At 53.3% G+C, this 57,671-nt stretch carries 51 protein-coding genes, 2 tRNA genes and 2 rRNA genes (2 of these 55 only partly in view); 20 read left to right on the top strand and 35 right to left on the bottom strand.

Features of this window, described 5'->3' with window-relative positions; translation table 11 throughout:
• The 4 genes from IPM50_15205 to IPM50_15190 all read left to right on the top strand — a co-directional run.
• Nucleotides 1-223, top strand: partial view of a hypothetical protein gene (locus IPM50_15205; protein ID QQS32969.1) — the end only. The gene continues 737 nt to the left of window position 1, outside the view; only the last 223 of its 960 coding nucleotides appear in the window; the start codon falls outside the window, past its left edge; its stop codon occupies nucleotides 221-223.
• 40 nt (nucleotides 224-263) lie between these two features.
• Nucleotides 264-2,186 (top strand): S9 family peptidase, encoded by a 1,923-nt coding sequence (locus tag IPM50_15200; protein ID QQS32968.1) that lies wholly within the window; start codon nucleotides 264-266, stop codon nucleotides 2,184-2,186.
• Between the two features lie 231 nt (nucleotides 2,187-2,417).
• On the top strand, nucleotides 2,418-4,970 hold the full coding sequence (locus IPM50_15195) for a CHAT domain-containing protein (protein ID QQS32967.1): 2,553 nt from the start codon (nucleotides 2,418-2,420) through the stop codon (nucleotides 4,968-4,970).
• Between the two features lie 159 nt (nucleotides 4,971-5,129).
• Nucleotides 5,130-5,426 (top strand): hypothetical protein, encoded by a 297-nt coding sequence (locus tag IPM50_15190; GenBank protein ID QQS32966.1) that lies wholly within the window; start codon nucleotides 5,130-5,132, stop codon nucleotides 5,424-5,426.
• 85 nt (nucleotides 5,427-5,511) lie between these two features.
• Here the strand turns inward: IPM50_15190 and IPM50_15185 are convergent.
• The 11 genes from IPM50_15185 to IPM50_15135 form a co-directional block, all read right to left on the bottom strand.
• A tRNA-Lys gene (locus IPM50_15185) sits at nucleotides 5,512-5,587 on the bottom strand.
• An 89-nt stretch (nucleotides 5,588-5,676) separates the two neighbouring features.
• Nucleotides 5,677-6,993: an adenylosuccinate synthase gene (locus tag IPM50_15180; protein ID QQS32965.1), complete on the bottom strand. Its 1,317-nt coding sequence runs from the start codon at nucleotides 6,991-6,993 to the stop codon at nucleotides 5,677-5,679.
• A 92-nt stretch (nucleotides 6,994-7,085) separates the two neighbouring features.
• Nucleotides 7,086-8,507 (bottom strand): glycogen synthase, encoded by a 1,422-nt coding sequence (locus IPM50_15175; protein QQS32964.1) that lies wholly within the window; start codon nucleotides 8,505-8,507, stop codon nucleotides 7,086-7,088.
• Nucleotides 8,508-8,591: 84 nt separating this feature from the next.
• The gene (gene rho, locus IPM50_15170) at nucleotides 8,592-9,995 is read right to left on the bottom strand and encodes a transcription termination factor Rho (protein ID QQS32963.1); all 1,404 of its coding nucleotides are present in this window, start codon (nucleotides 9,993-9,995) and stop codon (nucleotides 8,592-8,594) included.
• Between the two features lie 232 nt (nucleotides 9,996-10,227).
• Complete coding sequence (locus tag IPM50_15165) at nucleotides 10,228-10,815, bottom strand: YihA family ribosome biogenesis GTP-binding protein (GenBank protein QQS32962.1); 588 nt, start codon at nucleotides 10,813-10,815, stop codon at nucleotides 10,228-10,230.
• 24 nt (nucleotides 10,816-10,839) lie between these two features.
• Nucleotides 10,840-13,263 (bottom strand): endopeptidase La, encoded by a 2,424-nt coding sequence (gene lon, locus IPM50_15160; protein QQS32961.1) that lies wholly within the window; start codon nucleotides 13,261-13,263, stop codon nucleotides 10,840-10,842.
• Between the two features lie 222 nt (nucleotides 13,264-13,485).
• A complete protein-coding gene (gene clpX, locus IPM50_15155; GenBank protein ID QQS32960.1) occupies nucleotides 13,486-14,730 on the bottom strand; it encodes an ATP-dependent Clp protease ATP-binding subunit ClpX in 1,245 nt (414 codons plus the stop codon).
• A 111-nt stretch (nucleotides 14,731-14,841) separates the two neighbouring features.
• A complete protein-coding gene (gene clpP / locus IPM50_15150) occupies nucleotides 14,842-15,435 on the bottom strand; it encodes an ATP-dependent Clp endopeptidase proteolytic subunit ClpP (protein ID QQS32959.1) in 594 nt (197 codons plus the stop codon).
• A gap of 150 nt (nucleotides 15,436-15,585) precedes the next feature.
• Nucleotides 15,586-16,992, bottom strand: a complete 1,407-nt coding sequence (gene tig / locus IPM50_15145) for a trigger factor (GenBank protein ID QQS32958.1) — start codon at nucleotides 16,990-16,992, stop codon at nucleotides 15,586-15,588.
• A gap of 57 nt (nucleotides 16,993-17,049) precedes the next feature.
• Nucleotides 17,050-17,134 (bottom strand) — tRNA-Leu (locus IPM50_15140).
• A 71-nt stretch (nucleotides 17,135-17,205) separates the two neighbouring features.
• Complete coding sequence (locus tag IPM50_15135; protein ID QQS32957.1) at nucleotides 17,206-17,466, bottom strand: hypothetical protein; 261 nt, start codon at nucleotides 17,464-17,466, stop codon at nucleotides 17,206-17,208.
• A gap of 102 nt (nucleotides 17,467-17,568) precedes the next feature.
• Here IPM50_15135 and IPM50_15130 point away from each other — a divergent pair, with 102 nt between their 5' ends.
• The gene (locus tag IPM50_15130; GenBank protein QQS32956.1) at nucleotides 17,569-19,062 is read left to right on the top strand and encodes a UDP-N-acetylmuramoyl-L-alanyl-D-glutamate--2,6-diaminopimelate ligase; all 1,494 of its coding nucleotides are present in this window, start codon (nucleotides 17,569-17,571) and stop codon (nucleotides 19,060-19,062) included.
• Here the strand turns inward: IPM50_15130 and IPM50_15125 are convergent.
• Nucleotides 19,059-19,385, bottom strand: a complete 327-nt coding sequence (locus IPM50_15125; protein ID QQS32955.1) for a PilZ domain-containing protein — start codon at nucleotides 19,383-19,385, stop codon at nucleotides 19,059-19,061. The two genes, IPM50_15130 and IPM50_15125, sit on opposite strands and share 4 nt — an antisense overlap.
• Nucleotides 19,385-20,854: an amino acid permease gene (locus tag IPM50_15120; protein ID QQS32954.1), complete on the bottom strand. Its 1,470-nt coding sequence runs from the start codon at nucleotides 20,852-20,854 to the stop codon at nucleotides 19,385-19,387. Before IPM50_15120 ends, IPM50_15125 begins: the two co-directional genes overlap by 1 nt.
• A 48-nt stretch (nucleotides 20,855-20,902) precedes the next feature.
• Between IPM50_15120 and pabB the strand changes: the two genes are divergently transcribed.
• The 10 genes from pabB (at nucleotide 20,903) to IPM50_15070 (ending at nucleotide 30,713) form a co-directional block, all read left to right on the top strand.
• The gene (gene pabB, locus IPM50_15115; protein QQS32953.1) at nucleotides 20,903-22,243 is read left to right on the top strand and encodes an aminodeoxychorismate synthase component I; all 1,341 of its coding nucleotides are present in this window, start codon (nucleotides 20,903-20,905) and stop codon (nucleotides 22,241-22,243) included.
• 1 nt (nucleotide 22,244) lies between these two features.
• The gene (locus IPM50_15110; GenBank protein ID QQS32952.1) at nucleotides 22,245-22,715 is read left to right on the top strand and encodes a biopolymer transporter ExbD; all 471 of its coding nucleotides are present in this window, start codon (nucleotides 22,245-22,247) and stop codon (nucleotides 22,713-22,715) included.
• Nucleotides 22,716-22,813: 98 nt separating this feature from the next.
• Nucleotides 22,814-23,620, top strand: a complete 807-nt coding sequence (locus IPM50_15105) for a DnaJ domain-containing protein (protein QQS32951.1) — start codon at nucleotides 22,814-22,816, stop codon at nucleotides 23,618-23,620.
• Between the two features lie 79 nt (nucleotides 23,621-23,699).
• Nucleotides 23,700-23,963: a 30S ribosomal protein S20 gene (gene rpsT, locus IPM50_15100; protein QQS32950.1), complete on the top strand. Its 264-nt coding sequence runs from the start codon at nucleotides 23,700-23,702 to the stop codon at nucleotides 23,961-23,963.
• 116 nt (nucleotides 23,964-24,079) lie between these two features.
• Entirely contained in the window at nucleotides 24,080-26,323 is a 2,244-nt protein-coding gene (gene recG / locus IPM50_15095; protein ID QQS32949.1) for an ATP-dependent DNA helicase RecG, read from the top strand.
• Nucleotides 26,324-26,372: 49 nt separating this feature from the next.
• Complete coding sequence (rsmD, locus tag IPM50_15090; protein ID QQS34547.1) at nucleotides 26,373-26,924, top strand: 16S rRNA (guanine(966)-N(2))-methyltransferase RsmD; 552 nt, start codon at nucleotides 26,373-26,375, stop codon at nucleotides 26,922-26,924.
• Complete coding sequence (locus IPM50_15085; GenBank protein ID QQS32948.1) at nucleotides 26,917-27,846, top strand: EamA family transporter; 930 nt, start codon at nucleotides 26,917-26,919, stop codon at nucleotides 27,844-27,846. Before rsmD ends, IPM50_15085 begins: the two co-directional genes overlap by 8 nt.
• A 104-nt stretch (nucleotides 27,847-27,950) precedes the next feature.
• A complete protein-coding gene (gene aroC / locus IPM50_15080) occupies nucleotides 27,951-29,144 on the top strand; it encodes a chorismate synthase (protein QQS32947.1) in 1,194 nt (397 codons plus the stop codon).
• Between the two features lie 7 nt (nucleotides 29,145-29,151).
• Nucleotides 29,152-30,150: a hypothetical protein gene (locus IPM50_15075; protein QQS32946.1), complete on the top strand. Its 999-nt coding sequence runs from the start codon at nucleotides 29,152-29,154 to the stop codon at nucleotides 30,148-30,150.
• Nucleotides 30,147-30,713: a hypothetical protein gene (locus IPM50_15070; GenBank protein ID QQS32945.1), complete on the top strand. Its 567-nt coding sequence runs from the start codon at nucleotides 30,147-30,149 to the stop codon at nucleotides 30,711-30,713. Before IPM50_15075 ends, IPM50_15070 begins: the two co-directional genes overlap by 4 nt.
• Before the next feature lie 233 nt (nucleotides 30,714-30,946).
• Here IPM50_15070 and purD read toward each other — a convergent pair whose 3' ends face one another.
• Entirely contained in the window at nucleotides 30,947-32,218 is a 1,272-nt protein-coding gene (purD, locus tag IPM50_15065) for a phosphoribosylamine--glycine ligase (GenBank protein QQS32944.1), read from the bottom strand.
• 252 nt (nucleotides 32,219-32,470) lie between these two features.
• On the opposite strand from purD, the gene IPM50_15060 reads away from it, so the two are divergent.
• On the top strand, nucleotides 32,471-32,785 hold the full coding sequence (locus IPM50_15060; protein QQS34546.1) for a zinc-ribbon domain containing protein: 315 nt from the start codon (nucleotides 32,471-32,473) through the stop codon (nucleotides 32,783-32,785).
• A 3-nt stretch (nucleotides 32,786-32,788) separates the two neighbouring features.
• Here IPM50_15060 and IPM50_15055 read toward each other — a convergent pair whose 3' ends face one another.
• From IPM50_15055 to IPM50_15035, 5 genes are all read right to left on the bottom strand, one after another.
• A complete protein-coding gene (locus IPM50_15055; protein QQS34545.1) occupies nucleotides 32,789-34,681 on the bottom strand; it encodes an amino acid transporter in 1,893 nt (630 codons plus the stop codon).
• A gap of 385 nt (nucleotides 34,682-35,066) precedes the next feature.
• Nucleotides 35,067-36,320 (bottom strand): matrixin family metalloprotease, encoded by a 1,254-nt coding sequence (locus IPM50_15050; protein QQS32943.1) that lies wholly within the window; start codon nucleotides 36,318-36,320, stop codon nucleotides 35,067-35,069.
• Nucleotides 36,321-36,335: 15 nt separating this feature from the next.
• Entirely contained in the window at nucleotides 36,336-36,542 is a 207-nt protein-coding gene (locus IPM50_15045; protein QQS32942.1) for a hypothetical protein, read from the bottom strand.
• Between the two features lie 23 nt (nucleotides 36,543-36,565).
• Nucleotides 36,566-37,537 carry an SLBB domain-containing protein gene (locus IPM50_15040; GenBank protein ID QQS32941.1) on the bottom strand — a complete coding sequence of 324 codons (972 nt, stop codon included), beginning with the start codon at nucleotides 37,535-37,537 and terminating at the stop codon, nucleotides 36,566-36,568.
• Nucleotides 37,538-37,795: 258 nt separating this feature from the next.
• Nucleotides 37,796-38,701: a hypothetical protein gene (locus IPM50_15035; protein QQS32940.1), complete on the bottom strand. Its 906-nt coding sequence runs from the start codon at nucleotides 38,699-38,701 to the stop codon at nucleotides 37,796-37,798.
• Nucleotides 38,702-38,985: 284 nt separating this feature from the next.
• Here IPM50_15035 and IPM50_15030 point away from each other — a divergent pair, with 284 nt between their 5' ends.
• Entirely contained in the window at nucleotides 38,986-39,216 is a 231-nt protein-coding gene (locus IPM50_15030; GenBank protein QQS32939.1) for a hypothetical protein, read from the top strand.
• On the opposite strand, the gene IPM50_15025 is transcribed toward IPM50_15030, so the two are convergent.
• The 3 genes from IPM50_15025 to IPM50_15015 form a co-directional block, all read right to left on the bottom strand.
• A complete protein-coding gene (locus IPM50_15025; GenBank protein ID QQS32938.1) occupies nucleotides 39,204-39,980 on the bottom strand; it encodes a 3',5'-cyclic-nucleotide phosphodiesterase in 777 nt (258 codons plus the stop codon). The two genes, IPM50_15030 and IPM50_15025, sit on opposite strands and share 13 nt — an antisense overlap.
• A 3-nt stretch (nucleotides 39,981-39,983) precedes the next feature.
• Entirely contained in the window at nucleotides 39,984-40,745 is a 762-nt protein-coding gene (locus IPM50_15020) for an SDR family oxidoreductase (GenBank protein QQS32937.1), read from the bottom strand.
• Nucleotides 40,746-40,888: 143 nt separating this feature from the next.
• Entirely contained in the window at nucleotides 40,889-41,098 is a 210-nt protein-coding gene (locus IPM50_15015; protein QQS32936.1) for a hypothetical protein, read from the bottom strand.
• 235 nt (nucleotides 41,099-41,333) lie between these two features.
• Here IPM50_15015 and IPM50_15010 point away from each other — a divergent pair, with 235 nt between their 5' ends.
• The 3 genes from IPM50_15010 (at nucleotide 41,334) to IPM50_15000 (ending at nucleotide 45,433) form a co-directional block, all read left to right on the top strand.
• On the top strand, nucleotides 41,334-42,653 hold the full coding sequence (locus IPM50_15010) for an amidohydrolase family protein (protein QQS32935.1): 1,320 nt from the start codon (nucleotides 41,334-41,336) through the stop codon (nucleotides 42,651-42,653).
• Nucleotides 42,653-43,861: an amidohydrolase family protein gene (locus IPM50_15005; protein QQS32934.1), complete on the top strand. Its 1,209-nt coding sequence runs from the start codon at nucleotides 42,653-42,655 to the stop codon at nucleotides 43,859-43,861. Before IPM50_15010 ends, IPM50_15005 begins: the two co-directional genes overlap by 1 nt.
• Before the next feature lie 63 nt (nucleotides 43,862-43,924).
• Entirely contained in the window at nucleotides 43,925-45,433 is a 1,509-nt protein-coding gene (locus IPM50_15000) for a peptidase S10 (protein ID QQS32933.1), read from the top strand.
• 1 nt (nucleotide 45,434) lies between these two features.
• Here the strand turns inward: IPM50_15000 and IPM50_14995 are convergent, their stop codons facing one another.
• The 13 genes from IPM50_14995 to IPM50_14935 form a co-directional block, all read right to left on the bottom strand.
• The gene (locus IPM50_14995) at nucleotides 45,435-45,914 is read right to left on the bottom strand and encodes a MogA/MoaB family molybdenum cofactor biosynthesis protein (GenBank protein QQS32932.1); all 480 of its coding nucleotides are present in this window, start codon (nucleotides 45,912-45,914) and stop codon (nucleotides 45,435-45,437) included.
• Between the two features lie 42 nt (nucleotides 45,915-45,956).
• Nucleotides 45,957-46,802: a DMT family transporter gene (locus IPM50_14990; protein ID QQS34544.1), complete on the bottom strand. Its 846-nt coding sequence runs from the start codon at nucleotides 46,800-46,802 to the stop codon at nucleotides 45,957-45,959.
• A gap of 193 nt (nucleotides 46,803-46,995) precedes the next feature.
• The gene (gene feoB / locus IPM50_14985; protein ID QQS34543.1) at nucleotides 46,996-49,017 is read right to left on the bottom strand and encodes a ferrous iron transport protein B; all 2,022 of its coding nucleotides are present in this window, start codon (nucleotides 49,015-49,017) and stop codon (nucleotides 46,996-46,998) included.
• Between the two features lie 14 nt (nucleotides 49,018-49,031).
• Complete coding sequence (locus IPM50_14980; protein ID QQS32931.1) at nucleotides 49,032-49,286, bottom strand: ferrous iron transport protein A; 255 nt, start codon at nucleotides 49,284-49,286, stop codon at nucleotides 49,032-49,034.
• A 59-nt stretch (nucleotides 49,287-49,345) separates the two neighbouring features.
• Nucleotides 49,346-51,067 carry a DUF3108 domain-containing protein gene (locus IPM50_14975; protein ID QQS32930.1) on the bottom strand — a complete coding sequence of 574 codons (1,722 nt, stop codon included), beginning with the start codon at nucleotides 51,065-51,067 and terminating at the stop codon, nucleotides 49,346-49,348.
• Nucleotide 51,068: 1 nt separating this feature from the next.
• A complete protein-coding gene (gene pyrF / locus IPM50_14970; protein QQS32929.1) occupies nucleotides 51,069-51,818 on the bottom strand; it encodes an orotidine-5'-phosphate decarboxylase in 750 nt (249 codons plus the stop codon).
• Between the two features lie 2 nt (nucleotides 51,819-51,820).
• Nucleotides 51,821-52,108 carry a hypothetical protein gene (locus IPM50_14965; protein QQS32928.1) on the bottom strand — a complete coding sequence of 96 codons (288 nt, stop codon included), beginning with the start codon at nucleotides 52,106-52,108 and terminating at the stop codon, nucleotides 51,821-51,823.
• Nucleotides 52,109-52,153: 45 nt separating this feature from the next.
• Complete coding sequence (locus tag IPM50_14960; GenBank protein QQS32927.1) at nucleotides 52,154-52,732, bottom strand: hypothetical protein; 579 nt, start codon at nucleotides 52,730-52,732, stop codon at nucleotides 52,154-52,156.
• Nucleotides 52,690-53,271 carry a GNAT family N-acetyltransferase gene (locus IPM50_14955; protein QQS32926.1) on the bottom strand — a complete coding sequence of 194 codons (582 nt, stop codon included), beginning with the start codon at nucleotides 53,269-53,271 and terminating at the stop codon, nucleotides 52,690-52,692. Before IPM50_14955 ends, IPM50_14960 begins: the two co-directional genes overlap by 43 nt.
• A 75-nt stretch (nucleotides 53,272-53,346) precedes the next feature.
• Nucleotides 53,347-54,768: a type I glutamate--ammonia ligase gene (glnA, locus tag IPM50_14950; GenBank protein ID QQS32925.1), complete on the bottom strand. Its 1,422-nt coding sequence runs from the start codon at nucleotides 54,766-54,768 to the stop codon at nucleotides 53,347-53,349.
• A 226-nt stretch (nucleotides 54,769-54,994) separates the two neighbouring features.
• Nucleotides 54,995-56,344 carry a 30S ribosomal protein S12 methylthiotransferase RimO gene (gene rimO, locus IPM50_14945; protein QQS32924.1) on the bottom strand — a complete coding sequence of 450 codons (1,350 nt, stop codon included), beginning with the start codon at nucleotides 56,342-56,344 and terminating at the stop codon, nucleotides 54,995-54,997.
• A 62-nt stretch (nucleotides 56,345-56,406) separates the two neighbouring features.
• Nucleotides 56,407-56,522 (bottom strand): 5S ribosomal RNA (rrf, locus tag IPM50_14940).
• 99 nt (nucleotides 56,523-56,621) lie between these two features.
• A 23S ribosomal RNA gene (locus IPM50_14935) occupies nucleotides 56,622-57,671 on the bottom strand; it runs 1,838 nt beyond the window's last position.

Below are 57,671 nucleotides of genomic sequence, written 5' to 3'. Positions count from 1 at the left end.
CCTAATCGATGAATTCGAAACGGAGAACTCTACGTCATACCTGTTGAAGAAGCAACTGGATCCAAAGAGATCGTATAAATGGAAGGTGGTTGTCACGCTCGAAAATGGTCTGGTCATAGCGGCGGATTCTCAAAAGTTTACGTCCGAGGATATCCGATCGATTCAAAAAAGGGGGGCGGGCAAACGACAACGATCGGTGACTCGTTGCTCCGGAAATCAATAGGCAACGAGAGCTATTTCAGCTTGCACGGAGAAGGACAAGAATGAAATTCACAGTCAGAACGCTAAATTTGATTCTCCTCGGCCTCGTATGCGTTTCTCCGTTGGCGGCGCAGGACAAAGATCTATTTCCCGTGCCTGAATCATACCGAGTTGAAGGCGTGCCGACGATCCTGAATTCTGAAGTGAGCAAGCTCTTTTATGAGCCATCGGAAATCAGGAGCAACCTGATCTGGGATGTCGATCAGAAGAATCGACGACTATTGGTCACGGACGAAACGTACAATATCAATCTGCTGGAGTCGCCGCTCTCGAAACCTGCAAAGCTTACCGAGAAAGGAGTCCCCAACTCGGTTCGGGTCAGTCCTGACGGTCGGTCCTTTATATTCACGTCAGACCACGAAGACCCCGACAATTTTCAACTTTACCTTTATGATCTCCACGACCGCATTACCAAGAAAGCGGCGACGTTGACCGGCAAAGACGAGTCCATCGAGTCAGCTGTATGGAGTAAGACAGGCGAATATATTTATTACACGAAGATAGATTACGAATCGAAGGTGAGTAAACTATGTCAGTCCGTCTCTTTAACTGAGACGTGTTTCAAAGTCGTTCTCAATGGGATATGGTACGTCCTCGACGCGGATGAAAAGCAAATCCTACTGAAACATTGGAAATCGTCCTCGAACCAATCTCTTTATTTGTTCGAATTCGCGACCACTGGCTTATCCACGGTAGAAGATAAGGGCAACTCGTCAAAAGGAGGCCTCGCCGGCGGGTATGTCGTTTACAGTTCCGACGGAAATGACCTTTGTAAGAGGCAAACTTGCATTGTTGCGTTCGAACTTAAGAGCCGCCGAGCGAAAGCATTAAAGCTTCCTAGTGACTTAGCTTCAATACATGATTTCAAAGTCTCGCCGGGGTCTGACAACCTGCTGGTTCAGGAAACCCGCGATGGTATTGACCATCTGAGAATATTCAAGTTCAAGAAGGGCCGCGTAGGGAAGGAAATCCCGCCGTTCATCAAAGGATCATTCGTCATATGGAACACGCGATGGTTGGGTAACCGGGAAGTGGTCTACACGATCGAGAACAACGGTAAGCCTGCCTCGATCCAGTCATTTAATTTAGAAACCGGAGCTGTGACCGACTGGACAAAAGAACGACTGCCTGAAGCACTGGAGGGTAAGGTACATCCGCCAGAAATCATCAAGTGGAATTCGTTCGACAAGAAGGAGATTTCCGGATACATAGTCCGACCTCGTACAAACGGGCGACGCCTGCCGGTTCTCATTCGAGTCCACGGGGGACCTCAACTTCTCGATAGGCCGGTCTTCAACTCCAACGACACCATACTCGCGGCGCAACTCGGGATCGCGATCATTCACACGAATATCCGCGGATCTTCAGGGTTCGGCAGCGAGTTCATGAACGCCGACGATCGCGAAAAGCGGGAGCATGCGGTTAAAGATATACGGGCGCTCCTCGATTGGGTGGAAAAGCAGGAAGATCTCGATCCGGACCAGATCTACTTGATAGGTGAAAGCTATGGCGGATTTGTCGTTCTGTCAGCAGCTTTGAATGAACCCTCGAGGGTGAAAGCCGTGATCGCCGAATCCCCAATCGTTTCCATTAGGGGGTACCTTTCCCAAAGCTGGGTCGACGATTTTGCGAAGATTGAATACGGAGATCCAAAAAATGAAGCCTTAATGGTCAAACTAGATGCGTTGTCGCCCCTAAACAATGCGGACCGGTGGAACAAAATTCCCCTACTGTTAACGAGAGGGCAACGGGATGGACGAACTCCCGAGGCCGATGTAGTCGACCTGAAAAGTCAGCTGCAAAAACAAAACACGGAAGTCTGGTATATCTGTTCCACCGAGGACGGTCACGGTTTCGGTGGACGTTATGTATTTGCCTCGGTTTATAAATTCCTGAAAACTCAAATCGAACAAAGGAGAAAATGAATGAAAAAACTACGATCAGTCATTCTTGTAACGATATTATCTGCAACACTGGTTGGAAATGTGTTTGCCGGAGGCCCAGTCGGAAGTGGCTATGTCTCAATCTTCGACCTAGCGGTTAGCGCGGCCGTTTCGTTCTTTCTTAGCGGCACAGATGACGACAATTGCCCGGTTCGGACATGTGGCGGCTGCAGACCCGGTGGCCCCGATTGCCGTCCACCTGCGAGCTAAGCCATGTATTCCAAGGTTTTCCCGACGACAGGCCGGTTTATGGAGACCGGCTTGTTACTCTACTTATTCTTCATAACGGCGGCCTTTGGTCAGACTGGATTGACAAAAGCTCAACTAGCCCTTTGGGATGGCGGTTGGGAGGATGCTATCGAAACTGCTCAGGTCGATGCTGCCGACTATGAAAAAAAAGACGATCTCGAGCGGGTCTTTTTAAGTTACGACACGAAAGCGAAGGCCCTGATCGCGCTGGCTCGCTATGCAGAAGTCGAGGCCACTGCGAATAGAACCTTCGAATATTTGCGGGAGAGCTCGGCACCGCCTCGTCTTTTCGCGCTAACGCATCTAACGCTCGCCGAATCGTATCGATCCGAAAAGAAAATTCCGCAGTCGATCGAGGAACTCAACAAGGCCCTACAGCTAGCGCCACTCGACCGCGAAATCCAGGCCGGATACAACTTAGGCGTCGGGCGAGCTTTTTTTAAGGCCGGCTACGATATTTCGGCAATATTGTGGCTCGAGAAGGCCGAAAGGCTTTTCGAAAACCAGCCTGTCTCTGAAGGAAAGCTTGACACCTACAGATTTCTGGCCCTCGCCTGGTCAGCGAAACTGAACTACTCAAAAAGCCTGGACTACTTCCGCATCTTGGTGGACGCATCCGAACGAACCGTTCATAAAAGCAGGTTTCGGCAGGCACTCTTCGAGTATGCTTCGGCTCTCAACGCCACCGGACAAAATCACCGGTCCTTAGCTGTATATGAAAAAGGCCTGAGCGCCTCGTTAAATAGTAAAGGTCGTCGACAAGCTCGAGATTTCTTGTCGTCGCTCCTTTTGGACGCCCTTTATCGCCACGAGATTATTAAGGCAAAGGAATACCATCGGCGTTTGACAGATCTGGACTCCGATGATGGGTACTTGCAGGAACGTCTGGTGGGTGAAGCTGTTGTTCACGCATTTGAAGGACGACAGGAAGCGTCCGACCGGACCTTCAGGGAGCTTGAGAAGATCGAGAAGACCTCCAAGTTTTTGATTTCAAACTGGAAGATAATAATCGCGGAGTATTCCCGAGACTGGCAGACCGTCATCGGACTGAGTAAAGAATTGCTCGATTTGATCGTCAAGAGTAATTTTCGAGAGGACTTGCCCCAGGTATATTTATCGCTTGCGACGGCGTACTTCCATACAAACCGGAAGCGAGAGTGTCTTGAGTACTTGGAAAAAGCGATCAGTCTGATCGAAGAGATTCGAGCCTCAGAAAATGGCGCCCTGTCATTAGGCCTGGCTGATACCTTTCATACCGCCTATCGCCTCCTCACTCAAATCCATTCCGAACAACCGCAACTGGCACTACAGTCAAGTGACTATCTGAAAGGCAGAATCCTAAGGGACCGGATAGATGGTGCGATCAGCCGACCCCGGCCGGGATTGTCGCCGGAGCTACGGCGCCGCGCGGGCGAGCTTTCTGCGGAGTTTGTACGTACTACCTCTGCTTACGGGAAACTCGAGGAATTTGAGCAATCGGTCACGATGGCGCTCCCTCGGCTAGCTTTAGCCAAGGTTGACCTTGCCAAGTTAGATCAGATTCCGGACCTCGAAAATGTGGCAATTGTTTCATACTCCTTTGCACTTGACGGACGGCTCAGTGCGTTTGTATGGGAAAAAGGAATGTCAGTGAGATCGGTTGAAGTTTCAGTCACTGAGGTCGAACTAGCGAAGGATGTTGAGGAAGCTCACAAAAAGATAAAGAACTCAATATTCTTCAAAAGAGACGGCAAGGAACTTTATGACAAACTTTTGAAACCGCTTGCTCTCACCTCAAAGCATCTCGTCATCATCCCGGACAAACATCTCTGGAAACTTCCATTTCAAGCCTTAAGTCCCGATGGGGAACGTTACCTCATTGAGGAGAAGCTCGTCAGTTTTTCGCCTTCGGTTTCGCTATTGCTCGAGAACCTGAGCCAACCAAAGCCGAACAGACGAACTATTAGAGCATTCTCTAATTCCTCGTTCAACGATCTCAAGCTGCGGTTCGCAGATTCCGAAGCGTTTAGCGTAGCTGGTCTCTACGGATCGCCTAACCTTGCTGCTACCGCGGCTGATCTTCGACGGCATTCGGGTAACGCTGACATTATTCATCTTTCAATGCATGCTCAGGTCGATGGTGAACAACCGCTTGAATCCTTCCTTGCCTTCCGAGCGGCCGGATCCCACGATGGCCGCGTTACGGTCAACGATCTTCTAGGTCTTAGCTTCAAGAAAGGCAGTCTCGTATTTCTGGCTTCGTGCGACACGAACAATGTGCTAAACGGCGAAGGCCTCGTTAGCCTTGCCTGGGGAGCGATGGGCGCTGGGGCCACGACCGTAATTTCAGCACAGTGGGAGGCGAACGACAAATTCACTGGGACTTTCACAAAATCATTTTACGGGTACTATCGGCAGGGATTCCCCGCAGGTGTAGCCCTGCAAAAAGCATCGATAGACCTGATCAGAAACAAATCCGGTAATATGCACGAACCATACTACTGGGCGGATTTCACTTTACTTGGCGACTACCGCTGATTCATTAATAAGCCTGAAAGTCCTTAGGATAGTGCAAAAATAAACCATTGCAACGAGCACTGGTGCATAAATTTGCCAAACTGTTTCCTTTGCTTGAACCTATTACCTGTTTAAGGACAAGATGCAATCGGCATAAGAATTGCGGACTGATTCACCGCCATGACTTTCACCAAGATCCAGAACCAAGTAGTTGTAATGCCTGAGGATGAGTTCTTTGAAAAATTAAGAAAATTCATCGACTCTGAATTTGAAACCCGTTTTGGTCCGCTAATGTCGATCATTGCAGTCAAACAAAAAGATGCCTGCCAAGCCATGGGAGTCACTGACGATACCGCGAGAAACCGAGTTGCAAATGGAAAGTTGAACGCTTTGCAACGTGATGGCTCGCGCCTTGTTTACTATGAGTTGAGAGAGGTGGGAGGCCTAAAACCTCGCTCCAGACGGAAAAAGATTTAAAATGAAATATACTTGGAATAGTTAGATAATAGTTAGATGAAAAGAAAAGGCATCCGTAATGGATGCCTTAACTTGTTGATAAGCTTGGTGATCCGACCAGGACTCGAACCTGGGACCCAATGGTTAAAAGCCATTTGCTCTACCGACTGAGCTATCGGACCATATTGCTTGCCTGCTCCGTTGCAAAGGCTCGACAAGCTGAATTAAGAAGTTTACACAGCAGAGTTTTTTTTGGCAAGTTTTCCCGGCCTCAATTACTGCTGAACCACGACTCCATCGTCGAGTCGCCGATAATGATAGTCTGGTCGCGTTCGGGACCTGTGGATATCAATCCGATCTCGACGCCCACCTTTTCCGAAAGAAATCTGACATAATCGCGTGCCTTTTCAGGCAGCTCAGAAAACTCCGTTGTGCCAACAGTATCCGTCATCCAGCCGGGCAGAGTTTCATAGACGGGCTCGATCTGGCGAAGTTCGCTTGCAACGGCAGGAAGCGTATCAATTCGCTCGCCGTTCATCTGATAACCGACGCAAACCTTTATTTTTTCCAGTGCGTCAAGCACGTCGAGTTTAGTGAGAGCAATAGAATCAAATCCGTTAAGCTCTGCAGCGTACTTTGTCGCCACCGCGTCAAACCATCCGCATCGCCGCGGACGTTTTGTTACCGAGCCGTATTCGTTGCCGCGTTCACGGATCAGGTTCGCCATCTCTTCTTCGGAATCAAGCATTTCGGTCGGGAACGGTCCTTCACCGACGCGAGTAGCGTAGGTGCGAACGATGCCAAGAACTCCCGTAATGTGATGCGGCGGTATTCCCGCTCCGACCGATGCTCCGCCGGCAGTCGGATTTGAGGACGTAACGAAAGGATAGGTGCCGTGATCGACGTCGAGCAGAGTCGCCTGAGCTCCCTCGAGAAGAACCTTCTTGTTGGCTTTGCGGGCCTCAGCAAGAAAGTGCGAAGTTTCGCATACAAAAGGCCTTAGGCGTTCTACGAGCGGTGAGATCTCTTCGAGTATCTCGTCGGCCCGCAGCGGCTGATGGCCGTAAAGCACAATGATGCGGTTCGCTTCTTCGAGATTTCGCTCGACGCGGAGTTTCAACAATTCCGGGTCCATCGCATCAGCTACGCGAATTCCCCGCCGTCCGGCCTTATCCTCATACGCCGGCCCTATACCGCGGAGCGTGGTGCCGATCTTTTCATTACCGAGCCGCTCTTCCGAAGTGTGGTCGAGCGCACGGTGATATGGCATTATCAGATGCGCACGCGACGAGACCTTTAAACGGTCGGGCGAAACGGAAACGCCTTTTTCCTCGATCTGATCGACCTCTTCGAAAAACGCTTTCGGGTCGATGACCATGCCATTGCCCAGCACACAAATCTTGTCCGGATGGATGATGCCCGACGGCAATAGCCTTAATACAAACGCTTTATCGCCGACGTATACGCTATGGCCCGCATTGTGGCCGCCCTGATAACGCGATACAACGTCAAAACGATCGGCGAGCAGATCGACCACCTTCCCCTTTCCCTCATCGCCCCACTGGGCACCAATTATTACGATTATCATGTTTATCTGAGCCACCTGTGGCAGTGGGTGGTTCTGGTTAAATATTTGATATTTAAACTGTTTGCCTGAAACACCCGCTACCGCAGATGATTTTAACCGATGGTCCAGTTATAAAGGCCCACATATTTACCCGCAGCATTTTCCCACGAATTGTCTATCGACATGCCGTTTCGCCGGATCTTGGCCCACGCTGCCTTGTCCTCGTAGGCAAAGCGGGCCTCGTAGATCTTTTCGAGCAATTTATCAGCCCGATACGGCCCGAATTTGAAGCCGTTTCCAGTTTCTGTCACGGCGTTCCAATTCTCTACTGTATCGTCGAGTCCGCCCACTGCCCGAACGATCGGAACAGTGCCGTAACGCAGGCTGTACATCTGATTCAGTCCGCAGGGCTCGAATTTGGACGGCATCAAAAAGATGTCTGCTCCTGCCTCGATCACGTGTGCCAGGGATTCATTGTAGCCGATATACACCCCTACGCGCGAAGGTGCGTAGTCTCGTAACGCTTGCAGGAATTTTTCAGAGTCCTTTTCGCCGGAACCGAGGGCAATGAAAAACCCGCCCGCGGCCAAAATATCAGCCGCTCCCTGACGTATCAGCTCTACACCTTTTTGGGAGGTCAGCCGCGTTACGCTTGCGTAGATCGGCCTTTCGAGTTCCACGGGAAGCGAGAACCGCTCCAAAAGATCGCGCTTGCATTCGGCCTTGCCGCTGAGGTCATTGATGTTGAATTTCACGGCAATTTCGGGATCGGACGCCGGGTCCCAGACGTCAAAATCCACGCCGTTCGTGATCCCGATCAGCCTGTCTGCTCTGCGACGCGTTAACCACTCCAATCCATGCCCAAATTCTTCGGTCTGTATCTCGTGAGCGTAGCGGTTCGATACGGTTGAAAGCGTGTCGGTCACTTCAAGTCCCGCCTTCATAGCAGAGGCGTATCCGTTGAAACTAAAGGCACTTCTCGCGAAACTTGAAGTAAAACCTAAAGCAGGCAATTCCCCCAAACCAAAACCTCCCTGATAGGCCATATTGTGTATGGAAAAAACGCTTCGGGTCCGCCGCCAATAAGGATCACTCCGCCTAGCTGAAGCCAGCTCGACTGCCGCAAAACCGCAATGCCAGTCATTCAAATGAACTATGTCGGGCGGAGCGCCAAGACGTTTTATCAGCTCCAAGGCAGCGTGGTTGAAAAACGCGAACCGCTCATAGTCTTCGGTATAACCGTAGATCGAATCGCGGTGGAACATCGATGGAGCGTCAATAAGGAACGTTGGCGAACCATTTGCTTCGCTGTAGAAAGCTTTTGCGTGATACGGACGTCCCCGCCAGGTCAGCCACAGGTCGTCAATGGCGACATGCCAAAGATACTCGCCCTTTGTCTGCCAATAACAGGGAGTGATCAGGAACGCGTCTACGCCGATCTGCTTCAGAGCCTTTGGCAGTGCTCCCGCAACATCGCCAAGTCCGCCGGTCTTGGAATATGGGACTGCTTCAGCTGAAATTACGGCTACGCGCATAGAACGTGATGAGTGCACAATGCTTAATGCACAATTGAAATCGAGATCTCAATTGTGCATTGTGCATTCTGAATTGTGCAATTGCTAAGACTGCATCGACGCAAGGAATTCGGCATTCTTCTTGGTCTTGCCGAGACGTTCGAGCACTACTTCCATTTGCTCGACCGGCGACAGCGGGTTAAGAACACGCCGCATGACCCAGATGCGATTGAGATTTTCTTTATCGATGAGGAGTTCTTCCTTACGGGTGCCTGAACGCTGCAGATCGATCGACGGAAACAGGCGTTTGTCTGAAAGCTTACGATCGAGATGGATCTCGCTGTTGCCGGTTCCTTTGAACTCTTCGAAAATGACGTCGTCCATACGCGAACCCGTGTCGATAAGAGCGGTCGCGATAATGGTCAGTGAGCCGCCTTCCTCGATATTTCGGGCCGCACCAAAGAAACGCTTTGGCCTCTGCAGTGCATTCGAATCGATACCGCCTGAAAGGATCTTGCCTGATGGCGGCACGACGGCATTATGGGCGCGTGCAAGACGCGTGATCGAGTCAAGCAGTATAACTACGTCGCGCTTGTGCTCGACCAAGCGCTTTGCCTTCTCGATGACCATATCCGCAACCTGTACGTGACGGGTCGGAGGCTCATCAAATGTCGATGAGATAACTTCGCCTCGGACCGAACGCTGCATGTCCGTGACCTCTTCAGGCCGTTCGTCGATCAGCAGTACGATCAGCGTAACCTCAGGATGATTCTCAGTTATGGAGTTGGCGATGGTCTGCAAAAGCATCGTCTTACCGGTTCTCGGCGGAGCGACGATCAATGCACGCTGTCCCTTCCCGATCGGCGTTACGAGGTCGATCACACGAGCCGACACATTGTCCGGCGTCGTCTCCATTATCAGCTGTTCGTCAGGATAGAGCGGCGTCAAATTGTCGAAGAATACCTTCTCTCGCGATTGTTCCGGAGCCTCAAAATTGATGGCCTCGACCTTGATAAGGGCAAAATACCGCTCGCCTTCTTTTGGCGGACGGATCTGTCCCGAGACGGTGTCGCCCGTCCTCAGATCAAATTTGCGGATCTGCGATGGGCTGACGTAAATGTCATCGGGACCAGGCAAATAGTTGTATTCAGGAGCTCGTAGGAAACCGAAACCGTCCGGCAGCGTCTCCAAAACGCCCTCCGAAAAAATGAGCCCGCTCTTTTCCGTTTGATCGGCGAGGATCTTGAATATGAGTTCCTGCTTGCGAAGCCCGGTCGCGTTCTCGATGCCCATTTCCTTGGCGAGATGGGTGAGTTCGCTGATCGACATGTCTTTCAGACCGGCGAGGTTGAGCACGCCGTCGCCTGAAGCGGTCCTTTCCGACTTGGTTGAGGTCTCTTCGGCGTTCTCCACATCCTCGGATTCCATGCCGTTTTCGAGCTCTTCCATTTCCTGGCCATTTGCCTTATCGGCCTTGGGCCTTCTTGACTGTGTGGTTCTGGTTGCCATGAGTGTTTAGATTGTGATGGTGCGCTGCCGTTCGCAGCGGAGAATTGATTGAGGAATTTAAATTGTCTGATGCGCCACGCTGCGCTTAATGAGTTTCAAAATTAATTTCTACGGAGATACCGTACGGGTAGTTTGAAGTTATACCAAGCGAAAAAAGCTCGAGAACTCACAAGGAATCCCAAAACTTAACGGGAAGCCTTATTTCTACTACATACACCGGCAAAATGCAACTCTATTTTTTCCATTGTGCAATACTGTTTTCTATATGACTCCAAATGTCATCTCTGCCCGTGCCTGTCTTGGATGAATAGGCGATGATGTTAGCGTCCGGCATCGCCTTTCTTGCGGCGGCTAAATTGGTCGTCAGTTCATTGCGGCTTATCTTGTCCGCCTTTGTAGCAACAACAAGATTCGGCTTGTCGTTATCACGAAGCCATTCGAAAAGCTGCAGATCGAGTGGTGTAGGACCGTGACGCGAATCTATCAGTTGGATGTTCAAAACCAGCGAATCGCTGTCAGAAAGATAGCTTTCCGCCATTTTCCCCCAATCCTGCCTCATCGTCTTTGAAACCTTTGCGTAGCCATAACCGGGCAGATCGACGAAATAAAAACTATCGTTCACCTCAAAATAATTGATCGCCTGTGTGCGTCCGGGCGTGTTAGAAGTTTTCGCGAGGCCTTTTCTCTGCAAGAGCGAGTTTATCAACGACGATTTGCCGACATTCGATCTGCCGAGGAAAGCGATCTCCGGCTTTCCATCTCGGATGTGGTCAGCGGCTTTGAACGCACTCTTGATGAATCTGACGTTTGAAATTCTCATCGCGTTCGCCGGATCTGCGGCCGGCTATTCGACCGGCGAAGCCGCTTGGGTCCCGGCAGTGTCCGCGTTCCAAACCGCAGCAGAGGCGGAAGCATCGGTCGCCACCTGCTTTTCAAGAGCAAGTTCGAGAACCTCATCAAATGAATCAACAAGATGTATCGCCAGGTCGTCGCGAACCTCGTCGGGAATATCCGCAAGATCTTTTTGATTTTCGCGTGACAGAATTATGGTTTTGAGCCCGTAGCGATGGGCCGCGAGCAGCTTCTCCTTCACACCGCCGATCGGCAGCACCTTGCCGCGAAGCGTTATCTCACCCGTCATTGCGACATCGAAACGGACAGGCTGGCCGGTCATCACCGAGACCATCGCGGTTGCGATCGTGATGCCCGCACTCGGGCCGTCCTTTGGAATAGCACCCTCGGGCACGTGTATATGCAGATCCTTTTCTTTGAAATCGACAGGGTCGAGACCGAGCTTCTCCGCACGGGTTCGCACGCACGTAAGCGCCGCTTTTGCCGATTCCTGCATCACCTCGCCCAGCTTCCCTGTCAGAGTGATCTCACCCTTACCTTTTACGAGAGTTGCCTCGACCTGCAGAACGTCGCCCCCGGCTTCCGTCCATGCAAGGCCGTTAACAAGCCCTATCTCGCTGGCCCTCGCAACGTCCTGTTTTCGGAATCTAATGGCACCGAGCAGTTCATTTACTTTTTCGGGATCGATGACAACTCGGAAATTATCGCGATCCTCGACCTTGATCAGTTGACGAGCTATCTTTCTGAGACACGAGCCTATCTCGCGTTCCAAATTGCGCACACCTGCTTCGCGGGTGTAATGACGCACTAGCTCGAGAATGCCTTCATCAGTAAAACTGACGCGGTCAGCTGCAACGCCGGTGTTCTCGCATTGTTTCGGCACAAGATGGCGTTTTGCGATCTCAAGCTTTTCTCTTTCCGTATAACCGGACAGGTGGAGAATTTCCAGACGATCCAGCAGCGGCGGCGGTATCGTGTGCAGTACATTTGCGGTCGCAATAAAAAACACGTGCGACAGGTCATAGTCCACGTCCAGGTAATGATCCCTGAACGTAGTATTCTGCTCCGGGTCCAGCACCTCAAGAAGGGCCGAGCTCGGATCGCCGCGGTAATCGCGGCCGAGTTTATCAACCTCATCGAGCAGCATCACGGGATTTGTCGTTCCCGCTCGCTTCATCAGTTGGATTATCTGTCCCGGCATAGAGCCGATGTACGTTCGTCTATGGCCGCGTATCTCCGCTTCGTCATGGACTCCGCCAAGGGCGAGCCGTACGAACTTTCGCCCCGTCGCACGTGCAATTGATTTGCCCAGGCTTGTTTTTCCGACGCCCGGCGCACCGACGAAACAGAGAATCGTACCTTTTGGATTCTTGACAAGCTGACGCACTGCGAGGAATTCGAGGATACGTTCCTTTATCTTATCCAGACCGTAGTGGTCCTCGTCCAGAATGTTTTCGGCTTCGTTCAGGTCTTCGAGTTCTTCAGAACGTTCTTTCCACGGAACGTTTATCAGCCAATCCAAGAATGTCCTCGAAACCGTGCTTTCCGCGGACATCGGCGGCATGGCCTCGAGTCGTTGAAACTCCTGCAGAGCCTTTTCGCGTGCCTCGTCGGTCATTCCCGAATCGAGAACTTTCTGTTTCAGTTCCTCGAGTTCGGCCTTTTCGTCCTTTCGGCCAAGCTCCTGATGAATGGCCTTTATCTGTTCGTTGAGATAATACTCACGCTGATGTTTGTCCATCGCCTTCTTTGTGCGGGCGTGGATATCTCTGTCGAGGTTGCGTTTCTCAACTTCGGCCTCTAGAAACTCGATGACGAGCGAAAGGCGTTCAGGAACAGACGTCGTTTCCAGGAGCAGTTGTTTATCTGCAACGTTTATTTTTAGCTGCGACGAGATCGAGTCGGCAATTTGTCCGGACGTAGTTCCTCTGACCGCGTTCGCCAATGCGTCAGTGTACGAATCGGCCGACATTCGCATCAGATTCTCGATCAACGAGTGGATCTTTTGCAGAAGGCCGTCAGTGCGGTAACCGGACTCTTCGGTCGAGGCAAGCCGCCGCACATAGGCATGAAACATCCCGTTTTCGTCCTTTAGGATACGGTTAGCGAATCCGCGGGAGCGCCCTTCTACGACAACCTTTATTTGGCCATTGTCCAACCGCTGCGCCTGAACGATGCGCCCGATGGTCCCGACTTCAAACACCTGTTCTGCTGCGGGCTCGTCAATTGTTGCGTCGTGCTGTGTCGCGAGAAAGATGTGCCGCTCGCCGGCCATCGCACGCTCCAACGCCATCACCGACGCAGCCCGTCCTATCTTGAACGCCACCTTTGAGAAAGGAAAGATGACAACGTCGCGAATTGGGACCATCGGAAAAAGTTCAATATCCGACGGCATTTGATCTGAAAATTCCTGCATAAAAAACGGCGGCTCTCACGGCAAACGCTAAGCCGAAACAGGTCCTGGTGTTGAAAGAACAATCCTATTTACTCAAATCGCAGGGCGAATTGCAAAGAAAAACTGCCCCTACAGCACGATTTTGCGAAATATCGATCTCGACCCAGTAAATAACCAAACCCGCCGTGATTTCAATATTCGGTCACATTGAACGGGCGGGTTAATTATTGATGTTTTTGAATGCTAAGCCGCTTCTTCGCTGCGGGTCATTACCTCGAAAACAGGAACCTTTTTCTCGACCATTTCCGGTGTAATGACGATCTCTTTGACGGAGTTTTCGCCGGGCACGTGATACATGGTCTCGAGCAAAAGCTCCTCAAGGATCATCATCAGCCCGCGGGCCCCGACCTTGCGTTTGTGAGCCTCTTTAGCAATGGCAGAGATTGCGGCATCTGTGAACTTGAGCGAAACATTGTCGAACTCAAATTTCCGCTGATACTGCCTGATAAGCGAGTTTTTGGGCTCTGTCAGTATACGCACAAGTGCGGTTTCGTCGAGTTCACTGAGTGTGCCGATAACTGGCAGGCGACCCACGAATTCCGGTATGAGGCCGTAGTGGATCAAGTCTTCGGGTTCGAGCTTGCCGATGGATTCTTCATGCCGTTGCTTCTTGCTGCGGACCTCGCCCTGAAAACCGAGTGAGCGGCTTCGGAACCGCTTTTCGACGACCTTTTCAAGTCCGATGAACGCCCCGCCGCAAATGAAAAGGATATTCGTGGTATCAAGCTGCTGAAAATCCTGCTGCGGATGCTTGCGGCCGCCGCCTGCCGGAATGTTCGCAACGGTGCCTTCCAGGATCTTCAAAAGTGCCTGCTGCACGCCTTCGCCCGAAACGTCGCGGGTTATCGAGGGACTGTCGTCCTTGCGGCAGATCTTATCGATCTCGTCGATATAAATGATTCCCTGCTGTGCCTTTTCGATGTCGCCTTCAGCAGCTTGCAGCAGTCTTAATAGTATCGTCTCGACGTCCTCGCCCACATAGCCCGCCTCTGTAAGGCTCGTCGCATCAACAATGCAGAATGGAACGCTCAGGTACCTGGCAAGCGTCTGAGCAAGTAGCGTTTTTCCCGTTCCGGTAGGGCCGATCAACAGAATATTCGATTTCTGCAGTTCTACGTCGTTCTTTCGCTTGGCAAGCTCAAGACGTTTGTAGTGCTGATACACAGCCACCGAAAGACGCTTTTTCGATTCTTCCTGCCCGACCACATAATCATCCAGAAACGCCTTTATCTCAGCAGGCTTTGGCAGCTTCGCAGCTCCGCTGCTCGGCACCGTCCGCTCATCGTCAACGATGATCTCGTTGCAGATGTCAATGCACTCATTGCAGATATAAACGCCCGGGCCCGCGATCAGCTTGCGGACATCGTTCTGCGACTTACCGCAGAACGAGCACGAAAGAATTTCATCCGGATGGCCAAATTGGGGCATAGGGTATTCTGGTGGAAAGTTGATAGCTGATAGTTGAAAGTAGCGACGATCTAGACCGCGGCAACGTTCCGCGAACCCTTTTACTATCAACTTTCAACTACAACCTGTCAACTATTTTTGTTTGTCTCTGTGTTCGATCACTTCGTCGATCAGGCCATATTCTTTGGCCTGATGCGGGTCGAGGATACGGTCGCGTTCGACGTCGACCTCAACCTTGTCAAATGACTGCCCCGAGTGATGGGCGATCAATTCCGAGGTCATCTTCCTCATACGAAGGATCTCTTCTGCCATGATGCGGACATCTGTAGCCTGTCCCTGAGCTCCGCCTGACGGCTGGTGGATCAGAATTCTCGAATGCGGCAATGCAAAACGCTTACCTTTTGTGCCGGCGGTGAGCAGCAACGCTCCCATAGACGCACATTGTCCGACACAGATCGTCGTAACATCGTTCTTGATGAACTGCATCGTGTCGTATATCGCCATTCCGGCGGTAATTGATCCGCCCGGACTGTTTATATAGAGGTTAATGTCGCGTTCCGGGTCTTCAGCCTCTAGGAACAAAAGCTGAGCGACGATCAGGTTCGCGATAGTGTCATCTATCGGAGTACCGATGAAGATGATGCTGTCTTTCAGAAGCCGTGAATAAATGTCGAATGCCCTCTCACCGCGTGAGGTCTGTTCGACCACCATTGGAACTAATGCCATAATCTCTTCTCGCTTTCTCGAATGTGGTTTAACTAATGAACTCTATACTATTACAAGCACTATACTTATGCCTGTCCATACCTCTAAGCTTTGGGAATCGGAGTTTCAGTTTCCGGCTTTTTTGCCTTTTGCCTTTCCCCTTTCCCTTTTTCACTCTTTCACTTTCTCACCTTTTTCACTTTTCTTCCCTTTTGCAGCCTTTTTCTTCGGTTTCTCCTCTTCAACGACCGGCTGGGCGGTTTCGTCGATCCAGTCACCATCGGTGACCTTGGCGTGGTCGATCACCGCCTCGATCGACTTCCGCGTTTTCAGATTATTGCGAATATTATCGAGACCGCCGTTCTGATTGAGCGACTTGCGGATATCTTCTGCGGGCATGCGGTAATATTCCGCCAACCGCTCGATCTCCTCATTCACTTCTTCTTCGCCGACCTCCACCTTCTCGAGTTCTGCGACCTTTTCGAGCAATAACGCTCCCATAACGTCGCGTTCTGCCTGCATGCGCATATTTCCGTATGCCATTTGGATGAACTCGTTCTCGACGTTGTTAAGGTCAACGCCCCGCTGCTGCAGGTCTTGTGCGAAATTGTTCAAGAGATTGCGAGCCTGGTTTTCGATCAGTGAATTTGGGACCTCGAAGGAATTCTCCTCGATCAGCTTTGCTATGGCATTATTGCGAACACGGGCATCAGCGTCTGTTTTCGCATAGGCTTCAAGGTCTTTGCGGAGCTTCTCACGCAGATCGGAAAGTGATTCGTAGCCTTCGTCAAGGCTTTTCGCCCAGTCGTCGTCGAGCTCAGGCACTTCAGATCGCCCGATCGACTTAACTTTGGCCTTGTAATGCAGCGTTTTTCCGGCGAGGTCCGCTGACGAGAAGGTCTCCGGATACGAAACCGAGAACTCTTTTTCGTCTTCGACGTTCAGGTCGACGAGATTATCCGTAAATGAGCTTTCGATTACCTCGTCACCAAGCGTGATATCGAGATCATTTGCCTGGATCGGATCTGCATCGGGATTATCATCAAAACGCCCTTCAAGGTCAACGATCATCGTATCGCCGATCGCTGACGCACGGTCCTCGACCGGGATCAGTGTTGCTTCTTTCTGCAGTCGATTCGCGATCAGATCCTCGATCTCGCCCTGTTCGACAGGTTTTACCCTGCGGACCAGTTCGATGCCCTTATAATTAGGCGTCGGAATTTCCGGCATTACCTCGAGGTGAACATGCAGCTTTACATTTTCCGATCCGTTAACTTTGACGTTCTCGTGATCTTCCAAATGCAGCTGCGGCTCTGTGAGCGGCTGCAGATCATGTTCCCTGATCGCTTCGGTGACCTGTGCAGGTATTACGTCCTGCAGAACATCGTTCTTGATCTCTTCAGCGAATCGAAGCTTTACAACATCAACAGGTGCAAAACCCTTTCGGAAGCCGGGAATATTCGCCTTTTGAGCGTATTTCCGGCTAACCCTGCTATATGAAGCCTTGACGACATCTGCGTCGATCTCGATCTTCAGTTCCCTTTGTGTCGGAGATATCTCCTTTAACTCGGTCTTCATCTATGCAAAAGGATATCAGAGCGGAAACTCGTTGTCAGTCCGTTGGGATAAAAGTTGTGGTGCCGAGGGCGAGACTCGAACTCGCACGGTTTTACCCGCTAGATCCTAAGTCTAGTGCGTCTACCAATTTCGCCACCTCGGCACGAACGGCCGATGATGTCGGCCGGGAAGGAAGATGTTAGCATCAGGCCGCCGGAATTATCAATTCGCCGTTCATTTGTGTAGGTATTTGCGTTCCTCGTCGTCCCAGGTCATTCTGATGTCGCCATCGGATATAGAACCGCGGGGATCGTCGCCGAGCAAAGCCCTTTCCACTCCGACAAAAAGACGATATCCGACGTATGCCGCGCCGCCTATCAACGCGATCCAGAAAACGTATGACAACATCGAGGACAAAAAGCCGAGCAGCCAAAACGCACCGACACCGACGATTGCGATCACTAACAATGCGAGGATTATCTTGAATAGGGTCATTTTCTTACGCCTCTATTGATATAGATACGAAAAAGCCAAGGTTCGGTTCGTTGAAAAAATCGGGCGTGTCGTATAATTCAATCGCAGTTTTACGAACCAATTGTGTCGAATATTCAAAATATCACAGTTTCTGAGGTGTCGCTGGAATTGAACGGCGAACTTAGCGGTAACGGCGAAACGGCCGTAACGGACATCACGCACGATTCTCGGCAGGCGAAAGACGGGACGTTATTCGTCGCGATCAAAGGCGAAACGACAGATGGACATCGCTTTATCGACGACGTGATGCGTCGCGGAGCGGCAGGCGTGATATCGGAATTTGATCCGCCGGACGGCTTTTCCGGGGCGTGGCTGAAGGTCGCTGACGCACGGCGGGCTTTGGCTAAGGGAGCCTCGGTCACTTATGGGGAACCATCTTCGCAGATCGACCTGATCGGGATCACCGGCACGAACGGCAAGACCACGACAACATACCTCTGTTTTGCTTTGGCGGAAGCCGCAGGCGTCAAGCCGGCGATGCTGACCACTGTCGAATACCGCATCGGCGACTCAAGTGAGCCGGCTGTCCGCACAACGCCGGAGGCTTCCGACACGAACAAGTTTTTGCGTCGTGCTGTCGATTCGGGTTGCGGAATGGCGGTTATGGAAGCGTCGTCGCAGGCGATACATCTGAGACGCTGCGATCATTTGCAGTTCCGCGTAGCGATCTTTACTAACCTCACCCGCGATCATCTGGACTATCACGGAACCATGGAGAATTATTTCGATGCGAAGAAGGAGCTTTTCGACGGCAGGCTCGGGACGCCGCCTCCGGTGAGCATCATCAATATAGATGACGTATGGGGTACGAAGTTGGCGGATGACCTGCGCTCCAATGGACAGAAGGTAGTTGCTTTCTCGCAAAACTGCTCCGCCGATCTGACCGCAGAGAATATCGAGGTCTCGCTTGCAAGCGGCACGTCATTCATATTGAAAACGCCGTTGGGCGACATCAATGTATCGTCGCCGCTCGTCGGAAAACCTCATGTTTACAATATGCTCGCCGCTACTGCGGCCGCGCTTGAACTCGGTTACGGACTGGACACGGTCGCCGTAGGATTAGGCAAGTGCGTCGGAGCGCCGGGACGTTTCGAACGGGTTCCAAATGACCGCGGTTTGGCAGTGGTCGTCGATTATGCACATACGGACGACGCCCTGCTGAATACTCTGCAAACTGCCCGCCCGCTGACAAAAGGAAAGGTGATAACCGTTTTCGGATGCGGCGGAGACAGGGACAGGACAAAACGCATTCCGATGGGCAAGGCGGCCGCAGAGAACAGTGACCTCGTGATAATTACGTCCGACAATCCGCGAAATGAGGACCCAATGGCCATCATTCGCGAAATTGAAAAGGGCGTGGAGCCCGTCGGAACGGAATGCGAAGTGATATCAGACCGCCGCGAAGCAATTCGCAAGGCGGTCTCAATTGCGGGTCTTGACGATGTCGTAATTATCGCCGGCAAAGGCCATGAAACCTATCAAATAATCGGAAATGACAAGTTTCATTTCGACGATCGCGAGATAGCAGCCGAGGCGATAGTTGAGCTTGCGGACTAGCCTCCGACCTTTCCCATCAAAGAACGCATTAGTTCGATCTGAGCAGAATTCAAAGCGTCAAATCGCACCGCAAATCCGATCTCGACAACGTGATTTGCAACGATGCCGCTGAATTCTACTTTCATGCCGTCGGCAAGAGGCAGATAAAGCCGCACGGGCTCGCCGTCGGTCACATCGCCGGAACTAAGCACGAAGCATCCTTTTTCGCTGATATCGCTCAGGCTCCCAGACCGCCGTCCGGCGCTGGTTTCCCATTCAACGTCGAGATCTATCTCGACCCGCTGAACTTCTCGTCTTTCAGTTCCCCTGCGTCGGTCCTGCATTATTCCGCTTTTTCGTCCTTTTTGTTCCCTGCCGTAAGGAAGAAATAAACCGGCAAACCAAGTAGTATGAATCCGATCCCGATCATTGACTGCGTGGGCGAGGTCATCAACGTATTCACGAGCAGCCAGCCCGTAACCAAAAGGAATATCACCGGAACAACAGGATAACCCCATGCTTTGTAGGGACGCTCAGTGTTCGGCTCTCGCTTTCGAAAAACAAATATCGACATCGTGATCATCGCGTAGAAGATCCACGAGGCGAATATCACGTAGTCGGTAAGCGTATCGAATGAGCCCGAAAGAGCAAGCACGGTGGCCCAAATACCTTGGAAAATGACCGCATTCACCGGAACGCCATTGACCGAAAGTTTCGAGAACAACTTGAACATCACACCGTCCTCGGCCATGGCGTACGGGATACGCGAGTTACTGAGGATCGAAGTATGAAGAGTTCCAAGCGACGAGAGCATCAGTCCCATCGTGAAGATCGCGACAGCGACGCCTGTCGCAAATGTTAGCGGATCGCCGCCGAAAAAGCGGCTCACAACCGCCATGCCGACAGAGCCTGTTTCAGAAACCGAGGCGACGGCTACAGGGTCAAGGACATAGAAATATGCAACCTGCGCAATGACATACAACACGATGATCAAAAGCACGCTGCCGATGATCGCGATCGGCAGATTCCTTCCGGGATTCTTTACTTCGCCTGCAACGAATGAAAGGTTATCCCAGCCATCATATCCCCATAACGCACCAAGCATCGCCGCCGCAAAACCCGCGAAAAATGTGTATTCTGCCGAGCCGAATTTCACGCTGTCCGCCACCCCCTCGCAGGCACCGCCTGCGCTGCTCATTGTGAAGTGATCAAAACTTCCGCCCGTCACCCAAAGGAAAGTACCCAAACCGACGAAAATTACCAAGCCGATCTTTACGCCCGTAAGCACGGTTGCTATGTAGCCGCTAACCGACACCGACAAACAGTTGAGCGTCGTAAAGATCGCGATCACCATGATCGCGACGAGCTCTAGCGAGGTCACCGTCCATGGCAGGCCGAAGATGGTCGTTTCGATCAGAACATGCCTCAGGCCGCCGCCCAGATAGTCGTTCAAAGCTATAGCAAAAACCACAGCAACTGCTGCCTGCGAGCCCGTTCTTATGATCAGCAGCTGCGTCCACCCGAACAGGAAACTCCAGATCTTGCCGAATGCGTCGCGCATGAAAACATAAGGCCCGCCCGCTTGCGGCTTCATTGCGGTCAATTCGGCATAGGTCAGAGCTCCAGCTAGTGATAGTAGACCGGCCGCTATCCACGCCGCGATCACCCAATTAGGGTCGCCGACGTTGCAGGTCATCACGCGAGCCTTTAGGAAGACTCCGGTGCCTATGACGTTCCCGATAATTACGGAAACTGCTGCGATCAATCCCAATCCGCGGATCAGGTGTCTGGTTTCACTGTTGTCGCTGGTCATTTTTTGTATCTAACGAAACGCGAACATATTACGCGAAATCACCGCTCAATGGAAACTCGCCGGCATGCTAAACTCACTGGCGTGACGCACGAACTTAAAGATCCGGACCTGGTCGTGAGCTCTATTTTGAATCGCTCCGCTGATGAGCCGGTCTGCATTCTGGACAGTTGCAGCTCCCGGCACGGTGATTCTCGACTGCTGCTGGCGGGCATTGAGCCAGTGCGTATCACCGAAGTTCCCGCACACGCGGACGCAAACGCATGCTTGCACGCAATAGAAGCGGCGGTTTCCGGCGGCAAGGCGGTCTTTTTCACTATCTCATATGACCTCGGGCCTAAATTGCTTGGAATTCAAAGCAGGCATGCTTCGTTGGAACCGTTGGTGTTCATGGCTGAGTTTAGACGGCTCCTAAAGTTCGATCATGAAACGAAAAGGGGAGTTGTGATCGGTAGCAACACGACTTCGCCGTCAGTGAATTACAACGAAGATCCTACAAATTGCGCCAACAATCCTACAGAGCCCGAAATATCGGTGCGTTCGGACTTTTCTCGAGCGGAATACCTTGCAGCCGTTGAAGAGATCCGGGAACGCATCCGCGACGGCGTCACTTACCAAACAAATCTGACGCAAAAGCTGATCGCAGAACTTCCCGACGCGCTGACGCCGGAAGAGGTCTTTCAGCGATTGAGAAAGCATCACCCTGCGCCTTTTTCGGCATTCATGCGTCGAAAAGATTCAACTGTCATCTCGGCGTCGCCCGAGCGGTTTTTTAAGGTCTCCAGCGACAAGAACGGAAAACGTACTATTCGAACATCACCCATTAAAGGCACTCGTCCGCGAGGCACAACGCCGCATGAGGATGAGAGGCTAAAAAGCGAACTCCTGAGCAGCGAAAAAGACCGCGCTGAAAATACGATGATAGTCGACCTTCTTCGCAACGACATCGGCCGGATCTGCGAATTTGGCAGCGTCCGCGTCGAACGTCTTTGCGAGATCGAGGAACATCCGACCTATTTCAATCTTGTTTCGACCATCGCAGGTGATCTCCGAGACGGCGTCTCCATCTCGGACATCTTGCGAGCCGTTTTCCCGTGCGGCTCTATAACCGGCGCTCCAAAGATCAGCACAATGAGGATCATTGATCGGATCGAACGCGGTCCTCGCGGTCTTTCGATGGGAGCGATCGGATACTACATTCCTGAGAGTTTCGGCGTCGGCGAAAGACTTGACCTGAGCGTAGCGATACGGACGATGACAGTACACGGGCGTCACGCAGAATTCAACGTTGGCGGCGGTATCACCATTGATAGCGATCCGGCGGCGGAATACGATGAAACGCTGGTAAAAGCGACCGCGTTACTCGACGCCATCAACGGAAAACTTACCTAACATGGAACAATTCGGCGTTTGCGGTGTCTATACCAACATCAAGGAGGGCACCCTAATGACAAAGCCGAATATCAACGTAACGCCGCTGATCGACGTTCTGCTCGTGATGCTGATCATCTTTATGGTCGCGGCACCGATGAAACCGACCGCTTTCAAAGCAAATATTCCGGCTGAGCCGAAGAATATCTCGCCCGACGTAAAGCCTCACCCGCATACGCTAGTCGTCTCGCTTGACCACGGAGATTCCATTTCGCTGAACGGCGAACGCGGTCTCGGCAACGCACAGGACCAGACGGCGTTGATATATCGCCTGAAAGCCGTTGTTGAAGAAAGAAAGCGGCTTCAGGCCGAATATGCCGTCTTCATACGAGCACCTCGAACAGCAGAATACGGAAAAGTCGCGAAAGTTATCGATGCGGTCAAGCTCTCCGGTGCATCGCCGATCGCTCTGCAGATCGATCATCTGGACTAAGCATTTGAAGGCCAGCCTCAGGGTCTGTGCTATAATCCCGTGCGACGGCAGGTTGTTTCAGTTTCCCTGCCGGCTCCTGCCCGTCGTTGCAAGGCCGCATGGTCAATTATTACGAGATCCTCAAAGTTTCCCCGAAGGCGTCCAACGCCGAGATAAAATCGGCCTATCGCCGTCTCGCCCGCCGCCTGCATCCTGACAGTGAGCATGGCAGCGAAGATACAGCGGTCAGGTTTGCCGCCATTGCCGAAGCCTACGAGGTGCTTGGAAAACCGCGAGAGCGTGCTAGATACGATCGGCAGCTGGCAGAAATCACTGCTGCCGCAAACGGCGACGGGAACGGTTTCGAGGCAGCAAACCCTATTGTTGCCCGCTGGCGGCAAATGGTGGCGGAAAAGCGTTACGGCGAGATCATCGACCGTCTGCTGGAAGAAGAGAGGCGCGAGGCCGTTGCCTTTCAAAAGGCGGTCTTTCCGCTCGCTGCGTTCTTTATCGCCTGCTTTTTGACAACGCTGCTCAAGCCGCGGCTGTTTACCGAATCCGGAGTGATCGGGAAATTGGTCATTGTTACCTTGTTCATCGTCGCCCTTATAAAGCTCTTCAGTCGGCTAAAGGACGGCATCGAGCGCTATACCGTTACAAGCGAACAGATACATGAATCGCTGTTAGAGGACGATCTGACGGAAGAACGGCGTTATTCGCGGTTGGCGGTCGGTACAGTATTGATCTTTCTTACTCTCGGTTCACTGGCTGCGGGCTTGGTTATCGGATCGCAGGTCGGCGCGGCAGCTAATTCTTTTCCTCAGATGTTCGGAACGAATGCTGACGCCGAGTTGCTCTTCTATCCGCCGATACTTGCTCTTTTCGTCGACGTCATGCACTCGCTCGCACTCAAATTCCAAGAGTGAGTCTTGCCTTGACATCACTCTTCGCCAACATTAAAATTTAGGTTTTGCTTTTCGCATATCGAAAAGCCGATAGTTATTTATGGCGAATCATAAGTCAGCAGAAAAACGCGTTCGGCAGAACGAAAAACGCAACCTCATCAATCGAAGCAACCGCAGCCGTTTGCGAACGGCCATCAAGAAGCTTCGCTCGACCATCGCGAGCCACGATAAGTCCGCGAGCGTGGAATTGCTCAACCCGACGGTCGCATTGATCGACAAGGCGGTCAACAAAGGTGTGCTGCACAAAAATACTGCTGCCCGATACAAATCGCGTCTGACCAAACACGTCAACGAAATGGCGTAGATCTTCGCGTCGCCCCACACAGATCAGGGAAACGAGCCGGCTTGTGCCGGCTCGTTTTTCTTTTGCCTGCGTACAGGACATATGCGTCCTACGTGTGAGAAAATGCGACTCAACACATGGGCTTGACGCTGGACAACAAGGTTGTCGAACTTTCCCGCCTCGGTGTTGCGGGCATTTCTGCCGCGGCGGCGTGGAAACTTGCCGCCGCATTGAAAAAGACTGCCGGCAAAGCCGAGCCGGAGGACGTCACGGTCGGCGACCTGCTCGGCTACCTGCCGATGCGATACGAGGACCGCTCGAATTTTCTGCCTCTCGATCAGCTGCGTCCGGGAATGACAGCCGCCGCAGAGCTTTATGTACGCAACGCCGGAGCCATACGCGTCGGCAAGAATCGCGACCCGCGAAAACCGCCGCTTTATCTTTTTGAGGTCATAGCAGGCGACGCCGACGGCCGCTATCGCCCGGTCAAGATCAAATGGTTCATCTCCGGCAAGCAGGCTCCGCACATCATCGATTGGCAGACAGCACGATTCAAACGCGGAACGCATTTCGTCGCACACGGCAAATGGGAAGCCGGATCGAGTGGGGTCGTCTTGATGATACAAAAACCGGATGAACTGGAAATTCTTCCTTCGCCTGACGAGGCTGAAGTGATACCGGCCGACGAAACAGACGACAACATTTCCGATCCGTCGCTCGCTTCGGTCCATACGGGCCGAGTTCCTGTCTATCGCAAACTCGGGACGTTTCAGACAAAACGCATTCGTGAAATAATGCACTCCGTTATTTCGTCGTTCGATGAAACTGCCGACCCTTTGCCTGCCGATATTCGCAGTCGGGCGAAACTCATAGCGGCGTCGGATGCTGTTCGCGACATACACTTTCCTCCGGCTGACGCCAAGCTGGACGAATACGAACAGATGCGTTCGCCTGCTCACGAACGGCTGATCTTTGACGAATTCTTCTGGCTTTCATTTTCGATGCAGTTGCTGCGCGGCGAACGACTCCGCGAACCGAAAGCCGCGACGATCGAGATCACAGATTCGATCCGCAGCGATCTGAAACGCATACTTCCCTTTCGCCTCACCGCCGGACAGAAACGCGTCATCGGCGAGATATTTGCTGATCTGAAAAGCGACAAGCCGATGAACCGCCTCGTGCAGGGCGACGTCGGCAGCGGCAAGACCATCGTCGCATTTCTCGCAATGCTGGCTGTCGTCGAGAACGGCTATCAGGCCGCGCTGATGGCTCCGACAGAAATTCTTGCCGAACAGCATTTTCGTAATGCGCAGAAACTCCTCAACGGCCTCGACTTTCGAATTGAGCTTCTGACCGGAAGCGTTCGTTCCGCCGCGAAAAAGAAACTCCGCGAAGCCGTCGCTGCGGGCGATGCCGACCTCGTCATCGGCACGCATGCACTTATATCCGACGCCGTTAAGTTTGACCGCCTCGGCATCGCCGTGATCGACGAACAACATCGTTTTGGCGTATTGCAGCGTGCCGCATTAAAGGCTCTCGGCCCGAACACTGACATCTTGGTGATGACCGCGACGCCGATCCCGCGATCGCTCGCAATGACGGTTTACGGCGACCTCGACGTTTCGATCATTGACGAAATGCCGCCCGGTCGAACGCCGATAAAAACGGTTGTCGTCGGCGAGGACCAACGCCGCGGCGTATACAAAGGCATCGAACGCGAACTCAAGCACGGCCGTCAATCTTATGTCGTCTGCCCTTTGGTCGAGGAATCGGAAAAGGTCGATCTGAAGGCGGCGGTGGCTACGTTTGAAGAATTGCGTGACAAGATCTTCCCGCATCGCCGCGTCGGGCTGGTTCACGGCAAGATGAAGCCGGCGGAAAAGGAAAAGGTGATGTCGGCGTTCGTTTCGGGTGAACTCGACATCCTTGTTTCGACAACCGTTATCGAGGTCGGCGTTGATGTGGCTAATGCCTCGCTGATGGTCATTGAACACGCCGAACGCTTCGGCCTTTCGCAACTTCATCAGCTACGCGGACGCGTCGGACGCGGCTCGGATCAAAGCTATTGCGTTCTGATGACGAGCGACAAAAAGACCGCAGTTGCCCGTGAGCGGCTGGGCATCATGGAAGAAACTTCCGACGGTTTCAAGATAGCGGAAAAGGATCTGGAAATACGCGGCCAGGGCGAAATTCTGGGCACCCGGCAGTCGGGCTTGGAAACGTTCAAGGTCGCAAATCTCGTCCGTGACATGGATATTTTGCTCGTCGCCCGCAGTATCGCCGGAGAATATCTCACAAAACGCCGGCATTCCAACGAGACGAAACAGATGATCCGCTATGCCACGACAAGCTCGCAGTTTCGGCTTGGTAAGATCGGTTGAAAGGCTTCCTTTTGCCCACGTGTGGCCCGATGTAATAGACTCAAACGCGATGCGTGTGATCGGCGGAAAATATGGCGGACGTATCCTCAAAACTCCGGCTGACAACAAGATCCGCCCAACGTCCGATCGTCTTCGCGAGACGCTTTTCAATATCATCGCACCGCTGATAGACGACGAGACGCGCTTCCTCGACCTGTGTGCGGGAACGGGCGCCGTTGGGATCGAGGCCATTTCACGCGGCGTTGGTTTTGTAACATTCGTCGATCGATCAAAGCGTTCGTGTGCTCTGATCGAGGAGAATTTAGACAAACTTGCCGTTCCCGAATCGCAAACTGAGGTCGTCGGTTTTTCGGCTGAGAATTTCGCCGGCCGCGAACATCCGCTCGGCTGGGATATCGTCTATTTCGATCCGCCGTATGACAGCGACTATATGCCCGTAATGCTGGAATTCGGCGGCCGGCCGGAACTATTGCTCGAAGGCGGAGTCGTCATCGTAGAGCATCATACTAAAACGCCGATGCGAGAGACTATCGGAAATTTGCGCCGCTGGCGGCTCTTGAAACAAGGCGAAACGACGCTCTCATTTTACGAAAATGCCTGAACGCCGCGGCCTCATTGTTTTCGTGTGGGTGGTGCTGGCCGTCATTTGGAGCACGACGTGGATCTTCATCAAGATCGGCCTCGAAGACCTGCCGCCGCTCGCCTTTGCATCGTCGCGGTTCATAGTTTCGGGCCTCGTTCTGTTCGCACTTATTCGCTTCTACTCCATTCCGCTGCCGCGAACGCGTGAACACTGGAAGCTCATCGCGATCACAGGCGTTCTGCAGTTTTCGGTCAACTACAGCCTTGTCTTTTGGGGCGAGCAATATATCACGTCGGGCCTCGCCGCCGTGCTGCAGGCGATGATAACCGTGTTCGGGCTCGTGCTCGCACGGATTTTTCTGCCCAGTGAAAAGCTGACCTTTCAGAAGGCAATTGCGGTCGTGATCGGAATCATCGGTGTAGGCGTGATCTTCCGCGATCAGCTTCGCGTTGAGAATTGGATGGCGTTCGCGGGATGTGCAGCGATAGTCGTCGGCTCATATGCTGCGGCACAGGGCTCCATACTCGTCAAAGCTCGCGGTGCGGGCATTCACCCTGCGTCGCTTGTTTTCAGCCAAATGATCTGCGGTCTTCCGCCGGTGTTGATCTACAGCTTCGCGGTCGAAGGCTCGCCCGTGTCGCACAATTGGACGCGGCGTGCGGTCATCTGCGTGCTGTACCTGAGCATTTTGGGCACGGTCACGGCGTTCTGGCTCTATTATTGGATGCTCAGCCGTATCGAATCTACAAAAGCGATGATGATATCGCTCGTCACGCCGCTGCTCGCGGTCGTGATCGGATGGGCGGTGCTCGGCGAAACTCTGCCGCCGCAAACAGGCATCGGCGGCCTGCTCATCGTCGGCGCCGTCGGTCTGATAATTTTCAGACGGAAAGAAAAGTCGTTCACTACAGAGGACACAGAGGGATCAAGTGATGAGTGATAAGTAAAAGGCTCTAGGTGTCTTCTGCTCACTGCTCACTGCCCACCGACCACTTTTTCCCTTTTCCTCTCCGCGTCTCTGCGTCTCTGCGTTAAAATCTTTTTGTGCAGTTCAAATTCACCACCGCCGGCGAATCTCACGGCAAGGCACTCATCGCCATTGTCGAAGGCGTTCCATATGGCCTCGCGATCGACAAGGCCGTCATCAACAACGAGTTGAGACGCCGCCAACACGGTTACGGCCGCGGCGGACGCATGAAGATCGAATCCGACACCGTCGAGATATTGTCCGGCGTGCGTCACGGCAGTTCCATCGGGTCGCCGATCGCTCTCATGATAGAGAATCGCGATTTCGTGCATTGGCAGGACGTTATGAATGTTGAGCCACCGGAGAACGAGCCGGCGAATCCCCGCGTCGTTACGCGGCCGCGGCCCGGTCACGCCGATCTGGCCGGCGGGCAGAAATTTGGTGCCCTTGACCTCCGCGATATTCTAGAACGTGCGTCCGCGCGCGAGACGGCTGCCCGTGTCGCCGCCGGAGCCGTCGCGAAACAGCTTCTCGCAGCGTTCGGCATCGAGATCCTCAGCCACGTGATCAAGCTCGGCAGCGTGCAGGCAGTTCCGCTCTGGCGGCCGTGGGAGGAGATCACCGCGATTCCCGACGACTCACCGCTTCGTTGTGCCGACGCTACAAGCGAATTGGAAATGAAACGTCTGATAGACGAAGCGAAGGCCGACGGCGACACGCTGGGCGGCGTTTTCGAGGTCGCGGTCTGCGGCGTGCCTGCGGGCCTCGGTTCGCACACCTCTTGGGAAAAAAAGCTCGACGGCCGCCTCGCTCGTGCGTTGATGAGCGTTCAGGCCGTGAAAGCTGTAGAGATCGGCGAAGGCGTTGCAAACTCCGGCCGCCGCGGTTCCGAGGCACACGATGAGATCTTCTTGTCAGAGCCACCTGCGGTAGCGGGTGGTTTGACTAAATCTTTCACAAGAAACACCAACCGTGCCGGCGGCATTGAGGGAGGAATAACAAACGGCGAGGAGATCCGCCTCCGCGGTTATATGAAGCCTATATCCACGCTGCGAAAGCCGCTCGCGTCAGTCGATATCAAATCAAAGGAGCCGTCCGAGGCCGCATTCGAGCGTTCGGACATAACAGCCGTGCCGGCAGCGGGCGTGATCGCGGAAGCGATGACGGCGGTCGTGCTGGCGGACGAGATGCGGCGTAAATTCGGCGGCGATTCCATCGACGAGATGCGGAGGAATTACGACGCCTATCTCGCTCAGCTCGACGAATATTGAGCATCTCGTGTTTACAGCAATTTCTAAACGCAGAGGCCGCAAAGATCGCCGAGACTTCGTTGGAAGTCTTCTCTGGCAATCATTCCGGCATTCGTGGCTCATCGTTATCACATGTCTTTTCGCGGCGGCTTGTTCGAAATCGGGCGAAAATGCTGCGAATACGGCCGCACCGCCGAAAGATGAAAAGGCGGACGAGCTTCGGGCGATGATGCCGAGACTCGAGCGGTTCTTTTCGCCGATGGGCAAGCCCGCGTCTTACGATTGGTTGGGCGCACACAAAGAGCCGGGGCAAACGTTTGAAGAGTATCTGCAAAGTGATCCGACGCGGCCGACCGCGGAACGCCGGACGCTGTATATTCTGCCGCTGGGTGAATCTACGCCACGGCACAAAAAGGCCGTCGATCTGGCGGCGGATCATCTTGCGGTGTTTTACGGACTGCCGGTAAAGCGTCTGCCGCCGAAAAAACTGCCGACACAGAGCGACAGCTTTCGGCAGAACAAGCTTCTCAACCGCAAACAGTACAAAACAAGCTACATTCTGCAGGAGATCCTGGTGCCGTCGCTGCCTTCGGATGCGGCGGCGTTGATCGCATTCACGGCCGCGGACCTTTTCCCCGACGAAACGATGAATTTCGTCTTCGGCCAGGCGTCGTTTTCGCAGCGAGTGGGCGTTTGGTCGCTTTACAGGCTCGCCGAACGAACGAAAGACGACGTCTTTTTCCTTAGAACCATGAAAATTGCTGTCCACGAGACAGGGCATATGTTCTCGATACGCCACTGCACGAAATACGAATGCGTGATGAGCGGCACGAACCACCTCGCCGAAACCGACCGACGCCCGATCGACGCCTGCCCCGAATGCACGGCTAAAATTCTATGGGCAAACTCGCTCGACGCGGCAAATCGATACGAAGGACTGGCCGAATTCGCCCGCCGGTCCGGCTTCCGAACTGAGGCCGCGGAATTTACGTCGAAAGCTGCCGCCGTCGGAGGCAGCACAAGATGAAGCTCTCGTTCGCAACCATCGCGGCTATCCTGGTCCTTGTCGCAAACGTCTCTTATTCCATCGATATCATTCGCGGCCGCGTCAGGCCCCATGCATACACTTGGTTCATCTGGTCAGTGGTCAACGGCATCGTTTTGGGCGGCCAATATGCCGGCGGTGCGGGAGTTGGAGCAATACCGACGCTGATCAATGAGGTCCTCACTGTCACAAATCTCGTTTTGGCCCTAAAGTGGGGCTATCGTTCCGTCAAGTTCATCGATCACGTTTTTCTTGCCGTCGCGATATTGGGCATTTTGATCTGGGTCACGACGGATGATCCGACATCGGCCGTCATCCTCGCTGTAGGGATCGACCTTGCCGCATTTGTTCCGACCATCAGAAAGACGTGGGAAAACCCCGGAACAGAAACTCCATTGCTTTTTTCTGCCAACGCCGTACGCCACATTTTCAGCCTGCTCTCGCTGGAGGCGTACAATATCGCTACAACGCTGCATTCGGTCGCGATGATCGCTACGAATTCTCTGATGACACTAATTATCTATTTTCGAAAGAAAGAGATCTGAACTTCAGGCGCACTGACGCTGACTTGAGGCGCACTGACGCTGACTTGAGGCTCACTGACGCCGACTTGAGGCTCACTGACGCTGAATTGAGGCTCACTGACGCTGAATTGAGGCTCACTGACGCTGAATTGAGGCTCACTGACGCTGAATTGAGGCTCACTGACGCTGAATTGAGGCTCACTGACGCTGACTTGAGGCTCACTGACGGCGACTTGAGGCTAACAGAGGCCAAATTATCGCCCGATGTCGCGGCGGAACTGCATTCCGGCGAAGGAAATGCGATCGACGGCGGCGTAGGCGTCGCGTAGAGCGTCGTCAAGACTGTTCCCGACCGCCGTAACGCCCAGCACGCGGCCGCCCGCGGTGATCAACTCGCCGTCCGTGTTGCGTGCGGTGCCGGCTTGAAAGACTGTTACGTTGTCGAGAGACTCGGCGGCGTTAATTCCGAAGATCGTGTCGCCGACGATAGGTTTTGCGGGATAATTTGCGGCCGCCAGGACGACGCACGCCGAACTTCCCTGACGCCATTCTATTGCGAGATCACCGATCGTGCCGTCGAGAACCGCGTCGCAGATATCTGCTATGTCAGTTTCCAGCCGGACCAGCACCGACTGCGTCTCGGGGTCGCCGAATCGAACGTTGTATTCCAGCACACGCGGCCCGTCGGCCGTCATCATCAGCCCGATGAACAGAATTCCGCGAAAAGGATAGCCGTCCGCGACGGAGCCTTTTAACGATGGAACAACGATCGCCGCCTCAATTTCTGCAAGCTCGTCGGCAGTCAACAGCGAGTCGTCTGTGAACGTGCCCAGTCCGCCGGTATTTGGCCCCGTGTTGCCTTCACCGATGCGTTTATGGTCGCGAACGGCCGGCATCAGAGCGTACTGCTCGCCCGACGCGAACATCAGCAGCGAAACCTCCTTGCCGACGAGGCATTCTTCCAAAACTATCGTCTCCGCAGCGTCGGCCCCGACAAGAGCAGCCATTTCGTTGACGGCCGCGATGGCCTCTGCAAGATCCGCCGCGACGACAACGCCTTTTCCCGCCGCCAAACCGTCCGCTTTCACGACGACAGGCGTCGCTTCATCGCCGAATTTGCCGCTTTCAAGCACCGCGACGGCCTCGGCTGGCGAATTTGCGACGGCATATGCTGCTGTCGGCACGCCGTGACGCGACATATGCTGTTTTGCAAAGGATTTGCTCGCCTCAAGCTCGGCGGCAGATTTCGTCGGGCCGAAAATACGCAGCCTTCGAGCCTCGAATTCATCGACAATGCCGGCCGCCAACGCCGTCTCGCCGCCGACGAACGTCAGATCGACGTTGTTCTCTTCAGCAAAAGCCGCAAGCCCCGCGATGTCGTCGGGCTTTATCGCCACGCATTCCGCGATCTCGGCGATGCCGGCGTTGCCGTTGGCGCAATAAACTTTTTCGACACGGCCGCTTTTACGAAACGCTCGGCAGATCGCGTGTTCGCGGCCGCCTGATCCGACAATTAGGACATTCATACTCTGAAACCGATCTGCAGTTGGCTGTTTACCTATTCTTGACACGCGAATGCGTTAGATGTAACTTCGACTTAACTTACGCTCTTCGCGACGCTCATAGCCGCTTTGGCGAATTCAATAGTTCTCTTCCACTATACAGCGTCACTCCACCCGCGGCGAAAGAGCGGTCCTAAGATGCCTGAAGAACTAGGCAACAATATCGAGATCATCAGCACGGAAACTCCCGCCGAACACTCGAACTTTACCGATACGATGATCGAATGCATCGAATGCGGCGTGGAATTCGTCTGGACCGCAGGCGAACAAGCGTTTTACGCAGATAAGAACCTCGGGAACCCGCCGAAACGCTGCCGTGACTGCAAAAAAGCAAAGACCAACCGAATGGAAGCGATAATCTCCGCAAAGGCCGCGGGGAAGAAATTCATTGTCGCGATGCCCGTTCGTTGTGAAGATTGCGGAAAGCAGACGACGGTTCCCTTCTATCCGTCGCAAGGACGCCCCGTTTACTGCCGCCCGTGCTACGACGCTAAGAACGCCCTCGCCGCCGGAGCCTCAAACAATAGCTGACCATTAACCGCCGACGTGAACGTTCGGACGGAGTTCGGGATCATGCTCCGCCTGCCGTAATATCTCGCGCGTTACGGGTGCGGTGTCGCCCTCGCCAAAAAGGATGTATCGAGCCAAATACATCAGCGGATTGCCTTCGCTCCAGCCGAAATAAACGTGCGGTATCTTGTTTGTCTCATCACGAAGATACAACAGGAACCCCGCGATGGCATTCGGAACAGCAGGAGCCTGAGTGCGCAATATCCTGTAACCGTCAACATCAACGCCACGAATCATTAGCCGCCCGCGAAACTCGGACGCGTCGCCGGTCTCGACCTCGTAAAACAGGATGGGGTCTGACGACGGGATGTGGTTATCGACGCGTTTCTCATGCTCTTTGTAGCGGTATTCTGTCGCGTCGCCGGTCTCTCGGCGATTTGTAACGATGCGTATCTCGCCCTCTTCCGCGGCGTCGGCGATGAACTTCGTTGCCTGCTCATCCAACACGATCTCGTCGATGCGGATCTCCGTCGAACGCAACGCCCGCGATATGAATGACGTCGCGATGATAGCGAAGATGAAGAACGACGCGATCTTCAGGCCGCTCGGCTGCTGAATGATGTTCACGATCAGCGTGTAGGTGAAAACCACCGTGATCAACAAATACAAGATCCACGCCGCCTTTTTCTTTCGCCGCTGCGACAACATCACCGCGACACACGCCGACGTCATCAATGCGAGCACACCCGTCGCATACGCTCCGCCCTGAGCGTTCACTTCTGCATCAAAAAGTATCGTTACGACCGCACAGATCGCCGTAAAAACGAGTACAAGCGGCCGCGTCGCACGAGCCCAATCAGGGGCCATTCCATAACGCGGCAGATATCGCGGAACGATATTCAGAAGACCCGCCATCGCCGACGCACCTGCGAACCAAAGTATCAAGATCGTCGAAACGTCATACGCCGTCCCGAAGCCGCCGCCGAGCATCTTGTGAGCGAGGTACGAAACAGCCCTGCCGTAAGCCTCACCGCCGACCTGAAACTTCTCCGGCGAGATCAGCATCGAAGTGATGATGCTGCTGCCGACAAGCATAACGCTCATGATCAACGCCGCACCGCTGAGGAGTTTTTTGCCGTTTCGGATACGGCCTTCCAGATATGCACGCTCTTCTTCGTCAGGCTCCACCTCAGCGAACGTCGTTTGTATGATCTTCGCCTTTTTCTCGGCGGGCAGCGGCTTGTCGCTCTTTACCAGCGGCATCACAACAACGCCCGTCTCAAAGCCCGAAAGCCCCAGAGCAAGGCGCGGAAAGACCATTACCGACGCAAGGACGAGCCACATCACGCTGCCTTCCACGGTCGGGCTGCCCCAGACCATCTGCTGCCAATTCAGATAAACGTCCGGCTGAACAAAAAATATCTCGCGAAGCCCGACGACTATCGTTATCGTGTTCAATGTCAAAAATATCGCGACGATGAAAACCGCAAGGCCGATCGCTTCGTTAAAACCCCGAAGAAAAACCGCACCGAGAGCGGCGATCAGCACCAGCGTAACGATGACGCGGTGATCAAGGAACTTGGCATAATGCTCAACGTAAGGGTTTTCGATGATGTGGGCTGTGGCATCGGCAGCGGACAGCGTGATGGTAATTATGAAACTCGTCGCAACGAAACCCAGAAGCACGAGGACGAACATCTTGCCCTTCCATCGCGAAAGCAGATTCTCGAGCATCGAGATCGATCCGTCGCCGTGCGGGCTCTCTTCAGCGACGCGTTTGTACATGGGCAACGCACCGAAGAGCGTGAGCAGAACGAGTATCAATGTCGCGAACGGCGAAAGAACACCTGCAGCCAGGAACGCAATTCCCGGCTGATAACCAAGCGTCGAAAAATAATCAACGCCGGTCAGGCACATCACTTTCCACCACGGATATTTTTTGTGGCGGCCCTCGGGCTCGTGCGGCCCTGCCGGTTCGTTCACACCAAAATAGAACCAGCCTCTAAGCCTTTCTCCGATGCCTTGTTTCATAATCGGGAAGAGAAAAACCCTGTCGGGGCAGATGCTCCGCAGGGCAAAAAGTTGCAGGAATGTACCGGACAACCGAGGTCATATTTAATGCAAATGCGGACAATGCCTTAGCAGACACCAAAACCTAAAAAATATCAAGGGCGACGTCTCCCACACCGTCGCCCCTGAGCCGCCGCATTTCTGCGGCAACTAATGTTCACCGGGAGGTGAACACCCCTAATTATGCACACGTCTCTAAAAAAGGCAACTATTCCAAATCGACAAAACAGTACTAACGGATGTCGATCGCGCCTAATGAAACGCCGGTTCTTCCGTCCTCAGATGCAAACATCACACTATAGGCTCCCGACGGAGCGTCGGCATCAACCTTCAAAATGAAACTTGTGACAAATAATCCGCGTCCATAATTTTCAACCTGCTTTGTTGAGGCATCTATTGTGATGAACGGCCCTCGCACCAACGGCGTCATCGACTCAACTGCAGCAACCTGACCGCCGAAAAAGACTCGATACTGTTCACCCTTTCGTAGTGAAACTGCCGACTCGGAAAGTATGCCGTAGATGCCGATAAAGGTCGGGACATAGATCGGTTCGAAGCTGCGGACGCGTTTAGTTTCAATAATTGTACGGCTCGTTCTTGTCAGTTTGACGTAGGCGTCAATGTAGCCAAATGTTCCGTCGCGCAGCCAAAAGAAGTTGTAAGTTCCGTCAGAGAGCCCAGCAATATCAAATTTTCCGTCAGTAGAAGATTCCGTTACCGCGATAAGCCTTCCAGTTTCAGGATCTTCGGCAAATACGCCTGCTTTCATCCCTTTGCCGGCAAACAGCAGTCGCCCAGAGGCGGCAGCACAGCACTCGCCTTCCTCAGAAATGGCTCCGTACAACGACCTGATAGCCGCAATGTCTGCAGAAAGAAGATCGCGTCGCGGCGGAGCGAGCGGCCCAAGTGGCCCATTCTCAGACACAGCGTCGAACATCATTGACGATGGGACATGATTATGGCGAAGGCCGAGAACATGTCCTAACTCATGCGTGAAAACGCTTTCCAAATCGAACGTGCCGTAAGAACCATCGGTTGAAAAGAGTGCGAACGGATTCAAAAAAATGTCCGCCTCGTAAATATTTCCGCGTTTGTCGAAATAGACACGCGTTCGCGCGGCCTCATGAGAGCCGCTCTTTCCGAATAGCTGAACAAACTCCGGCAGCGATGACATCGTTATTAGGCTTATGCCGTCGCCGGCATTCCCCTTTGTCGACGTAATTTCGCGTTCGACATATTCTGTTGTGAATCTCACATCGGCGACCGCTTCCCAACGCAGAATGCTGCGAAAGAGGGCCTCACGTATGCGGCTGCCGTTCTTTATATTGGGTGCCGAATCGTCGATCGTAGTAGAGACCGCGATCCTAACGGTTGAATTTTTCCACCTGACGCCGCCGGCATCATCGCCGGAAAGCGCACCGACGGAACTCCCGTAAACAAGAGACGTCGATAGCATCAGCAGCGACAATAGAACGGTCAAGCGCATAGAAACAGACAATTATTAAACTTCTTGGTCGTCCATTCGGCCTACTTTTTCCAGATCCGAAAAACCGACGACCACCAACAGCACGATCAGAGCCACACTGGTCAAAATGTAAAGCGGCGAGATCTGGTCATAGGCGATCATCACGCCGATAACGATCGAAACTGCCAAAACGGAAAGCAGGACCTTCATTCGCCTGCTTAATCCTTTTTTTCTGGTTGCCATAAAGATACTTCTCCCAAATAAAACTATTCGATTATACGCAATGGAAGCTCCTTGTTCGAACCGTTAAGTGCTTGTTCCACTGCCGCAAAGACCGGTGCGTATTGTCTTTGCGGACGCCCCTTAGTTCCTATCTCAATAATGTCAAACGGCATTGTTACAGCTTTTTCCGGATCACACGAGGCATCTTTGCCGATCCCGCATTGGATGATCTCGCTTCCGCTCTCTCCGCGGCGAAATACAGAGATCTGATCTTTAACCGCATCTTTCGAAAAACCGCCGGCCTTTTCTATTGCCGCCAGTAGTGTTTCTTGCCCTCTGATATAGACGGTTCCGGGCGTTCGAACCCCTCCAATAATATACACGATGGCGGCCTTATCGACGATAATAATATCGCCAAGCATGATCTCGACATCGGCATCTGGCTTTCCTGCCAAAAGATCTCTAAGGCTTATTCTGATCTGCTCAAAACCGCTTCTGCCGGGATCAACGGCTCCTTCTGAACAGGCGATGGCTGCCTGGCGGTTGATGATTATGTCCCCGGCAACTGAGTCCGAAAGCCCGCCGGCGAGTGCAATAAGTTCCCGCAGCTGAACCTCACGCATCAACCTGAATCTTGAGGGTGTTTTGACGGCTCCTTCTATGGTCACTGTCGGCCTTTGCGATCTGTCGATGATCCTTACCGCGAATTTGGGTTCTCTCAATATCTTGCGAAATCCGGCCTCAATTTCGGCCGCAAGCTCAATGTCGGTTTTGCAGAGCGCAATTATCGGCTCATCGTACGTGTCAAAGCCGATCAGCGAACCGTCAGCACCTACTCTGCCGCGCCAATCGAACTCGGTGCCCCCGACCTGGTCAACCTCTATCACGTCTCCAATGTGGATCCGGTCGAGCCGGGATGTTTGACCGTGGGCGAATATCGCTGCTGTCGAAACAAATGCAGCCAGCACGAACAGACCGCGGCAAGTGAATGACACTAGGACCAAAAATAAGGACACTTAGGATTTAGGTGAGTTTTCGCCGGAAATGGTTTGCTGTGCAGAAGGCTTTGTTTTGCCCTTATTCCTCTTTCCCCGCGATGAGTTTTCTACTGTCCCAGGAACTGCAAATCCCATGAACTCCCAATTGCAGGAATCACACAGCAAGCGGTATCTGAACAGCAACTTCATGAAAAACGGCGTTGGACGGTATCCGCGCCGGATCCGGCTGCTTCTGCATTTTGGACATCGTTGAGAGATCATTAGCTTGCAAGTATATCATTCTGACCGCTTTCCGCGACCGGACAAGGACACGATCTCTCCTTCCAAGAGGTCGATCTCTGCTCGGATCTGCTCGGCCATGAGGTCGGTCGACGGGCCGGCCTGCTGGCGGCCGAGAAAATATAGTGCATCCCTCATAATGTCCTGAGCTTTAACCAGATCGCCGGCGTCGGCTGCAGTGTTGGCCACATCGATGAATTCAGAGACCTTGATCTGTATCGAGATCTCATGCAGTGCGGCCTTTGACTGTATCAGTGCCTGCTCGGTGGGATATGATGCCAATGCCGTGTCGATCACCTCCATTGCATCGCGGGCGATCTCAGACCGCTCTGACGGCGTCCGCCGTTTTCGGATCTCGGCAGTCAATGACCTGGATTCGATCTCGGCCCACTTGAGCATATGGAACCGGTGAGCGTCCATAACCTTGCTTCGGCTCCTCAATAAGGGAGCCAGCCGTGGGGAAGAGGCACTTATAGTTCTCAATTCTGCCTCGTTTGCAGAAAGATAGGCGCCGCAGAGTTCGAATACCTCACGATGCCCGGACGCTATTGTACCCAACACGTTCGCAGCGTTCGACTTTCTGCGGATCTGGTCGAGTATCTCCTCATTTTGCTCGATCGTTAACTTTTTGGTTCCTGCGGCACCGTAGATTGGACGGCCGGCACGTGACTGGGCCTGTGCCTCAAATCGTCGGCGTGCAGCCCGCCGCATAAAGATCTCTCGAACGATCACCGACCCGAACAATAGCCCGCTTCCGGCTACTCCTGCGATGATCCACGGCATATCCGATCCAAGATCGTGCATTATGCCCCAAACGACAAAGAAGACCGCGCCCGAAACTGCGAACGCGAGTACATAATAATTTGACGCCGGGACCAGATATGGACGCCTGTCTTTCATCACAAAAATAAGAGGAAGTCAGGAAAAACCTTAAACAAGAAATTAGGTTTTCATGGTAGATTTGTCAATAACTGCCGCAATTCAAATCGTTTTTTGGCAGATCGAGCAGCGATCGTGAAGAAAAAGAAGAAAAAAATGCCGGACCTTCCAATTTTTGGATCTATAAGGAAACCGACGGCACCGCCGACCCGGCGGATGGGCGAACGAACGCCCGACGAGTCCCGTCTGCCGTCAGGACGTAAAGCAAAACATAAAGGCAAGATATCCGAGGAAGCAGTGAAAGACCAATGATCAATGATGACACCGAGAATCGAATGTGGGCGAGGCCGAATATGATGGTCACATTTCGTGCAGAAATAATGCCCGGCAAATTGCGAGATGCCCGCACGTTCCGCATTATCGAGGTGATGCCGAACGGCCGTGTACGTCTCGACGATTTCCCCGGCGAGTATCGCGAGGCCGCATTTGAGGCAATTAATTTTCTAAGGGAGAAGGCCGCGCGAGATCAGACCTCATAAACCCTGCCGAGTTCTACTATCTCAAGGCCGGCGATAGAAAGCTCTTCAAGCTGCGAAACGACAGTCTCGCGATACATTGGCTTTATGTTTATCACGTAAACCGGACATTGACGTTCCGGATATTTTTCCAACTCCGCTTTAAGTTTTATTGGCGTGAGATGATTTGAAACGGCAGAGAGCTCGTCAAATTCATTCGGAAAAGCAGCCTCCACTACGACAGCTTTCAAATTGTCCGCATGTCTGCACACCTGCCAAAATTCGTCTGTTTCTGCGGTATCGCCGGTTATTGCAACCGAAGTGATCCCGTCGGAGATCATAAATCCGGTGGCAAGGACCTTGTGGTTCACAGGAATGCTCTTTACGGTAAGATGAGCAACTTGGAATGTATCGCCGTGAGCGAACTCGACATATTCGATGACAGGTCCCCGCTCGTTTCTTAGTTCAGAGAATCTCGGGTACACCGACCAATTAAAGATGTCCCTTTCAAGTATCTCGACCATTTCCCGCGTCGCATGTACCCGGATCGGGCCGTCCAACCGAGCAAACATATCATCGAGAAAGATCGGAAGTCCCGCAATGTGGTCGAGGTGCGTGTGTGTCAACAGGATATCCCGGACATTATCCCTTTGAAACTCTGAACAGGACATTGCGAGACAGCCGGCGTCGATAGCGACCCGGTCGTCGATCATTGCGGTCAGCAGGTGCTGACGAGCGGATGCCCGTCCGTCCTCATCGATGGAGCTTGGCAGCACTTGGAATCTCATATTCTATCGTGCACAGGTCTCCGCTCTTCCGCCATCAATAGCATAGGTCGCACCGGTGATCCATCCGGCTTTGTCAGAGGCGAGATAAAAAATCAGATTCGCGACCTCTTCGGGCTCACCGGGCCGGCCGATCGGATGCGTGTTCTTCGAATTCTCCAGAAAAGCTTCGTAGTCTTCGTCCGACATACCGCCGCGTTTGTGCAATTTGGTAACGACAACTCCCGGGTTTACTGCGTTCACTCTGACGCCGCGGGGAGCAAGCTCAAGGGCAAGACACCTCGTGAACTGATCTAGGGCGGCCTTTGAAACGCAATAAGCGAGTACATTCGGAAATGCACGCGTACCTGCGACACTTGAAACGTTTACGATACTGCCCTTGGACTCGATCAGATGCGGGACGAACCGCTGCGAGAGCATAAAGACAGACCGCAGATTGATGTTCATCGTCTTATCCCACTCGTCAATTGTAGTCGTTTCAATATTGCCGCCTCGTAAAATGCCTGCACAGTTCACTAAAACGTCGACCTTTCCAAAACTGTCGATCACTTCATTAACGGCCCGCTCCAACTGAGTCGGTTCCGCGAGATCAGCGAGCAGGGGCTTGATGCTGCCGTCTGATTCCTTGCTGATCTTCAATTCGTCGATCAGAGCCTTTTCGTTACGCCCGATGCCCACCACTGATGCTCCCTCATTGGCGAATGCCAGTGCTGCTGCTCGGCCGATGCCGCTGCTGGCCCCAGTAACGACGACAACTTTGTCTTTCATAAATTTGAAACTGCCTTAGTCGGGTTAAGAATATCAATCGACGCCTTTGCAGTTCAAATCGCTGAGCAAAAAGAAAAACGCGGCATCCTTATTGGACGCCGCGTTCCCTAGAGCACCATTCGGCGCCCAAAAAACTTAAGATGTTAAGATTCGCTCATTTCAGCAGGACCGAATAGGAGTTTCACCGCCGCTCTCGTTTCATTAGACTTCCTCTCGTGCATTTCAGCGACCCAGTCGCCCACGGTTTCAACAATTTGACGTGTAGCTTTTCGCGCGTCCTCCAACTTTGTCCGCGGAGCTCCGCTCGTTTCACTTGAACGCTTGATTACCTTGATCTTCCTTACTTTTGCCATTTGAGCTACCTCCTTATCAGCGGACAATATGCCTTGTTGGGAATACAAAATGTTGACTATCTTGCTCTTCGCTAAGATTACGAAAATCGATTCAGAGTTGTTCGAAAAACATTTTTCACTGTTTGCCGTATTACTTGTATGTATCGAAAACATTTGTCCTGATTGACTTATTATTCGATTCATAGCAATTTAACAGCTATAGCTTTGCTAACCCCCAAAACTAGAGGATCCCTAAATGAAGAAAATATTTGTCCTTCTTGGCATAGCCATTCTTGCGGCCGCCGCCGTACGGGCTCAGGAAAGGCCGGTCGCATTTGTTAACGCGAGGGTCATTCCGATCGTCGGTGCGGAACTTGAATCCGGAACGGTCGTCGTTCAAAACGGCAAGATCGTTGCGATCGGTGATTCGCGAACCGTCCGCCCGCCCGCCGGTGCGACCATCATTGACGCAAAAGGCAAGGTCATAATGCCCGGACTCGTCGATTCACACAGCCACATCGGCGAAACAGCCGGAGCAGACGCATCGTCGCCTATCCAGCCTGAGGTGAGGCTGCTGGATAGCCTCAATGCACGCTCAGCAGGAATTCAGCGTGCACAGGCCGGCGGGCTGACAACTGTCAACGTCATGCCCGGCTCCGGCCACCTGAACAGCGGTCAGACGCTCTACATCAAACTTCGCGACGGTGCGAACAAGATCGACGATCTGCTCATTTTTGATAAGGACGGCGTATATGCCGGCGGGATGAAGTTCGCGAACGGCACGAATTCGATCCGAGCCGGAGGCGGCAATTTCCCTGGAACTCGCGCAAAATCCGCATCGCTCGTGCGTGAGCAGTTCGTCAAAGCTCAGGAATATCGCGACAAGATCCGAAAGGCAGGCGGCGACGCTTCGAAAATGCCAACGCGTGACCTTGCGATGGAAGCATTGGTTGAGTTGCTAGACGGAAAACGCATCATCCATTTCCACACGCACCGCCATGACGACATTTTGACCGTTTTGCGTCTTCAGAAAGAATTCGGCTTCCGGGTCGTACTTCAGCACGTCAGCGAAGCATGGAAAGTAGCCGACGAGATCGCGAAAGCAAAGGTCCCGTCATCGATCATTCTCATCGATTCGCCGGGCGGCAAGCTCGAGACGATGGATATCGATTTCCGAAACGGTGCCGCACTCGAAAAAGCAGGCGGCCTGGTCGGCTTTCATACCGACGACGGCATTACTGATTCACGGTGGTTTTTGCGTTCGGCCGGACTAGCTATCCGTGCCGGCATGTCGCGTGAAAAGGCATTGTACGGCATGACGATGGCGAACGCGATCATGATGGACCTGCAGAATCGCGTGGGCTCGCTCGAGGTCGGAAAAGATGCCGACCTCATCCTGCTTTCGGGTGATCCGCTCAGCGTTTACACGCGAGTTCTTGAAACATGGGTCGAGGGCAAAAAGGTCTTCGACCGCAGCGACCCGAAAGACCGCCTGCGGGCGCTAGGCGGTATCGGTGCCATGTCAGGCCCTGAAATGCACATGGATTGCTTCCACGATGACGGAGGGTTGAACTAATGAGAAACAAGAGATTTACGACGCTGATTTTTACCGCATTTGTTTTCGCCCTGCTCGCGGGTTTCAATGCCTCCGCTCAGATCGCTGTCAAAGGCGAGACCATCTGGACAATGGAGGGATCGCCGATAACGAACGGCGTCATCCTTATCAAGAACGGCAAGATCGAGGCCGTCGGAACCGCCGCACAGGTCAGCATTCCTGCGGGCTATACCGTGATCAATGCAAAGGTTGTCACGCCGGGCCTGATCGATTCGCGTACGGTCATCGGCCTGAACGGCTATCTCAACCAACCCCATGACCAAATGGCACTGGACGGCGGCGGCTCGTTCCAGCCGGAACTCCGTGCTATCGACGCCTACAACGCCGAAGAAAAGCTCGTCGAATGGGTTCGACAGTTCGGTGTAACTACGATCCACACGGGCCACCAGCCTTCAGCCCTTTCGCCCGGTCAAACCATGATCGCCAAAACATGGGGCAAGAACGTCGAGGATGCCACGCTCGTTTCGACAGCGATGGTCGCCGTGACGCTGGGCAATGCCGCGAACGCCGGGCAAGGCCGTTCGCCGGGCACCCGTGCCAAACAGGTCGCTATGCTGCGTGCCGAACTCATAAAGGCACAGGACAACGCGAAAAAGGCTGAGGCTCCGCGGGACCTTCGTGCAGCAGTAATGGTATCCGTCATCAAACGCGAGATCCCGCTGCTCGTCAACGCCCATCGCGCTCAGGACATCATGTCCGCTCTTCGCATCGCGAAGGAATTCAATGTACGCATCGTACTCGACGGTGCCGCCGAATCAATGGTCGTGCTTGATGAGATCAAAAAGGCGGGCGTACCCGTGATAATTCATCCGACAATGGCGCGACCGGGCGGCGACGCCGAGTCGCTCTCAATGGAAACAGCTAAATTGCTGCGGGCGGCGGGTGTTCCGGTCGTATTCCAAAGCGGGTATGAAGGCTATGTCCCGAAAACGCGTGTCGTGCTTTTTGAAGCTGCGATGGCAGCCGGTGCAGGGCTTTCTCGCGAAGACGCGATGGCAATGCTGACGATCGACGCGGCCAAGCTGCTCGGCCTGGATTCGCGTATCGGTTCGTTGAAGGTCGGCAAAGACGCCGACATCGCAATGTACGACGGCGACCCTTTCGAATGGATCACACGCTGCACCGGAACCATCATTAACGGAAAGGTCGCGAGCGATATCGTTCGATAAGTTCCCTTGGTAACTCACGCGGTGGCGGATGTTTTTTTCGTCACCGCATTTTCAAATAAGATTATGTTCGCTGCACTATTTCTTCCGTTGATACTGCTGTTTCAAGCTCCCGCCATTGCTCCTAAGCCCGCTGACACGCCGAAACCTGAGGCGATAAAACATATGCCGAACGATGATCCGCCCGTCGCGGTCAAACGTTCGATAAGAGTTGCCGGACGCCAATTGAACTACACCGTAACGACCGGTTTTATGCCGATACGTAACGCGGCCGGCGAAACGGAAGCCCGCATATTCTTCATGGCATATACGCTGGACGATCCGCCCGCACGCCGTCCGCTAATGTTCTCCTTTAACGGCGGCCCGGGCTCGGCCTCCGTCTGGCTCCATCTGGGCACATTAGGCCCGCGTCGCGTAAAGATGCTTGACGATGGAATGATGCCGCCGCCGCCCTATGAGATCGCAGACAACGAATACACATGGCTGACCGAGACCGACATGGTCTTTATCGACCCCGTCGGAACCGGTTATTCGCGTGCGGCAAAACCTGAACTTGCAAGCAAGTTCTTCAGCGTGAACGGCGATATCGAATCGGTCAGCGAGTTTATCCGAATGTATCTCGGCCGCTACGAACGCTGGGCGTCGCCGCTTTTCCTCGTCGGTGAAAGCTACGGCACCACTCGTGCCGCCGGTCTTTCGAATCACCTTTTCGAGCGCGGCATCGGACTGAACGGAATACTTCTTGTCTCGGCTGTTCTTAATTTCCAATCAATACGATTTGCCGACAACAACGATCTGCCGTTGGTGCTGATCCTCCCCAGCTACACCGCGACGGCGTGGTATCACAAACGGCTTTCGCCTCAGATGCAGGCAAGGTCGATCGAGGACATAACCGCCGAAGCCCGCCGCTTCGCCGCTAACGAATACGGCCCGGCACTGCTCCGCATCGACAGCCTGACGCCGGCAGAGAAGAATTCCCTATTGGATAAATTCAGCGCATTGACGGGGCTAGGCAAGCAGTTCATAGAACAGCAGAATTTCCGGATCGAACTTGGCGAATTCAATAAAGAACTTCTGCGCAGCGAACGCCGCACGACAGGCCGGCTCGACAGCCGTTTCAAAGGTATTGATCGCGATGCGGGCGGCAATTCACCTGACACAGACCCGTCAATGAACGCAATTCGTCCGCCATACACCGCCGTTTTCAATGACTATGTCAGACGCGAACTCGGTTTTAAGACGGACCTGGACTACTTCATTCTCGGCGGCGGCATCACAAGCCCTTGGAATTGGAATACCAACAACGCATACGCCGACACCAGCATTCCGCTAAAGAACGCAATGGCGAAAAATCCGTATATGAAGGTCTGGTTCGCTCAGGGCTATTACGACATGGCGACGCCGTTCTATGCGGCGGAATACACGGTTTCGGCAATGCAGCTCGACCCGCAACTTCGGAGAAACGTCAGCTTCTCGTACTACGAATCCGGACATATGATGTATATCGAGAAAAACTCGCTGCGTCAGATCAAAAATGACGCCGCAAAGTTCATCGCCGATTCGTTGAAGAAGTAGATCAGTGCCCGGTATTGCCGCGAATTAGCTCTATTGCGTGCCGCAATACCGGCCGAAGCACGTCATAATATTCCTCGACGCCGCGGGGCGAGCCCGGGAAATTTATGATAAGAGTATTTCCGCGGATGCCGCTGACGCCGCGTGAGAGCATCGCCATCGGGTGTCTTGCGGCCGTCTCGCGGCGCAGTGCTTCCGAGATTCCCGGAGTTTCCTTTTCAATGACACGAAGAGTAGCCTCCGGCGTGTTGTCCCGCGGCGCAGATCCCGTCCCGCCGGTCGTTATAATAAGGTCAACGCCCGACTCCGCAAGTTCTACTAAGATCGCACTTATCGCATCCGGCTCGTCGGAAATAATGCGGCGATCCGCGACCTCAATGCCGTCCGCGACCATCAACTCGCACAGCCTATCGCCTGACAGATCGTCCGCCGCCTTTCGCGTATCGCTCACCGTAACCGCCGCCGCTGATATTCTTTCGCCCATTCCAATACTCCGCGCACTTGGTGCTCTCGGTGGCAGTTTCGGCTATCCTGCAGTCGATTCGATCGCCTCTATCCGATTTCTACGCCTGCCGTACATCACGCTTAAGAATACACCAAAAACCACCAACGACATTCCGGCAAGCGTGAGCAGGCTCTGCTCCTCACCGAATATCAGCCAGCCAGCAGTGATCGCGTAAACCAAGCCCGTATAGTTGATGATAGCAACGCCGGCGGCTTTTTCCGCCTGTAAGGCTTTTGTCAGAAAAACTTGTCCCGCTTGCGAAAATATTCCGATGAACAAAAGAAACAGCCACTCAATGCCGACCGGCGTTACCCAATAAAAGAAAAGGCTAATCCCGCCGGCGATGAGCCCAACAAGCTGAAAATGCAGTACCACTGTGAGCGGATGTTCTCGCCCGCGCATCGTCCGGACCAGATTATACGCGACGCCCGAACCGAGCGCAGACAAAATGCCGAGTGCAACGTAGAAAGGCGATACTCGGGTGTCGACCTGCTGTATCAGAAGCACACCGCCGAATGCCAACGCATAGAAAAGCCACTGCATCGCACGCACGCTCTCTTTCAATAGAAAGATAGCGATCGTAGCAGTAAAGATAGGCGATAGATATTGAATGGTCTGAGCCGTGGCGAGCGGCATCTGCTGAAGTGTGACGAAAAAGAAATAAAGTGCCGTTGTCCCAAATGCTCCGCGCAAAAACAGCAGCAGATGATTCTCGCCGATCAGGCTTCCGCCGTCCTTCTGTAGACCGTAAACGCAAAACGACGCGGCTACCAAACAACGAAAAAAGACGATCTCCATCGCCGGAATGTGCGAGACCTGCTTGACGAAAATGTTGGCGCAAAAAAACGCGAGCGTTGATAGGAACATCGCTCTCACGCCCGGCGTCAGGAATGTGGCATCAGTGGACAAGCTACGAGATTAGCCTGTTTTAGAATCTAACCGCAACCGCAATCGCGGCCGCATTTGCCAGCAGGTTTACGACGGAAGGTCGAATATGCCTTCGATGCTCCAAATGACGCCGCCAGAAGGATCGCCAAAAAAACCAGAGCTTCCTGCATCATCATTCGAACCCCATTGCTCTTCCGATCTGATAGGTCGCAAACGACACCAGATACGCCAATCCCGTCATATACGCGATCATGAAAAGGGGCCATGACCAAGAGTTCGTTTCGCGCCGGACCACCGCGACCGTTGACATACACTGCATCGCGAGCACGAAGAAAACCATCAGCGTCAACGCGGTCAGTGGCGTCCAGACGGGCCGGCCGTCGTCACGTTTCGCACTTCGGATCGCGGCGATCAGCGTCTGCGATTCTTCATTTTCGTCTTTTCCGACGTTGTAAATGATACTCAGCGTCGAAACTAACACCTCGCGTGCGGCGAAGCTCGCGATCAACGCGACGCCGATCTTCCAATCGAAGCCCAGCGGCTCAATAGCGGGCTCGATCAGATGCCCGAGACGTCCGGCATAGCTGTTCTTTACCTGTTCCGATTCTGCTGTAGCCTCCGTTTCGGTTGACCTTGTAGGAGCGTCAGATGAAGCCTCACCCCGCGGCTCTGCGGCTGCCACTGCTGCTGCATCTGTCCCCTGCTGATCGCTGATCGCGGGCTGCTCATGCCGCGGAAAATACATTAGCGCCCATAGCACGATCGAGATCGCCAAAATGACTGTTCCGGCGCGTTTTAGGAATAGCCACGCCCTTGTAAGCATGTTTTGCACCACGGTTCGAATGTTCGGCATACGGTACGGTGGCAGTTCCATGAGGAACGGCGGCGGCGGTGCGTTGAGGATCGTGCGTTTTAGTATGAACGCAACGATTATCGCCGTGACGATACCCAGCAGATACATCAGCAGCATCAACACCGCGCCGAGCGACAAGAATCCAAACAGATATTGCCCCGAAAAGAACGCACCGATCATAAGCGTATAGACCGGCAAACGGGCCGAACAGCTCATCAGCGGTGCGATCATTATCGTCGCAAATCTATCGCGGCGGCTTTCGATGGTCCGAGTTGCCATGATGCCGGGGATCGCACACGCAAAGCTGCTGATCAGCGGCAGGAACGCCTTTCCGTGAAGCCCGACGCGGCTCATTAGTTTGTCCAGCAGGAATGCCGCACGGGCCATATAGCCGGAATCTTCGAGCAAAGATATGAAAAAGAAAAGCAGTAAGATCTGCGGCAGGAATACCACCACACCGCCGACGCCCGCGATGATCCCGTCTGAAACTAGGTCATTCAAGATGCCTGCAGGGATCACTGCCCGCGATTCATCGGCCAGCCAGCCGAACCCTTGCTCGAGCAGATCCATCGGCAGGCTCGCCCACGAAAAGATCGCCTGAAACACGAGCAGCATGAGTCCTGCCAAAATTGCCAGGCCAAAGAACCGGTGCGTCAACATCGAATCGATCTTTTCAGAGCGCCTGTGCTTATCCAGATCGTTGTGACGGACAGATGCCTGAACGATATCGGAAACAAAATTGTAACGGGCAAAAATGCGCGCATTCTGCGAATCGCCGTTCTCCGCGGTCTGAAGGCTAAAAGCCGCAGCCTGATGACCTACCGCGTCAGACGCTGCAATTGCCAGATCTTCAACCCCGCGGCCGTCCTTTGCATTTATCGCGATAACAGGGACGCCGAGCCGCTTCGATAGAAGAGCGATGTCTATCTCATGGCCTTGCCTTTCGAACACGTCCATCATCGTCAAAGCGACGACCACGGGGATGCCGAATTCCATGATCTGAGTTACGAGGTATAGATTTCTTTCGAGATTTGTCGAATCCACAACCGCAATTACGGCCGCGGGTCTTGGTATGTCGTCCTGTTCGCCGGCGATAACCTGACGTGCTATCTGCTCATCCAGCGACGTCGCTTCAAGGCTGTACAGACCGGGCAGATCGATCAGCCGAGCGTGACCAAACGGAAGTTTCCAGTTGCCCTCTTTGCGTTCGACCGTGACGCCCGGATAGTTCGCTACTTTTTGCCTAAGGCCGGTGAGCGAATTGAAAAGCGTCGTTTTGCCGGCATTGGGATTACCGGCCAACGCAATCACAAAATTGTTTGGCGAAGGATTTGAGGAGATTTCAAAGGAACTGCTCAGACAGGAACCACCTCGACTGATTCAGCTTCTGTGCAGCGCATCGCGAGATTGTACCCGCGAACAACGACCTCGATCGGATCGCCGAAAGGAGCCGCTTTGACCACGCGGACATCGGCGCCCGGAACTACGCCCATTTCCATGAGGCGTTTTGAAATGCGCCCGTTCCCGTTCACGGAAGTAACCTTAGCGTGAGAACCGACCGGAAGGTCTCTCAATGTGTTTGCGGCCTTGTGCGATGACGTTCCTTTCATCGCTTAAAGAATATCCTAAATGAAAATGATTTTCAATTTCTGAATGCGATCTTTTCAGATCATTCCAGGGTCTTCGGATTCACCGTGATATCTGCCTGGTACTGACCGGCCAGTACCCTCAGCGGCACACGTGATTGGGCCGCGATCCAGACCTTAATCGGCAGCGTATCAAGAGCCGGAACTCCGGTCTGAAAAGAAATGAGCTGGGCAGCTACCTTTTCGCCGTTGATGGTGATGACCTCGGGGGCCGACGGACGCAAAGTGAACACATAGGCCTTGTTTTCCCAGAATACGGCAACACGTGTGTCGTTGACCGGATTGCCTGCGTCTTTACTCGGCTTGAGGTTAAATGACCGCATCGCATACAACAGCGAAACCATTGAATGCGTCCCCAACGGGATGTCTGCCGTTTCCGCGCCGAACGTCGCTTTCCCTGTTAACATATCGAAAAGCACCGATTGGTTGAGAGCCGGGAATGGCGAATTGAACTTTGCCTCGAACTTTCTTGTAGCGAGAGTGTCTGGATCGACATACGCGACCGCCGTATCGCCCATCCTCAATCCGGGATTGCCCGGCTCGACGCCCGTGACCGAGGCACGCAGAACCAGCGTGTCGACCTTGTCTATCAAGTCACGACGCTCTGCGTTTAGGCTCATTCTGCCGGCCGGCCGGCCGCCGTAAAACAAACGAAACTCCAAATTCTCACCAAGCTCGAACCCCAGTTCGGTCAGTAACGGCTGATTTGGAATGTAGGTAACAGGTGCCGGCGTCGGGCTGCGAATCGGCGTCGGCGTAGGAACCGGAGTAGGTGTCGCGGCAGGTTCAACTGTAGGCTCAGTGACTGTCGACAGAACCGCCCGAAACTGACCGCGATCGGTTCTGCACCTGATCACGACGGGGATCATTCGATCATCTGCTGAAAAATGAATGGCGAGGTCCGTAATGCCGCGTGACGCGAAAAGATCGCTCTCGATACGCACTATCATAGTTTCGTAAACGCCAAGAGGCGTCCACGACCGAATGGTGCCTGCATTCTGCGCGATCACGGAATGGACGGCGCCGCCTTCCCTGACTGTAAAGCTCCCCGATCCGCCGGCATTTCGTATCGCATATATCAGAGAAAGCAGGTCATGATCGATCGGGGCTTCCTTGAAAAAACTGGAACTTGTCGAGACCGGAAGCGGTCCGGTCCTGTCGACCCGCCCTGAGAACAAAGGCAAGCCGGTAGATGCGTCAATATAGGTCGTTCTTGTCTCGTCGAGTTTTATGAACGCCGCGGAAACCAACTCTACCGTTTTGATGTTCGCTCTAAGTTCAAGTGCGTCACGCCCTTCGACCTTGCCTGAGGAGCTTATGCCTATGTCGGCGACACCTGCGTTTTCGGATGGCCCGAACGACAGCGTATATGAGAACTTCTCGCCAACGCGAAGCTTTGACGTCCTCGATAGTTTGTCCGCAGGGCGTGTCGCGGTCTCAATCGGCGGCGCCCCGGTCTTCACGGGGCCACGCGAACCGGCGTCTCTCGAAGCAGCCTCTTTCACTGCTGCTTCTTTAGCCGCAGCCTCTTTGTCATCGACATTGATGATGGTGGTGTCGCTGACCGCACTCCCCTTTTTCTGAGCCTCTTCCTTTTGCCGTGCCTCCGCCTTTTCCTTTTCCGTCTTTTCCCTTTCAGTCTGGGCAAAATGGACTTGCGGGCCAGCCGCAAAGATAAATGCGGCTGCCGCGAACCACAGTATCGCGGTCAAGTACTTTTGGGGGTCTTTGATGATCAAACTCAAACTACTCCGCATCTCCGGCATTTAGCATAGATTCAAATGCAGATCGGCGATCTTCGGCCTCAAGCACGGGCCGGCCGATCACCAAAAAATCGGAGCCGTTGGACAAAGCTCCCTGTACGGTCATTACACGTTCCTGGTCGTCTTTGGTTGCGGAGTTCGGCCGTATTCCTGGCGTTACCGTCAGAAAATCGCCTCCGGCCTCGGCCTTGATCATAGGCACTTCCTGTGCAGAAGCGACCACGCCGTCCATTTCCGACAACTTTGCAAGTCTCGCCAATCTGAGCACCTGCTCTTTCGGCGTAGAATTGAATCCGACCTCATGTAGGGTCGCTTCCGCCGAACTCGTCAAAACGGTAACGGCGACTATGAGAGGCCGCTTTGTACCGTTGACCGCATGTTCGTTATCGACAGCATATCTTGCAGCCCGCAGCATCGAACCGCCGCCCAATGAATGTACATTGAACATCCACACCCCAAGCCTTGATGCCGCAATTGACGCCTGAGCAACAGTATTTGGAATGTCATGAAATTTCAGGTCAAGAAATACACGATGGCCTTTGCCCACGAACTCCTCAACAATATCGCGTCCGGCAGATGAAAAAAGCTGCAGCCCGATCTTGTATATGACGTTATAGCCCGCCAATTCCTCTGCAACACGCCGGGCCTCGTCCGCCGAGCTCACATCGAGCGCGATCATTATTCGCGACGCTGTTTCGTCCGCCACAGCGGCATGGGACGTTGAAGAGGCCATGACTAATCGAGGTCGAGAGGGTTCTTGAATGGAGTTCCGGGGTCTGATTCGGCCCGCTTCATAGCTTCTTTGAATTTCTCTTCAAGCAGCCGTCCGCGGTCTTTATGCGAGGACATTTCCTGCGCAAAGATCTGGTCCCGCAACTCTTTTTGTTTACTTAATTCACTCTTGAGATCATCGAAAGAGGCGAGCTGCTTCTTTTTTTCTTCATGCGAAAGCAGTGCTCCCGTTGACGAGTCGATCGTAAGGGTCGCCTCACAGCATGGACATTGAAGGGTAAATCTTTCCATACGCTCCGACGAAATTATACAACATCTCTTATTGTATGTTGTGTATCACTTCACTCCCGCTATCTGCAGCAGCCTCGCCGCCGGCATATTAAGTAAGTTGTCGATCTTGTCGGATTCCAACTCGATGACATTTCCATCCTTGAACGTGAACTTTACTCTTTTCGTTCCGGGTTTAAGAAAATAGGTATCTACACGCAAAAGCGTCGGATGGGCTTTGAATATCCTGATCTCTGAAACTGTGCCGTCAGGGAGCATTGTAATAGCACCTTCTGAATTTTCGGGTGCAGGACTCAGCGTTGGCGGAACGGGCGAGGCGTTCGGATCTGCATCTACACGCTGTCGGCGGCGAGCACGATCGAGCGTACTTCCCTTTCCGATCCGGTTCGTCGCATCGTTTTCAAAGTATTCGACGTTTGCCGGCACATATGTGTTCCCGGGCGGCACAGAAACATTTGAATTTACAGGGGGCGGAGCCTCCGCGGCATTCTGCGGACGAACAGTATTAGTATTCTCAGGCTTCTTTTTTGGTTCCGGTTTCGAACATGATACGGCAGCAAAGATCGAAAGGATCACAGCCGCCGCTACCCAACCAGTTCCAAAAGTCTGCTTTTCACCCGAGGCCATTCTGACTCTATGATACTGAAATAAACGGAGTTACGGAAACGGCCGCCCTGCGTGATCATGTGATTCCGCAGTGTACCTTCTTCTGTAGCACCTATCCTTGCGATGGCCTTTCGGGACCTTTGGTTGTTCTCATCCGTCTTGAATTCGACCCGTATACAGCCCCACACCTCGAACGCGTGCGTCAGCATAAGAAGCTTTGTCTCCGTGTTGATCCCTGTGCGTTGCGACGCAGGCGTTATCCACGTCCAGCCGATCTCGGTCTTCCGATTTTCGACGTCAATGCTACCGAACCGCGTCGAACCGACGACCTTACCGCTTCCCTTTTCAACGATCACGAACGGCAAAGCGGTCCTGGCTGCCTGCTCTTTCATAGCATTTCGAACGTATTCCTCCATATCGGCATCGTTGCGGATCGCACGCGACGTCCACTGCCACAATTCGTCAAAAAGCCCCGCCTCACATAACCCGGGAACTCGCACTACGCTCATGGGCTCGAGGCGGACAAGCTTCCCTTCCAAAACTAACGGCACAACATTCATGGTCTATATTGGTGTTCAAAGATGAGATAGGGCAGACCAAAGCCTGCCCTAGATCAAACTGTCTCGATACGTAGATCAAACGTCGTAATACATCGAAAACTCGAGCGGATGCGGCCGCAGACGCAGCGGCGTCACTTCATTCTCGCGTTTGTAACGGATCCAGCGTTCGATAAGCTGCGGAGTGAAAACATCGCCCTTCAGTAGAAAATCGTGATCGTTCTCGAGAGCGTTCAGCGATTCTTCGAGACTGCCGGGCAGCGAGGGCACGTTCTTCAGCTCTTCCGGCGGCAGATCGTAAATATCCTTATCGAGCGGCTCGCCCGGATCGATGCGGTTCTGCACACCGTCCAGCCCTGCCATAAGCAGTGCAGCAAACGTCAGATACGGATTACACGACGGGTCCGGCGGACGGAACTCAAGCCGCTTTGCCTTTGGAGATGACGAGAACATCGGAATTCGAACTGCTGCTGAGCGGTTTCGTGCCGAATACGCAAGATTTACCGGAGCCTCAAAGCCCGGCACGAGACGTTTGTAACTGTTCGTCGTAGGAGCGGCGAAACCTACCAGAGCGGGCGCATGCTTGAGCAGGCCGCCGATGTAAAACTTTGCCATTTCCGACAAACCGGCATATTGATCGCCCGCGAACAGCGGATTTCCGTCCTTCCACAGCGACTGGTGAACGTGCATTCCCGAGCCGTTGTCGCCATAGATCGGTTTCGGCATGAAAGTCGCTGTCTTGCCGGACGCCGCCGCGACGTTCTTCACAACATATTTGAAGAGCATCAGATTGTCGGCAGTGTGCAGCAGGTTAGAGAAGCGAAAATCGATCTCGCATTGCCCCGCTGTCGCGACCTCGTGATGGTGGCATTCGACGATAATGCCGACCTCGCCAAGGATCGATGAGATCGTATTCCGAATATCGATCAGCGTATCGAGCGGTGCGACCGGAACATAGCCTTCCTTCGCACGAATGTGATAGCCGCTGTTAGGGTCGAATTCCCCGCCGACACGCCCCGAATTCCAATGGCCTTCCTCGGAATTCACATAGTAGCCGGCAGCATTCTGCTCATTGTGAAAACGGGCCTCGTCGAAAATGAAAAATTCTGCTTCGGGACCTACTAAAACAGTGTCCGCGAGGCCGGTGAATTTCAGATAGCTTTCCGCACGCGTCGCAACGGAACGCGGATCCAGCCAATAACCTTCTTTTGTGATCGGATCGACCGCATTTGCTATAAGACAAAGCGTTGTGTCCTCCGTAAAGGGATCGATCCAAAATCGAGTCGGATCCGGCACAAGCAGCATGTCAGATTCGTGGATCGCCGCCCAGCCTCGCAGGCTCGACGCGTCAAATCCGAACCCGTCCTCAAAACTGTCTTCCGTAAGCTGCTCGATGGGAAATGTCAGATGATGCCATGCTCCGACCAGATCCGTAAACCTGACAGAAACGAACCTCGCCTCCTGATCAGCCGCATAATTCAATACATTCTTTGCGTTCATTATTGCTCCTCAAGTTCTTTAAATATTGTTCCTGAAAATTCAAACATGACTGAACGACATTAAGATCGCACCGCCACCAAGGCTAGATACTACAGCGTCACCTCTGAATTCCTAACTGAGGGGAACAAGTGATCGCGATACGAACTATCCCCTACATTTTTGTAGGATTATTGCGAGACGATTAGGACAACATATGTGCTATCAATAGGTTAACTAATGATGGAAATTATACGATCTCGCCGACGAGGTCGTAATCGTGGGCTTCGGTGATGTGGACGTTGTAGATCTCGCCAATATGGGGCTCGAAATTTTCGGGCATGTCGTTGATCAGAATGTAACCGTCTATCTCTTGGGTTTGGCCTTCGAGCCGGCCCTGGAATAGCAGGTCCGATTCCTGTGACAGGCCTTCAAAGATAACGGGAAACGTCTTGCCGACCTTCGCTTTGTTCAGCTCGCGGCTGATCTTTGCCTGTTCTTTCATCAGACGGTCGCGGCGTCTTTTGGCGACCTTTGGATCGACTTTGTTCGGCAGATCGAATGCAGACGTGCCTTCTTCGTCGGAATAGGTGAACACACCGACATTATCGAAGCGGCAGTTCTGCACAAATTTGATCAACTCCTCGAAATCTTCATCGGTCTCGCCCGGAAAGCCGGTGATGAACGTCGTCCGTATCGCAATACCGGGAACTGCATCGCGAACTCTCGCAATAAGACGCTCCAAACTTTCACGCGTTCCGCCGCGTTTCATCAGCTTTAACACGTTTCGCGAAGCGTGCTGGAGCGGCATGTCGAGGTATTTGACCGCCTTTGGTGTCTCCGCGATCGCAGCCAAGAACGCATCAGAAATATGCGTCGGATACGCGTACATCACACGAACCCATTCGAGTTCTTCAATTTCACCGAGAGCTCGTATCAACTGCGCCAGCAGATCGACCTCGCCGAGGTCCTCGCCGTATCGCGACGAGTCCTGTGCGATCAGGACGACCTCTTTTACACCCTGCTTGGCGAGTGTACGTGCTTCTTCAATGATCGAACCGAATCGCCGTGATCTAAAACTTCCCCGCATGGACGGTATCGAGCAAAAAGCACACGGCCGGTCGCAGCCCTCGGCGATCTTGATGAACGCCGTGTGCGATTCCGTCGCACGCATTCGCGGCGTGTATTCGTCGTAGAGATATGTCGAGGACTTGTTGCCGACCGGTGTGATAGTTAGTTGCTTTGCGTCAAAGGCTTCGTCAGCGGCCTGCAAAATATCACCGACCTGCGACGTCCCGATGAACGCATCGACCTCAGGCAGCTCCTTCATCAGATCGTCACGATAGCGTTCGACCAGACAGCCCGCTACGATCACGCGTTTCGCCTTGCCCTCGGATTTGAGCGCGGTAGCTTCAAGGATCGCGTCGATGGATTCCTGCTTTGCAGATTCGATAAATCCGCAGGTGTTCACCACAACGGTATCGGCCTCGTCCGCATTGTTCGTGATCTCATAGCCCGCCTCAGCAAGCGTACCCATCATCACCTCGCTGTCAACGAGGTTCTTGGGGCATCCGAGACTGACAAATCCGACCTTTTTCATTAATACCATTGAACACAAAACAAAAAGCCCGTTCAACTCGAACGGGCTCTTCTTCGAAATAAATCCGGCGACTACCTACTTTCCCACACCTGAAAGGTGCAGTATCATCGGCTCAAGCAGGCTTAACTACCGTGTTCGGGATGGGAACGGGTGTGACCCTGCCGATAGAATCACCGGAAAACTGGTAAATATCGAACGGCTCGATATCTAAAAACTGAATACATTGCGACGAGTCCACTACGCGTTGCTGACATAAATTTGCTTGTAAACAAGATTTATGGTCAAGCCTTGGGACAATTAGTACTGGTCAACTAAGTACATTACTGCACTTACATCTCCAGCCTATCAACGTGGTGGTCTTCCACGAGTCTCACTGGCAATACTTATCTTAGGTCTGGCTTCACGCTTAGATGCATTCAGCGTTTATCCATGCTCCACATAGCTACCGAGCGCTACCGCTGGCGCGATAACTCGTACACTAGAGGTGGATCCATCCCGGTCCTCTCGTACTAAGGACAGATTCCTTCAATATTGCTACGCCCACACCAGATAGGGACCGAACTGTCTCGCGACGTTCTGAACCCAGCTCACGTACCACTTTAATCGGCGAACAGCCGAACCCTTGGGACCTTCTTCAGCCCCAGGATGTGATGAGCCGACATCGAGGTGCCAAACCCTGCCGTCGATGTGAACTCTTGGGCAGGATCAGCCTGTTATCCCCGGCGTACCTTTTATCCGTTGAGCGACGGCACTTCCATAAGCGACCGCCGGATCACTAACTCCTACTTTCGTACCTGCTCGACGTGTATGTCTCGCAGTCAAGCTGGCTTATGCGTTTACACTCTGCGGCTGATTTCCAAACAGCCTGAGCCAACCTTCGAGCGCCTCCGTTACTCTTTAGGAGGCGACCGCCCCAGTCAAACTACCCGCCTGATAATGTCCCTGACCCGGCTTACGGGTCGAGGTTAGAGTCCAGACAAACGAAGGGTGGTATCTCACCTGTGGCTCCACGAAGCCCAAAAGCCTCGTCTCATAGCCTCCCACCTATGCTGCGCATCGCATGCCCGAAATCACTATCAAGTTGTAGTCAAGGTGCACGGGGTCTTTCCGTCTAGATGCGGGAAACCGGCATCTTCACCGGTACTACAAGTTCGCTGTGCCCCTCGTTAAGACAGCTTCCAGATCGTTACGCCATTCGTGCAGGTCGGAACTTACCCGACAAGGAATTTCGCTACCTTAGGACCGTTATAGTTACGGCCGCCATTCACTGGGGCTTCGATTCGCAGCTTCGCCTTACGACTAACCACTCCTCTTAACCTTCCAGCAT

The sequence above is a fragment of the Acidobacteriota bacterium genome (assembly GCA_016700075.1).
Lineage (GTDB): Bacteria > Acidobacteriota > Blastocatellia > Pyrinomonadales > Pyrinomonadaceae > OLB17.
The sequence above is the reverse complement of the archived record's forward strand: the minus strand, read 5'-3'. Positions and strand labels throughout refer to the sequence as shown.

Excerpts from the sequence above, each read along its gene's own strand:
- IPM50_15200 (QQS32968.1), top strand. The coding sequence starts at position 264 with ATGAAATTCACAGTCAGAACGCTAAATTTGATTCTCCTCGGCCTCGTA.
- IPM50_15195 (QQS32967.1), top strand. The coding sequence starts at position 2,418 with ATGTATTCCAAGGTTTTCCCGACGACAGGCCGGTTTATGGAGACCGGC.
- IPM50_15190 (QQS32966.1), top strand. The coding sequence starts at position 5,130 with ATGACTTTCACCAAGATCCAGAACCAAGTAGTTGTAATGCCTGAGGAT.
- IPM50_15180 (QQS32965.1), bottom strand. The coding sequence starts at position 6,993 with ATGATAATCGTAATAATTGGTGCCCAGTGGGGCGATGAGGGAAAGGGG.
- IPM50_15175 (QQS32964.1), bottom strand. The coding sequence starts at position 8,507 with ATGCGCGTAGCCGTAATTTCAGCTGAAGCAGTCCCATATTCCAAGACC.
- rho (QQS32963.1), bottom strand. The coding sequence starts at position 9,995 with ATGGCAACCAGAACCACACAGTCAAGAAGGCCCAAGGCCGATAAGGCA.
- IPM50_15165 (QQS32962.1), bottom strand. The coding sequence starts at position 10,815 with ATGAGAATTTCAAACGTCAGATTCATCAAGAGTGCGTTCAAAGCCGCT.
- lon (QQS32961.1), bottom strand. The coding sequence starts at position 13,263 with ATGCAGGAATTTTCAGATCAAATGCCGTCGGATATTGAACTTTTTCCG.
- clpX (QQS32960.1), bottom strand. The coding sequence starts at position 14,730 with ATGCCCCAATTTGGCCATCCGGATGAAATTCTTTCGTGCTCGTTCTGC.
- clpP (QQS32959.1), bottom strand. The coding sequence starts at position 15,435 with ATGGCATTAGTTCCAATGGTGGTCGAACAGACCTCACGCGGTGAGAGG.
- tig (QQS32958.1), bottom strand. The coding sequence starts at position 16,992 with ATGAAGACCGAGTTAAAGGAGATATCTCCGACACAAAGGGAACTGAAG.
- IPM50_15135 (QQS32957.1), bottom strand. The coding sequence starts at position 17,466 with ATGACCCTATTCAAGATAATCCTCGCATTGTTAGTGATCGCAATCGTC.
- IPM50_15125 (QQS32955.1), bottom strand. The coding sequence starts at position 19,385 with ATGCAGGACCGACGCAGGGGAACTGAAAGACGAGAAGTTCAGCGGGTC.
- IPM50_15120 (QQS32954.1), bottom strand. The coding sequence starts at position 20,854 with ATGACCAGCGACAACAGTGAAACCAGACACCTGATCCGCGGATTGGGA.
- pabB (QQS32953.1), top strand. The coding sequence starts at position 20,903 with ATGGAAACTCGCCGGCATGCTAAACTCACTGGCGTGACGCACGAACTT.
- IPM50_15110 (QQS32952.1), top strand. The coding sequence starts at position 22,245 with ATGGAACAATTCGGCGTTTGCGGTGTCTATACCAACATCAAGGAGGGC.
- IPM50_15105 (QQS32951.1), top strand. The coding sequence starts at position 22,814 with ATGGTCAATTATTACGAGATCCTCAAAGTTTCCCCGAAGGCGTCCAAC.
- rpsT (QQS32950.1), top strand. The coding sequence starts at position 23,700 with ATGGCGAATCATAAGTCAGCAGAAAAACGCGTTCGGCAGAACGAAAAA.
- recG (QQS32949.1), top strand. The coding sequence starts at position 24,080 with ATGGGCTTGACGCTGGACAACAAGGTTGTCGAACTTTCCCGCCTCGGT.
- rsmD (QQS34547.1), top strand. The coding sequence starts at position 26,373 with ATGCGTGTGATCGGCGGAAAATATGGCGGACGTATCCTCAAAACTCCG.
- IPM50_15085 (QQS32948.1), top strand. The coding sequence starts at position 26,917 with ATGCCTGAACGCCGCGGCCTCATTGTTTTCGTGTGGGTGGTGCTGGCC.
- IPM50_15070 (QQS32945.1), top strand. The coding sequence starts at position 30,147 with ATGAAGCTCTCGTTCGCAACCATCGCGGCTATCCTGGTCCTTGTCGCA.
- purD (QQS32944.1), bottom strand. The coding sequence starts at position 32,218 with ATGAATGTCCTAATTGTCGGATCAGGCGGCCGCGAACACGCGATCTGC.
- IPM50_15060 (QQS34546.1), top strand. The coding sequence starts at position 32,471 with ATGATCGAATGCATCGAATGCGGCGTGGAATTCGTCTGGACCGCAGGC.
- IPM50_15055 (QQS34545.1), bottom strand. The coding sequence starts at position 34,681 with ATGTGCCTGACCGGCGTTGATTATTTTTCGACGCTTGGTTATCAGCCG.
- IPM50_15050 (QQS32943.1), bottom strand. The coding sequence starts at position 36,320 with ATGCGCTTGACCGTTCTATTGTCGCTGCTGATGCTATCGACGTCTCTT.
- IPM50_15045 (QQS32942.1), bottom strand. The coding sequence starts at position 36,542 with ATGGCAACCAGAAAAAAAGGATTAAGCAGGCGAATGAAGGTCCTGCTT.
- IPM50_15030 (QQS32939.1), top strand. The coding sequence starts at position 38,986 with ATGATCAATGATGACACCGAGAATCGAATGTGGGCGAGGCCGAATATG.
- IPM50_15025 (QQS32938.1), bottom strand. The coding sequence starts at position 39,980 with ATGAGATTCCAAGTGCTGCCAAGCTCCATCGATGAGGACGGACGGGCA.
- IPM50_15020 (QQS32937.1), bottom strand. The coding sequence starts at position 40,745 with ATGAAAGACAAAGTTGTCGTCGTTACTGGGGCCAGCAGCGGCATCGGC.
- IPM50_15015 (QQS32936.1), bottom strand. The coding sequence starts at position 41,098 with ATGGCAAAAGTAAGGAAGATCAAGGTAATCAAGCGTTCAAGTGAAACG.
- IPM50_15010 (QQS32935.1), top strand. The coding sequence starts at position 41,334 with ATGAAGAAAATATTTGTCCTTCTTGGCATAGCCATTCTTGCGGCCGCC.
- IPM50_15005 (QQS32934.1), top strand. The coding sequence starts at position 42,653 with ATGAGAAACAAGAGATTTACGACGCTGATTTTTACCGCATTTGTTTTC.
- IPM50_15000 (QQS32933.1), top strand. The coding sequence starts at position 43,925 with ATGTTCGCTGCACTATTTCTTCCGTTGATACTGCTGTTTCAAGCTCCC.
- IPM50_14995 (QQS32932.1), bottom strand. The coding sequence starts at position 45,914 with ATGGGCGAAAGAATATCAGCGGCGGCGGTTACGGTGAGCGATACGCGA.
- IPM50_14990 (QQS34544.1), bottom strand. The coding sequence starts at position 46,802 with ATGTTCCTATCAACGCTCGCGTTTTTTTGCGCCAACATTTTCGTCAAG.
- IPM50_14980 (QQS32931.1), bottom strand. The coding sequence starts at position 49,286 with ATGAAAGGAACGTCATCGCACAAGGCCGCAAACACATTGAGAGACCTT.
- pyrF (QQS32929.1), bottom strand. The coding sequence starts at position 51,818 with ATGGCCTCTTCAACGTCCCATGCCGCTGTGGCGGACGAAACAGCGTCG.
- IPM50_14965 (QQS32928.1), bottom strand. The coding sequence starts at position 52,108 with ATGGAAAGATTTACCCTTCAATGTCCATGCTGTGAGGCGACCCTTACG.
- IPM50_14960 (QQS32927.1), bottom strand. The coding sequence starts at position 52,732 with ATGGCCTCGGGTGAAAAGCAGACTTTTGGAACTGGTTGGGTAGCGGCG.
- IPM50_14955 (QQS32926.1), bottom strand. The coding sequence starts at position 53,271 with ATGAATGTTGTGCCGTTAGTTTTGGAAGGGAAGCTTGTCCGCCTCGAG.
- glnA (QQS32925.1), bottom strand. The coding sequence starts at position 54,768 with ATGAACGCAAAGAATGTATTGAATTATGCGGCTGATCAGGAGGCGAGG.
- rimO (QQS32924.1), bottom strand. The coding sequence starts at position 56,344 with ATGAAAAAGGTCGGATTTGTCAGTCTCGGATGCCCCAAGAACCTCGTT.